Raw genomic sequence first — 52,493 nt, forward strand, 5'->3', positions numbered from 1 at the left:
CACCTTGGCGCGCGCCAAGGAAACGGAATTGCCCGCCGCCCTTGCCGCCACCGACGAGGCGCCCAAATGGTTTTCCGACCGGCTGAAGGCCACCTACGGTGCTGAGAAGACCAGGCAGATCCTGGCGGCCCACCGCGTCGAGGCGCCGGTCGATTTCTCGGTCAAGGCCGATCCCGAGCTTTGGGCCGAAAAGCTCGGCGGCATCGTCCTGCCGACCGGCACGGTCCGGGTGGAAAATCTCGTTGGGGCCGTCACCGAACTGTCCGGCTTTGCCGAGGGCGCCTGGTGGATCCAGGACGCCGCGGCCAGTCTGCCTGCCCGCTTGTTCGGCGATGTCGGGGGCTTGCGCGTCGCCGATCTCTGCGCCGCCCCCGGCGGCAAGACCGCGCAGCTCATTCTCGCCGGCGCCAAGGTCACCGCCGTCGACACCTCGAAGAACCGGCTCGTGCGGCTGACGCAGAACCTCGACCGTCTCGGCCTGTCGGCCGAGATCGTCCAGGCCGACCTGCTCAAATACGAGCCGAAGGAATTGTTCGACGCCGTTCTCCTCGACGCGCCCTGCTCGTCGACCGGCACGGTACGGCGGCATCCCGACGTGCCGTGGACCAAGACGGCGGCTGATGTCGAAAAACTCGCCGACCTGCAACGCAGGCTGCTCGCCCGCGCCGTCACGCTGGTGAAACCCGGCGGCAGGATCGTCTTCTCCAACTGTTCGCTCGACCCGCTCGAGGGCGAGGACCTCTATCGCGCCTTTCTCGCCGGAGACAAGAACATCGCCGACGATCCGCTGCAGCCCGGCGAGATTGCCGGCATCGACGCCTTCCTGACGCCGCAAGGCACGCTGCGCACCACACCCGCCGACCTCGACCTTGGTTCGCCCGGGATTTCCGGCCTCGATGGCTTCTTCGCCGCTCGCATGCGGCGAGCCGGCTAATGCATGTCGCCCAAAAGTGCGCAGCGGTTTTGGGACAACGACATGCATAAAACAGAAGACCAAAGCGCGTTGCATTCGACCGGTCGGGCGCGACGCGCTTTGATTTAACTGTCCGGATTTACTGACTTTTTTAGGAAGGGTCGGGGGCTAAACCGGGCGATCCGGCGCCGTCCCATGGAATTCGCCTTCGCACGAGTCATGCAATCATGTAAACTCGGCGCCGGGGTAGTGGACGATCAGGAGGGGTTTTGGCACTGGCTGCCAGCAGCACGACGCGTCTGTGGACGCTTGTCGCGAAGGAGTTCTGGCGCAAAACGCGCCGGCGCCTGCGTGCCGGGCCGGTCTATCGCTGGCGCTATTCCGGCCGCACGCCCGAACGTGTGCTCATAGCACCGCCTGACCTGCGCCTCGCCGACCCGCAGATTGCGCTCGAGATTTATTACGGCCGCTATCCCCTGTCGGGGCATCTGGTCGAGACCGGCGGCAAGTCGCCTTTCCAGATCAACGTACCCAATCACGGTTGGCAGAAGACGCTGCACGGCTTTCGCTGGCTGCGCCATATGCGCGCCGCCGGCACCGAGCTTGCCGCCGCCAATGCCCGCGCCCTGGTATCCGACTGGATCGCCATGCATGGCAGCCATATTTCCGGCGTCGCCTGGGAGCCCGGCACGACGGCCAAGCGCATCATCGCCTGGCTGCAGCACTCCTCCGTCGTGCTGCAGGGCGCCGAGTTCCCCTTCTACCGCGCCTTCCTGAAGTCGGTTGCCGTTCAGATCCGCTACCTCAGGTCGATGGCCCGCGAAATGCCCGACGGCAAGGACAGGCTGCGTGCTCGCATCGCGCTCGCCTTCGCCGCTTTGTCCCTGCCGGCGCCGGCATCGGCGCTGCGCGGCGCGACCCGCAACCTCGCCGAAGAACTCGACCGCCAGATCCTCGCCGACGGCGGGCACATTTCGCGCAATCCGATGGTCGTCCTGGAAATCCTCGCCGACCTTCTGCCCCTGCGCCAGACCTATGCCAACCAGGCCGAAACGCCGCCTCAGGCGCTGATCGGCGCCATCGACCGCATGCTGCCGGCACTGCGCTTCTTCCGCCATCAGGACGGCAGCCTCGCCCGCTTCAACGGCATGGGCGCCACCATCCACGACCGCATCGCCACCATCCTGCGCCATGACGATACCGCCGGCGCGCCACTGCTGCATGCGCCGCATTCCGGCTATGAGCGCCTGTCGATGGGCGGCACCACGGTCATCGCCGACACCGGCCTGCCGCCGCCGGTCGACGTGTCCAACGCAGCTCATGCCAGCTGCCTCGCCTTCGAACTGTCGTCCGGCCGCCAGCACTACATCGTCAATGCCGGCATCGACACCTATGGCGCGGCTGAATTCCGGCCGCTGGCGCGCGCCACCGCCGCGCACTCGACCGCCACCATCAACGACACCTCATCGGCACGCTTCAGCCATTCGCTGCGCGTCAACGACCTGCTCGGTTCGCCGCTGATCGGCGGCCCGCAGCACGTGCAGTGCAAACGCACCGACCAGAAGGGTGTTCAGGGCTTCATCGCCCGCCATGACGGCTATGTCCCGCGCTTCGGCTTCCTGCATGAACGCGAGCTGAAACTGTCGGCGAACGGCAATGTGCTGGCTGGCAGGGACCGTTTCCAGCGGCCCGGCAATGCGGCGATCCGCAACAACGGCCGCGACTTCGTCACCGTGCGCTTCCACGTCCACCCCGACATCAACCTTTTACAGGACGAGCACGATCGCCTGGTGCTGGCCGCCGATCAGGCCGACACCTGGGTGTTCACAGCAGCCGAAGTGGTGCCGGAGGTCGAGGAATCGATCTATTTCGCCGGTCTTGGCGGCCCGCGCCGCAGCCGCCAGATCGTGCTTGCCTTCAAGGCCTCGGAAGTCGCCGAAGTCCATTGGCAGCTGACGCGCACCAGCATCGCCGGTTACCCGGAAAACAACTGAGCTTACCTGACCGCCGGTTTGATTTCGGGGCGGCATGTGCTACGGGCGCGGGCATCCATCACACCAGAGCGGAATGCGTTCAAGTTGAAACGCGAATTCCTCTCTGGCTTTTTGTTTTGTCGCATGATGTTTATCCGAAAAGTCCGTAACTTTTCGGCATCATGCTTAGCCGTGAAAGGCCGCCAGCCTATGGCCGTCGCCGCCAAGAACATTCCCGCACCTGACCTCGTCCCCGTGCGTCGCGCCCTGCTCTCCGTTTTCGACAAGACCGGCCTCATCGATTTCGCCACGGCGCTGGCAGCAGCCGGTGTCGAACTGGTCTCGACCGGCGGCACGGCAAAGGCGATCGCTGACGCGGGCCTGGCGGTGCGCGACGTCTCCGAGCTCACCGGTTTTCCCGAGATCATGGATGGCCGCGTCAAGACCTTGCATCCCAGCGTGCATGGCGCGCTGCTTGGCGTGCGCGACGACCCGGAGCATTCCGCGGCAATGCGCAAACACGGCATCGAGCCGATCGATCTCGTCGTCTCCAATCTCTATCCGTTCGAGGAGGTCCGCCGCTCCGGCGCCGACTACGCCTCGATCGTCGAGAACATCGACATTGGCGGGCCGGCGATGATCCGCGCCTCGGCCAAGAACCACGCCTATGTCGCCATCGTCACCGATCCCGGCGACTACGCCTCCGTGCTGAATGCGCTGGAGATGAACATCGGCTCGCTGTCTCTGGATTTCCGCAAGAAGCTGGCGGCCAAGGCCTTTGCCCGCACCGCCACCTATGACGCGGCGATCTCCGGCTGGTTCGCCGAGGCGCTCGAGATCGAGCATCCGACATGGCGCGCCTTTGGCGGCAGGCTGGTCGAGGTGATGCGCTACGGCGAGAACCCGCATCAGAGCGCCGGCTTCTACGTCAATGGCGACAAGCGGCCGGGCGTCGCCACGGCGCGCCAGCTGCAGGGCAAGCAGCTCTCCTACAACAACATCAACGACACCGACGCCGCCTTCGAACTGGTCGGCGAATTCGATCCGGCGCGCTCCGCCGCCGTCGCCATCATCAAGCACGCCAATCCGTGCGGTGTCGCCGAAGGCACCTCGCTGAAGGCGGCCTACGCCAAGGCGCTTGCCTGCGACCCGGTTTCGGCCTTTGGCGGCATCGTCGCTGTGAATCGCGTCCTCGACGCCGAAGCCGCGGAAGAAATCGTCAAGACCTTCACCGAGGTGATCATCGCACCCGGCGCGACCGGCGAGGCAGCGGCAATCGTCGCGGCGAAGAAGAACCTGCGCCTGCTGGTCACCGGCGGCCTGCCGGATCCGCGCACGCCTGGCACGACGGTCAAATCCGTCGCCGGAGGCCTGCTCATCCAGGGCCGGGACAATGCCGTGGTCGACGACCTCAAGCTGAAGGTGGTGACCAAGCGCGCACCGACACCGGCCGAAATGGCCGACCTGAAATTCGCTTTCCGCATCGCCAAGCACGTCAAGTCGAACGCCATCGTCTACGTCAGGGACGGCGCTACCGTCGGTATCGGCGCCGGCCAGATGAGCCGGGTCGATTCCTCACGCATCGCCGCCCGCAAGGCGCTCGACGCGGCCGAGGCCGCCGGCCTTGCCGAACCGCTGACCAAGAGCTCGGTCGTCGCCTCCGACGCCTTCTTCCCCTTCGCCGACGGACTGCTGGCCGCGATCGGAGCCGGCGCCACCGCCGTCATCCAGCCGGGCGGCTCGATGAACGACAAGGACGTCATCGCCGCCGCCGACGAGCACGGCATCGCCATGGTGTTCACGGGCGTGAGGCATTTCCGGCATTAGCGTTCTGCCTTCTCCCCTTGTGGGGTGAGAAGCGGTTCGCGCAGCGAACGAAAAGCCAATTGCTTGGCTTTTCGAGCTTCGAACGCCCTGAGCCTGCGAAGGGCCGGGCGTGGTTAGTCGATCCACCCTGCCGGGTCCCCGCTGCCTCGCAGCGTCCCGGCGTTCGCCGGCCTTTCATCGTGCCACTGGCACGATGAATTCGCTTCGCGAACCGGCTGCTCACCCCACAAGGGGAGAAGGAAGAGCAGCTATTCGCTTGGCCGATCCGCCGGATAGGGCGTCTTGATCAGGATCGCCATGCCGATGCCGAGGAACAGCACGATCACCGCCATGCCGAGCCGCGCCGAGCCGCTGGCCAGGGTGACGGACGCGACCATGAACGGCGCCAGGAAACTGGTCGCCCGCCCGGCCAGCGCATAAATGCCGAAATAGCGGCCGGATTCGGCGGCGGTGACGCTGCGCGCCATGTAGGATCGCGACGACGCCTGCACCGGCCCGAAAGCCACGCCGATCAACAGGCCGAAGAAGATGTAGGCCTTTTCCGCCGCCGTGCCGAACAGGCCGCCGCTGTCCGGTCCAGGCATCATCCAGAGGCCGAACAAAGTGTAGCCCGGTCCGGTCGAGACGATGCCGATCGTGGCGATGCTGAGCAGGACCAGCGAAATCATCACGATGGCTTTTGAGCCCAGCGCCGTGTCGAGACGGGCTGCAACCAGGCAGCCGAAGATGGCGACGACGTTGAGAATAATGCCGAAAATACCGATCTCGGTGATCGACCAATGGAACATTGCAGCCGCAAAGGTGCCGCCCAGCGCCAGCAGCGCATTGACGCCGTCCTGATAGATCATGCGGGCGACAAGGAAGCGGAAGATGCCGCTGCGCTTGCGCACCTCACCCAGTGTTACCTTCAGCTCCGCCAACCCCTCTCGCACCGCCGGACCGATCGGCAGGCCCTTGATGGCATCGGGGGTGAAGAAGAACATCGGCAGGATGAACAGGAAGTACCAGCCGGCAGACAAGGGTCCGGTGGCGCGTGCGTCCTCGCCGAGCTTCGGGTCCAGCGAGAAGAGAGGGTCGATACCGATGATCGTCTTGCCGGTCTCCGGCGAACCGGCCATGCAGGCGACGACGAAGATCAGCGCAATCATGCCGCCGAGATAACCAAGACCCCAGGCCATGTTGGAAATCCGGCCGATCTCGCTCTTCGGCACCAGGCGCGGCATCATCGAATCGTTGAACACGGTCGAAAACTCGGCCGCGACCGACGCCAACGAGAAGAACAGCACGACCAGGAAAAGGTTCGAACCGGGGGCGGCGAACCAAAGCAGGCAAAGGCTGGTGATCTTGACCGCGGCGAAGAACGCGATCCACGGCTTGCGCGGCCCGGTCTGGTCGGCGATCGAGCCGAGGATCGGCGACAGCACGGCGATGACAAGGCCCGCCGCGGCGATGCCGTAACCCCAGGCCGCTTGGCCGGTTTCCGGATTGCTCGCCATGCGCGAGACGAAGTAGGGCCCGAAGATAAAGGTGGTGACGACCGTGAAGAACGGCTGCGCCGCCCAGTCGAACAGCATCCATCCCCAGATGCCGCGTCCAGACGCACGCTGCACTGCTACCTCGGTCATGTCCCCTCCGATCGCCTTCATGTCGCTGGCGGTTCGCGCCATGTCTGCATGTTTTCCGATGGTCACGCAAACGAACAAGCGTCGCGCCGCCGGCTATGGCTTGGTTCCTCGCCCCCACGGGAGTGGCGAGAGGAACCCAGGCCTTCGAGGCTCACATCCCCGTCAGATCGCTCATCAGCCCGGACGCGACCGACAGCCGCGACACGGTGATGTCGCCGCCCTCGGTCAGCGCCTGCAGCCGCTCGCGGATGCGCGCCACCCGCTCCCCACCGGCTTCCAGCCAGGCCGCCACCGGATCGGCCGCCTTGGCGTGGCCGGTGAGTGCCGCCACCGCGATGCCGCGTCGTGCCGCGCCGATCGTGTCGGTGGCGCGCGACAGCGCCAGCTGGTCGTAATAGTCCGAGGGCGTGATCGAGCGTGCCGCGTCCTCGACGCGCGGGATGCGGAAGGCATCGCTGACCGCGAAGAACGCCTTGGCCGCGGCGACGATGTCGGCGCCGGCGGTGCGCGCCGTCAGCGCGATGTCGGGGATGAGTTCCGCCACCTCGCTCAGCGCCAGCTGCTCGGCCAGCCTTTCAGGCGCGCCGGCCTTGAACAGCCCGTGCCGCTTCTCCTCGATCCGCTCGCGCGAGAAGGCCGGCAGCAGCGAAACGAGCTTGGGCTCCAGCGCCTTGCGGGCTTCCTGCAGCTCAGTGATGCGCTGGCCAAGCGGTGCCGTGCCGGCATCGTTCTTCAGATACCAGCCGCTGGTCACATAGATCAGCCGGCTGACCATCTGATAGAGATCGAGCTGCACCTGGCCGTCGATCTGGTTGTCGAGCGCGTCGATCTCGCGATAGAGCGCCGGCAAGGCAAAACCGTCGCGCACCACGGCAAAGGTGCGCACCACGTCGGCGGCGGTGCGCCCCGTGGCTTCCTGCAGCCGATTGACGAAGGACGGGCCGCCGCGATTGACCAGATCGTTGGCGACGACCCGCGTGATGATCTCGCGGCGCAGCCTGTGGCCATGGATCTCGGCGGCGTATTTCTTCGCCATCCGGTCGGGAAAATAGCCCATCAGGTCGCGGTCGAAATGCGCGTCGTCCGGCACGTCGCTGGCGACGATGTCGGAGAACAGCACGATCTTGGCATAAGCGAGCAACACGCCGAGTTCGGCTCTGGTCAGCGGTTCGCCGCGCGCCTCGCGCTCGGCAAGTGCTGCCGGCGACGGCAGCGTCTCGACGGCGCGGTCGAGCAGGCCGCGTGCCTCCAGCGCCGTCATGAAACGGCTTTGATGCGCGATGTCGGCGAGGCCGCGCTTGCGGGCGATCGAAAGCGCCAGCGTCTGCTGGTAGTTGTTGGACAGCACCAGCGAGCCGACCTCCTCGGTCATCTCGGCCAGCAGCTTGTTGCGTGCCGGGCGCGTCAACGATCCCTTGCGCATGGCGGAGGCCAGCGCGATCTTGATGTTGACCTCGACGTCGGAGCAGTTGACGCCGCCCGAATTGTCGATGGCGTCGGAATTGCAGCGGCCGCCATTCATGCCGAACTCGATGCGCGCCCGCTGCGTCACGCCGAGATTGGCGCCCTCGCCGATCACCTTGGCGCGCACGTCGAGCGCGGTGATGCGGATGGCATCGTTGGCGCGGTCGCCGACCTCGGCATTGGTTTCGGTGGATGCCCTCAAATACGTTCCGATGCCGCCGAACCACAACAGGTCGACCGGCGCCTTGAGGATGGCGGTCATGATCTCGACCGGCGTGGCGGTGGTCTTGGCCAGGCCGATCGCCGCCGCGGCGGCCGCCGGCAAGGTGATCGACTTCTGGTTGCGCGAGACGATGATGCCGCCTTCCGACAGTTTCGTCTTGTCGTAGTCCTGCCAGCTCGAGCGCGGCAGCGCGAACATGCGCTCGCGCTCGGCCATCGAGGCCGCCATGTCGGGATCGGGATCGATGAAGATATCGCGATGATCGAAGGCGGCGATCAGCCTGGTCTTCGGCGACAACAGCATGCCGTTGCCGAACACGTCGCCCGACATGTCGCCGACACCGACGACGGTGAAGGGCGAGGTCTGGATGTCGCGGTTGATCTCGCGGAAATGCCGCTTGACCGCTTCCCAGGCGCCCTTGGCGGTGATGCCCATCTTCTTGTGGTCGTAACCGGCCGAACCGCCGCTGGCAAAGGCGTCGTCGAGCCAGAAGCCGTGCTTCTCTGAGATCGCGTTGGCGGTGTCGGAGAAGGTCGCCGTGCCCTTGTCGGCGGCAACGACGAAATACGGATCGTCCGGGTCGCGGCGCACGACACCGGCCGGCGGGATGACACCGTCGACGCCGATATTGTCGGTGATCGACAGCAGGCTGGAGACGAAGTTCTTGTAGGCCGACGTGCCGGCCTCGAAGATCGCATCGCGGCTACCGCCCGCCGGCAGGCGCTTGGGGAAGAAGCCGCCCTTGGCGCCGACCGGCACGATGACGGCATTCTTGACCTGCTGCGCCTTGACCAGGCCGAGCACCTCGGTGCGGTAGTCCTGAGCGCGGTCCGACCAGCGCAGGCCGCCGCGCGCCACCGGGCCGAAGCGCAGATGCAGGCCTTCGACCTCGGAACCGTAGACGAAGATTTCCCGCCACGGCCGCGGCGCCGGCAATCCCTCGACCGCGTGCGAATCGAGCTTGATCGCCAGCGACTGGCCTTTCACCTTCGTATCGGCAACGAAATGATTGGTGCGCAGCGAGGCTTCGATCAGATTGAGATAGCGCCGGATGATGGTGTCGTCGTCGATGTTGGGAACGTCTTCCAGCGCATCCTTGATCTTGGCCTTGAGATGTTTTGCCGCGACCACGCCTTCCGTCTCGGCTGTCGGGCCAAGCCGGGCGATGAACAGCGCATGCAGGCCGCGCGCAATGTCGGGATAGCGGTTGAGCACGGCGGCGATGAAGTCCTGGCTCTGCGGAATGCCGACCTGCTGCAGATAGCGGCCATAGGCGCGCAGGATGGTGATCTCGCCCGACCACAGGCCGGCGGTCTGGGCAAGGCCGTTATAGCCGTCATTGTCGACGTCGCCGCGCCAGACGGAGAGGAATGCGTCCTCGAACAGCGCACCGCCATCGGCAAGGTCGATCGGCTTGCCGTAGCTGTTCTCCAGCTCCATGTCGTGGATGAAAACCATGCCAGGCTGATCCCTATTGATCATGCCGGACTGGTCGTCGCCGACCGCGAAAGTGCGTTCGCTGATGACGCGGAAGCCGATGTTTTCCAGCACCGGCACCCGACGCGACAGCGCCACGGGACTGCCGTAGTGATAGATCTTCAGCGCCGCCTGGTGCGGCTTCTGCTCGGCATGGCGATAATAGTCGATGGCGATCGGATTGCTGGCGCTGATTTTGGCAATGCGCCCGGCATCGGCCAGCGCCACCGCTGCGCTGAACGAGTCGCGGTAGCTTTCCGGCAGCCGCGCGGCGATCGCCTTCAACGCCTGGTCGCCCCCACTGGCCTCCGCCGCATCGGAAAGGGCGTCCTCCCAGGTGCGTACGATGTCGCGGATCGCCGCCTCGATCGTCGCTTGCTCGACCTTCGGCGTCTTGCCGCCGGAGCGGCCGATGATGAAATGCACGCGCGCCAGCCCGCCTTCGGGGAAGGCCGGGTAGTAGGCCGACAGCCGGCCCTCGAATACGGTCTTCAGATAGCTGCCGATCTTCTCGCGCACGACGCTGTCGTAACGGTCGCGCGGCACGAAGACGAGGATCGAAACGAAGCGGTCGAACTGGTCGGCGCGCACCAGCGCTCGCACGCGTGGCCGCTCGACCAGGCCGAGAATGGCGGCGGCGTGCTTCCTCAGGATCGGCACCGGCACCTGGAACAGTTCGTCGCGCGGATAGCTTTCCAGCACGTTGATCAGCGCCTTGCCGGAGTGATCGTGCCGGTCGAAGCCGGACTTGGCGATGATGGTTTCGGCCTTGGACCTGAGATAGGGGATCTTCATCACCGAGCGGGTGTAGGCGGTCGAGGTGAACAGGCCGACGATACGCAATTCGCCCGCAAGCGTGCCCTTGGCGGTGTAGGTCTTGACGCCGATGTAATCGAGATAGATGCGGCGATGCACGGAAGATTTGGCATTGGCCTTGGTGACGATCAGCGGCTCCGGCCCATGCAGGAAGGCGCGGATTTCCGGTGTCGTCGTCACCGCTTCGGTGCCGCGCCTCAGCACCAGCACGTCGGGATCGGACAGGATGCCGAGACCGGGCTTGTCGGCGCGCTCCAGCGTGCCGCTTTCCTCGCCGCCGGTGTATTTGAATTCGCGCATGCCGAGGAAGGTGAAATTGTCGTCGCGCAGCCACTCGAGGAAGGCGATCGCCTCGGCAACGCTCTTCTTGTCGAGCGGCACGGCCGAATAGCGGAACTCCGAGATCGCCTGATCGAGGCGGGCCAGCATCGGCTTCCAGTCGTGGACGGCGGCGTGAACCTGGCCGAGCATCTTGCGCAGCCGCTCGGTCAATCCGCTCGCCTGCTCGGCGGTCAGCCGCGGGATATGGACATGGATGACGCTCAGCCGGTCATGGCTGCCGTCGTCCTTGGCGAAATTGCCATCGCCGAGGATTTCGTCCACACCGCCTTTGCCGTGGCGCACCACGATGACCGGATGGGTGACCAGGGTCGGCTCGCCTGATGTCTCGGTGATCTCGCCGAGGATGGAATCGAACAGGAACGGCATGTTGTCGTTGACGACGGTGATGACCGTCATCGGGCGGCCGTCTCGCACAACGCCGGAATCGGCATCGACGGCGACGACGCATGCGCCTTTTTTATGAACGGCGACCGCCCGGCCGGCGAGATCGGCGGCGCGTTCGAGGTCGGCCGTTTCATAGGTGGCGATGTCTTCAGCCGGCGCGCGGGCGAGCAGATAGTCGGCAAGCCTGGCTGGCCTTTCCTCCGCTTTTGTCGCTGCCGTGGCTTTTTTCTTCGGCTTGCTCGCGGATTTCACGCTGGCCATGACGCACTTCCCTCCCGTCAATGCTTTTACGACTATGGTAGCAGATGACCGCTGTTTGGCGACAAAGGTTTGACGGCTTGCAAAGAAATATCGGAATTCGGCGACAAGACATCGCCCAACGAGGAGAAATGACCCATGACCGGCAAAATCACCGCGCTTGACCTTGGCCAGGCAGCGCTGAGCGAGGCGACAAAAACCTATTTCGCCAAATGCGAGGAGAAGCTCGGCCTCGTTCCCAACGTGCTGCGCGCCTACGCCTTCGACGACAAGAAGCTGCGTGCTTTCACCGACATGTACAACGATTTGATGCTCGGAGAATCCGGCCTGTCGAAGCTGGAGCGAGAGATGATCGCGGTCGCCGTCTCCTCGATCAACCATTGCTACTATTGCCTGACCGCGCATGGCGCGGCGGTGCGTCAGCTGTCCGGCGACCCGGCGCTCGGCGAAATGATGGTGATGAATTTCCGCGCCGCCGATCTTTCGCCCAGGCAGACCGCAATGCTCGAATTCGCCGTCAAGCTGACGGAAGAACCGGCAAAGATTGTCGAGGCTGACCGGGCGGCACTGCGCAAAGCCGGCTTCACCGACCGCGACATCTGGGACATCGCCTCAACCGCGGCCTTCTTCAACATGTCGAACCGGGTGGCGGCGGCAATCGACATGCGGCCGAACGACGAATACCACGTCATGGCGCGGTGAGGCGGCGGCTGGAACCCAGCCAGGCCTTATATTAGCAATTTCGCATTCTCGTTGCTTGTTTGCCGGTTTGGTCCGATGATCGGCGGGCGGCATGACCACATGCCGGTTCGATGCCGCTCATCAAGGCAGGAGAACATGGCACAGTTTCTCTACGTCTATCACGGCTCGGGCAAGATGCCGACGACCGAGGTGGAGCGTAAGGCGATGACGGACGCCTGGACAGGCTGGTTCGGAAAGCTTGGTTCGGCTGTGGTCGACCGCGGCAATCCGGTTGGCATGTCGAAGACCGTCTTGCCCGGTGGCAAGATCGAGAACAATGGCGGCAGCAACCCGACCGGCGGCTATTCGATCGTCGAGGCTAAGGACATCGATGACGCTGCCAGCAAGGCCAAGGACTGTCCGATCCTGGCGGAGCCGAACTGCAACGTCGAGATCGCGCCGATCATCAATATGATGGGTTGACGCAGCGGCTCAGGACCGCGCCGCGATGGCCGCCGCCGCACCGGCCATCGTCGTCGCACTGACGCGGTTGGCGATCTTCATGGCGCGCTTGCTCTTCAGGAGCTTGCGCGCCTGCGATGCGGCCAGCACCCAGGCGAGGTCGATGGCGATCAGCACCACGGCCATGGTCGCCGTCAGCTCGACCCAGCCGATGACGCTGACCGAAGCGAGGTCGATGATGGTCGGCAGCAGCGCCAGGTAGAACATCATGATCTTGGGATTGCCGAGCGTCACCGCCATGCCGGCGAAGAACAGCTTTGCCGGAGAATCCTCGCGCGGCATCTCGCCTTCTTTTGCCTCGACAGGCGCTGTCCACATCTTCCAGGCGAGGTAGGCGAGATAGGCGACGCCGACCCACTTCACCACGACGAAGGCGAAATGGAAGGTCTGCGCCACAACGGCCAGCCCGAATACCGCCAGCGACAGCCAGATGCCCTCGCCGATCCACATGGCCAGCAGGAACGGGAACACGTCGCGAAAGCCCTTCGAGATGACGCGCGCGACGAGCGCCGCGATCGACGGACCGGGCGAGCCGGCGGCAACGAACAAGGCGGCGGCGAAGATGAGCAGCGAGGTGAGGTGCATGGCCGTACTCGTTATTTGTGGAAACCGGATGCTATCTGATCGAATCAGATTTGGCACCCTGCGGCCGACGCAACCATTGCCAGCTGGAGCAGCGTCGGTGCTGCCCCTCACCTGCCTGCCGGCATCCTCTCCCCGTAAACGGGGCGAGGGACGCTCTCGTCACCGATTTCGCCAATCACCAACGTTGCAGAAAGGAGCGCCGAGGTCGCGGCCAGCCCTCTTCTCCCCGTTCACGGGGAGAAGGTGCCGGCAGGCGGATGAGGGGCGGCGCCGACCTCGACAATTGCTGCCTTGCCGTTCCCATCAGCCCTGGCTAGAAAGGCCGCCGCGAAACAATTTTGAGCTTCACTTTGCCTACGTAACCGCCGGTCTCGTCAACTCCCCCGACACACTGCATGACGCCGCATTCGCGGTGTCTGTTTTCATTTTCATGTGTTCTTCTGGGCGGCGGTTCGAGACCGGTTTGGCACTGCTGAACCGCGTCGCGCGGCTTTTGCCCGTGACACCTGATTTCCAAAAACCGCAGCCTACCGCCACGCCGTGCCCGCATGGGCATCTCGACATCGCCGACCTGATGAACTTCCCGACGGGAAGGGCTTATCGGCATGTCTGGACTGCTGCGTATCCACTGGGCAATCGCGCCCAAGACCGCACCTCGACCGCTCATCAACTGCAACCGCTGCGGCACTGTGAAAGCCTATTGCAGCAGCGGAAAGTTCCGCGTCAACGCCAACGGCAAACGCATTGACGTCTGGCTGATCTATCGCTGCATCGACTGCGACAATTCCTGGAATTTCGGCATTTTCGAGCGCTGCAACCGTCGCGACATCGAGCCTGCCTTGCTACAGGCGCTCGAAAGCAACGATCCGGCACTCGCCCGCCGCCATGCCTTCGATGTGGTCGCGCTGCGGAACCGGATCGGGCGCATCGAGGAATTTCCCGATGTCGCCGTTCGCAAGCGCAGGCTCGGCGACACCAGGGAAGCCGCGACCGTGCTGGAACTCCAGCTTGGGCTCGATATGCCGACGTCGCTGCGGCTCGATCGGCTGCTCGCCGGCGAACTCGGCATCTCGCGATCACGGCTTCAGGCGCTGGAAGAGAAGGAATTGCTGATCCTTGGCCGGGACGGGGCGAAGGCCCTGCGCAAGCCGGCCCGCGAGGGAATGACGATCCGCATCGATCTCGTCGGCGAACCCGACCGCGAAGCCATCATTTCAGCTGCCGGCGGATGAACGAAAAGGGGCGGAGCATTGGTTTGCTCCGCCCCTCTGGGTTGTTGGAAAATAGCGAGCTTACGCCGCGCCGACCGCCTTGGCCGACTTCTCGAAGCGCTTGCGCTCGTTCGGATCGAGATAGAGCTTGCGCAGACGGATCGTCTTCGGCGTCACCTCGACCAGCTCGTCGTCCTGGATCCAGGCCAAGGCCTTCTCCAGCGTCATGCGGATCGGCGGCGTCAGCTTCACCGCCTCATCCTTGCCGGCAGCGCGGATGTTGGTCAGCTTCTTGCCCTTCAGCACGTTCACTTCGAGATCGTTGTCTCTGGAGTGGATGCCGATGATCATGCCCTGATAGACCTTGACGCCGGGATCGATGACCATCGGGCCGCGGTCTTCCAGGTTCCACATGGCGTAGGCCACCGCCTCGCCCTGCTCGTTGGAGATCAGCACGCCATTGGTGCGGCCGGGCAATTCGCCCTTGTAAGGCTCATAGGCATGGAACAGCCGGTTCATCACGGCGGTGCCGCGCGTGTCGGTCAACAGTTCCGACTGATAGCCGATCAGGCCGCGCGTCGGCGCATGGAAGACGATGCGCTGGCGGTTGCCGCCGGACGGACGCAGCTCGACCATCTCGGCTTTGCGCTCCGACATCTTCTGCACGACGATGCCGGCATGCTCCTCGTCGACGTCGATGACGACTTCCTCGACCGGCTCGAGCAATTCGCCGTTCTCGCCCTTCTGCATGACGACACGCGGACGCGACACGGCGATCTCGAAACCTTCGCGGCGCATCGTCTCGATCAGCACGGCCAGCTGCAATTCGCCGCGGCCGGAGACGAAGAACGAATCCTTGTCCGGTGATTCCTCGATCTTCAGCGCGACATTGCCTTCGGCTTCGCGCAGGAGGCGGTCGCGAATGACGCGGCTGGTCACCTTGTCGCCCTCGGTACCGGCCAGCGGCGAATCGTTGACCAGGAACGACATGGTCACGGTCGGCGGATCGATCGGCTGCGCATGCAGCGGCTCGCTCACCGCCGGATCGCAGAACGTGTCGGCGACGGTACCCTTCGACAGGCCGGCAATGGCGACGATGTCGCCCGCCTGGGCTTCATCGATCGGCTGGCGTTCGAGGCCGCGGAAAGCGAGGATCTTGGAAATACGGCCGGTTTCGACCAGCGTGCCGTCATGGTGCAGCACCTTGACCGGCTGGTTGGACTTCAGCGTGCCGCTCTCGATGCGGCCGGTGATGATGCGGCCGAGGAACGGATTGGCTTCCAGGATGGTGCCGATCATGCGGAACGGGCCGGGATGCACGGTCGGCGCCGGCACATGCTTGATGACGAGGTCGAACAGCGGCGCCAGGCCCTGATCCTTCGGGCCTTCCGGATTTTCCGAAACCCAGCCGTCACGGCCTGAACCGTACAGAATCGGGAAGTCGAGCTGCTCGTCGGTGGCGTCGAGCGCTGCGAACAGGTCGAACACCTCGTTGACCACCTCGACATGGCGGGCGTCCGGGCGGTCGATCTTGTTGATGACGACGATCGGCTTCAGGCCGACCTTGAGCGCCTTGCCGACGACGAATTTGGTCTGCGGCATCGGCCCTTCGGCGGCGTCGACCAGCACGATGGCCGAATCGACCATCGACAGGATGCGTTCGACCTCGCCACCGAAATCGGCGTGGCCGGGGGTGTCGACGATGTTGATGCGGGTGTCCTTCCAGTCGACCGAGGTCGCCTTGGCAAGGATGGTGATGCCGCGTTCCTTTTCGAGGTCGTTGGAATCCATGGCGCGCTCGGCGACGCGCTGGTTGTCGCGAAAGGAGCCGGATTGCCGGAGCAATTGGTCGACAAGGGTGGTTTTTCCATGGTCGACGTGCGCGATGATCGCGATATTACGGATTTTCATGTTCTGGTCTCGGAAGCGTTGCAGGCAGCAGGCCAAAAGGCGCTGCCTCTTTCGGTTGCGCGGCTCATACAGGGTTTTTCGCAGTTGCGAAAGAGGAGGCGCGACACCAAATACTCATCAAATCTTAAGCATCTGCGTGTGAGATGATTTTGTTAACCAAGGCGGGAACCTTTCGGGGCCCGGGCAGTTCGAACGTCATGACCGATAAACTCAACCGATTCTGGCCGCTCATCGCGTCCGCAGCCTTCGCTGTCCTGCTGGCGGCCAACGCCGCGCAGTCGGCCGCCACGCTGCGCGAGGCGCGCCCCGTTGCGCAGTCCGACACGCAGACAGCCGAACAGGCCTTTGCCGACGCACCTGATGGTGTGGACCCGATGGTGACCGGCCCGGTCAGCGCCGCCTTCAAGCAGCGGCAGGTCAGCGCCAACTGCGACAGCGCCGTGTGGCCGAATATTCCGATGGTCTGCTACCCGGATTAAGTCGGCGCTTCACCCCCGCCCCGTCTCGCCAGCTTCGCTTTGCGAAGCCGCCGCGCCGACCCTCCCCACAAGGGGGAGGGTGAAAAGTGCGCTTACGCCGACCGCACCGGGTCGAGCGTCACCTTGTAGAGCTCGTTGTCGTCGCGATCCATCAGCCGCACGGTCATCTGCTCGCTGGCGCCGTTGATGTCGACCAGCCCGAAGAATTGCAGGCCGGCCGATGGCGGCAGGTTCTGGCCTTGCTCGGCACTCGGCGCCTTGATGAACTTCAGCTCCGGGCCGAACGTCATGTCGAAATCGTTCGGGCCGAACGTGCCGGCATGGATCGGGCCTGAGACGAATTCCCAGAACGGGTTGAATTCCTGGAACTGCGCCTTGTCCGGATTGTAGTAGTGCGCGGCCGTGTAATGCACGTCGGCGGTCAGCCACACCGTGTTGCTGATGCCGGCATTCTTGATGAAGCGCAGCAGGTCGGCGATCTCGAGCTCGCGCCCTTTTGGCAGGCCATTATCGCCATTGCTGACCGCTTCGGCGCCGACCTTCTTGGTGCCATCGTCCCAGACGACGAGGCCGAGCGGCATGTCGGCGGCGATGATTTTCCAGGTCGCCTTCGAATTCGCCAGTTCGCGCTTCAGCCATTTCGTCTGCTGTTCGCCCAGCATGCGCGATTGCGGCGTCATCTCATCCTGCATGTCCGGACCATTGGGCCCGCGATAGGAGCGCATGTCGAGGAAGAACACGTCGAGCAGCGGCCCATAGGCAATTCTGCGATAGACGCGGCCGGGCTCGGACGGCTCGTAGCGGATCGTCGTCATTTCATGAAAGGCGCGCGCCGCACGGGCCGCCAGCACGTGGATGGATTTCTCCGTGTAGCGATTGTCGGCGCTGAGATCCTTCGAATCCGACCAGTTGTTGAGCACTTCGTGGTCGTCCCACTGGTAGAAGGTCGGGCAGATGGCGCTGAGGCCGAGCACATTCCTATCCATCATGTTGTATTTCCACTGGTCCCGGTACTCGTCCAGCGTCTCGGCGACCTTGCGCTTGCCGTCGATCAGCACGACGTTCTTCCACTTGCCGCCGCCGGGCAGGTCGACCTCGTCCTTCATGGCGCCGTCGGCATAGATGGTGTCGCCCGAATGCAGGAAGAAGTCGGGCGTATGCCTGCCGATCGTGGCGTAGGTCTTCATGCCGGTCTCGTCGATGCCCCAGCCTTGGCCGGCAGTGTCGCCCGACCAGGCAAAGCGGATGTCGCGCTTCGAAGCCGGCGCCGTCCTGAAGCGGCCAATGATCGGCTCGGAAACGGCGTTGATGTCGGCGAGATCGGCTGATGTCATGCGGTAGAAGATGTCCTGATCGGAAGCGAGGTCGGTGAGCAGCCGCTTGACCGTGTAGTCGCTGGCCGGCGAGGTATCGAGCGGTGCCAGGCGTGTCGCATTGGCGAAATTCTCCGTCGACGACACCTCGAACATAACGCGCGACGGGCGGTCGGTGCGCGTCCACACCATGCCGCTGGTTGCGTCGACATCGCCCGACTGGACGCCATGGGTGAAGGCCGGCCGCTGACCGGCGCGCGAATAATAGGGCAGCGCCAGGCTCGAAACGCCGGCCAGGCCAACGGCGCTGGCGGAGGTGACGAAAGCGCGGCGGGTCATCGTGAGCTTGTTCATGGCTGTCTCCTGGATGGCTTGAACGGTGCCGCCAAGGTCCAGCGTCAATGTTTCAGGGACATCTCGGGATGATGAAGTTTTGATAACAGTGGGCAGCTCGACGAACTGCCAATCTCCCCCCGTGTGGGGGAGATGGCCGGCAGGCCAGAGGGGCGCGCTGTCCCGCCGACATACAAGGTCAAAAAGCCGCAGCCTTCGGGTAGACCGTAGGTTAGAGGCTGGCGATCCTTCGCGCCCCCCTCTGCCCTGCCGGGCATCTCCCCCACGAGGGGGGAGATTGGCAGCTTGGCCGATCGCGCCTCAGGCCGCCTGCGGCTCCGGCTCGAAGGCCGGCTTGCTGGTGTTGATCAGCAGCGAGATACACGCCGCGGCAATCGCCGTCATGCCGGCAATCAGGAAGGCCAGTTCGTAGTTGCCCTGCAACTCGCGCATGGTGCCGCCGAAGGCTGCGGCGGTGGCCGCACCGATCTGGTGGCCGGCGACGATCCAGCCGAACACGATCGGCCCGCTGCGGTCGCCGAACGCCTCATTGGCGAGCCGCAGCGTCGGTGGCACGGTGGCGATCCAGTCGAGGCCGTAGAGCACGGCGAAGATGATCAGGCTGGTCGCCGAGAAGCCGGAATAGGGCAGGTAGATCAGCGACAGGCCACGGATGCCGTAATAGACGCCGAGCAGCTTGCGCGGGTCGTAGCGGTCGGTGAGCCAGCCCGACAATGTCGTGCCGATCAGGTCGAAAATGCCCATCATCGACAGCAGGCCGGCGGCCTGCACCTCGCCGATGCCCATGTCGCCGCAGAAGGCGATCAGATGCGTGCCGACCAGCCCGTTGGTGGTGAAGCCGCAGACGAAGAAGGTGGCGAACAGGTACCAGAACACCCTTGTGCCGGCGGCGCGGCGCAACGTGTTGAGCGTATGCGCGAGGAAATTGCCTTGCGACGCGGGCGATGTCGGCGGCACGTCGTCGGCCTCGGCGCCGTAGCGCACCATGCCGATCGAGGCCGGCCGCTCCGGCACCAGCAGCCAGACCACCGGTATCAGCGCCGCGGTGGCAATTGCGACCGCAGTGACAACCGGCTGCCAGCCACCCGACTGCGCCAACGCGGCGATCAGCGGCAGGAACACCAGCATGCCGGAGGCGCTGGAGGCCGACATCAATCCCATGACAAGGCCGCGATTGGTCTTGAACCAGCGATTGACGATGGTGGCGCCGAGCACGCTGGCGACAGCGCCGGAACCAATGCCCGAGAACACGCCCCAGGTGATGAACAGATGCCAGGGCTTGGTCATCAGCAGGCTGAGCGCCGTCGAACCCGACATCACCACCAACGAGGCCAGCAGCGTACGGCGCAGTCCGATGCGCTCCATCAGGGCTGCGGCAAATGGACCCGTCAGGCCGTAAAGCAGGATGCCGACACCGGCGGCCAGCGAGATGATGTCGCGCCGCCAGCCAAAACTGTTCTCAAGCGGCAGCATCATGACGGCGGGAGCGGACCGCAGGCCGGCCGCGACCAGCAGGCAGAGGAAGATGACGCCAACCACGACGAAGGCGTAGCGCTGGCCAAATGGGTGGGATTGAGCTATCATGTTACTGACCGGTACGTTGCAGGGTGGGAACATGTATACGTACCGATCGGTAACATTGTCAATCGAGTCACATGATGCCAACGGACAAAAATATTGATCTGACCATCAGCGACGGTCATGCATCGGCGCCGCCAAAGGCCGCCAAGAAGATCCTCGATGTGGCCTATGACTTGTTCTACCGGCGCGGCATCAGGGCCATCGGCGTCGACGAGATCGTCAAACGCGCCGGCGTCACCAAGCCCAGCCTCTATCGCAGCTTTCCGTCCAAGGATGAACTGGCCGCTTCCTATCTCAGGCAATACGATCTTGAATACTGGGAGCGTTTCGATGAGGCGGTCGCCGCTCATCCCGGCGACCCGCGCGCACAGATCAAGGCTTTTCTGACCCGCATCGGCAAGCGCACGCAAGTGGCGGACTATCGCGGCTGCGGCATGACCAACGCGGCGGTCGAATATCCTGACCACAGCCATCCGGCCCGCGTGGTCAGCGAGGCCAACAAGCAGGAACTGCGCCGCCGGCTGCGCGGGATGGCGGTTGCAATGGGCGCGCAAGACCCTGACACGCTGGGCGACGGCCTGCTGCTTCTGATCGAAGGCGCCTATATCAGCGGCCAGCTGTTCGGGCTCGGCGGCCCGGCGCAAGCGGTTGCCCGCAACGCCGATCTGCTGATCGAAGCCAGCTTGAAGAAATAGCGTTTGACGCTACGCTGCACTGGCCTGCAACGGAGATGTCCGCGATGCGTAGCCTGCTCATTCCGCTCATCCTCGCCGGCTTCTGCCAGGTGTACACGCCGACGGCATTGCAAGCGCCTACACCGATCTCGACTCGAAGAAGGACTGCGTGACCTACGCGCAGGCCGAGGAAGGCGACGGCGACTGGGCCGAACTCGCCTGTTCAGGATATCGCGGCTATCCCGTGCTGATCGCGTATGACGATGCTCGTGAATCGCTGTTCTACGGGTTTCCGCCCGGCGGCGACATGACGACGGTCTGGGAGAGCTTTTCCGGTTTCAATTCGTCCGGAGCCAAGGTCGAGTGGCGCATCGAGACCAAGGGCGACAAGGCCGTGCCCTTTGCCGCGATCCATCGCCGCTCGATCAGCAACCCGGACGACGAAAAAAAGCCGACCGAGGTGCTGCTCGTCGCCAAGGTCGGCCAGATGGACGCCCGCGACGGCTGCACGGTCGGCCTGGTGCTGGCCACCGGCAATCCCGCCGCCAACGACCAGGCGCGCAAGCTTGCCGACGACAAGGCACGAACCTTCGCCTGCGGCAAGGACAGGCACACCGTCATCGGCAACGTGCCGGCTTTCGGTAGGGTGGATAATTAGGCACGTGGGCGCGAGGCCCCCCTCTGCCCTGCCGGGCATCTCCCCCTCAAGGGGGGAGATTAGACCGCGCTACGGTTTTCGCCAGTTTTCAACGTTGAAAGAGAAGCGCCGCCGACGAAGCTGCCAATCTCCCCCTTGAGGCTACGCTATGCACACATCTTCTGTGACTGGCATGACTGATCGGCCCAAGGCTTGATTGCCACGTGGTTCCCCCAATCCGTCGCTGCTTCGCAGCGCCACCTTTCCCCCCTCCGGAGGGAAAGGAAGGGAGCGTTGCTGGACGAGCGTTGACGGCAAAAAGCTTGGCGCCTTTCCTCTACCCCGTCGATCGGGGGAGAGGTGGCTCGGCGAAGCCGAGACGGAGTGGGGGTCGACCAGCGCAGCATAAGACAATGCATGCGCCAAGCTGCCATGCACGCTATCGCCAAACACCAGCCGCTTGGAAATGTGTGCATAGCGTAGCCCCTTGAGGGGGAGATGGCCGGCAGGCCAGAGGGGGGCGCCTCGCGCCAGTGTTTTGAAAGATACCACCGCTGCCCGAAGGAAGGGTAGCCGGTTCCTACTTGCTCTTCTTGGCCCGCTCGATCGCGTCGACGATCATCTTCTTGGCATATTTGGAATCGTGCCAGCCTTCGATCTTGACCCATTTGCCGGGCTCGAGATCCTTGTAGTGCTCGAAGAAGTGCTGCACCTGCTGGCGAGTGATGTCGGGCAGTTGGGTGTATTCGGTGACGTTTTCGTAGCGCAGCGTCAGCTTCGGTGACGGCACGGCGATCACCTTCTCGTCCTGGCCGGCATTGTCTTCCATCACCAGCACGCCGATCGGCCTGACATTGATGACGCAGCCGGGCACCAGCGCGCGCGTGTTGCAGATCAGCACGTCGATCGGATCGCCGTCACCCGACAGCGTGTGCGGCACGAAGCCGTAATTGCCGGGGTAGCGCATCGAAGTGTGCAGGAAGCGGTCGACGAACAGCGTGCCGGCTTCCTTGTCCATCTCGTACTTGATCGGCTCGCCGCCGATCGGCACTTCGATGATGACGTTGATGTCCTCAGGCGGATTCTTTCCGATGGCTATGGCTTCGATGCGCATGGCTTTGTCCCTCTTTTGATGAGAGATCGATAGCGGGCGCTGCCGCGCGGCGCAATGCGGCGAATGGTGCTGGTGCGATCGGAAGACGCGGGGGGCCGAAAGGCCGGTCTGTCATTCCCAGACGAAAGCGACCTTCTTCAGTGCCTTCTGCTCGAAGATCTCGACGCCCTCGGCGACATCGCGGCCGCCGGCGCCGGCATAGAAGGCAAGCGCGTTCTGGTTGTCTTCCAGCGCCCACACCACCATGCCTTTGAGCCCGTGATCGGCCAGACGCGCCCTGGCTGCCGCGAACAGCCGGCTGCCGAGCCCGATGCCCTGATATTCCGGCCGCAGGTACAATTCGTAGATTTCGCCTTGCTGGCGCAGTTCACGGGCGCGGTTCTTGCCGATCGTCGCATAGCCGGCGATCTTGCCGCCGATTTCGACGACCAGAACGGTGGCGGCGCGGCGAATCGCGTTCGCCCACCAGTCGGCGCCACGACGGTTGATCATCGATGTCAGGGTACGGTGCGGAATGATGCCCGAATAGGCGCCGCGCCAAGCCTCCAGATGCACCTCGGCGATGGCACTGGCATCGCGCGGGTCGGCCTTCCTGATGTCGATGGTGAGCGTATTCATGATTTGTTAACCATAAACCCGCATCGCCCGATTGCAAGAGTCCGGGCGGCCCGCCGACCGCTTTCTCACAGGCGATCACCGCCTCGGTGAGAGGCCTTCAATGCCTCTGTGGAAAGGCTCAAATCTCTACGAGATGATCGTCCAGCTCGTTGGTGTCACCCGCCGTGACCGGGAAATGCTCGGCCAGCACCGCCCCCACCTGCTCAATCGCCTTGACGAAGCCGTCGGCGAGCCGGTCGTCGCCGGCATGCGCGGTCAGATCGCGCACGACGCCATCCCAGACATGCTGGCCGACCTTGGCGTCGATGCCCGAGTCGGCGACCACTTCGGCATAGCGTTCGGCGATCGAGACGAAGACCAGCACGCCGGTGCGCGCCGTGGTGCGGTGGACGTTGCGGGCGAGGAACTGCTTGATCGCATTGGCGTGCGCCGCCTGGTAGCGCAGCCGCCTCGGCACCAGATGGATGCGCAGGCCGGGCAGCGCCCACACCAAGGCCAGCACGCAGGCCAGCGCCAGGAGCTGGGCAAGCACGAAATGCGGCAGCCGGATCGACAGCCACCAGGCCTCCAGCCCATAGCCGACCGCCAGACTGACGATCAGCATGCCTACCGTCACCATGAAGGCGGCCGGGAAGAAATAGCCGTCGCTGGCATGCGCCACGACGCAGTAGATCTCGCCGTCGGTTTTCGATTCGGCGGCGCGGATCGCGGTGGCGATGCGCTCATGATCCTGCGGGCTGATTGGTCGTGTTGCCATGATCTTGTCTCACCAGCTTCCTGAAGAACCGCCACCACCGGATGAGCCGCCGCCGCCGGAAAACCCGCCACCGCTGCTTGACCCCGAAGACCAACTGCCGCCGGAACTCCCCGACGACCAGCCGCTGCCCGACGACGAACCCGATACCCAGCCGCCGCCCGGCCCGTGGCCGTAACGAAACGTCATGCCCAGCCATTTGTACACGCCCGGCGACAGCTTTGTGCCGAACATCGGCGGCAGGAACGCCATCGCCAGGCCGCCGAAGAACAGCGTCCCCCACACGATCAGGAACACCGCGACGATGGGGGCGATGGAGGTGCTGTCGTCGGCGGGATTGCGGTGACCGCGCGCTTCCAGTTCTTCCGGATTGCCTTCCAGCACCATGACCATATCGTCGACGGCCTTTTCTATGCCGCCGGAGAAATCGCCGGCGCGGAAGGCCGGCACCATGTCGTTTTCGATGATCAGCCTGGTGTGCAGATCGGTCAGCGTGCCTTCCAGCCCATAGCCGACCTCGATGCGCATCTTGCGGTCGTTCTTGGCGACCAGCAGAAGCACGCCATTGTTTTCGCCCGCCTGGCCGAGCTTCCAGAAGCGGAACAGCCGGTTGGCGTAAGGCTCTATCTCTTCGCCATCGAGGCTGGGGATCGTCGCGACGACGATCTGGTCCGAGCCTTTTGTCTCGAAATCGGCAAGCTTCTGCGTCAGCGCCGTCTTGGTCGCCGCATCGATGATGCCGGCATTGTCGACGACGCGGCCGGTCAGCGCCGGCAGTTCGGCGGCGTAGGCCGTGAAGCAGGAGAACAGCACGGCCACAGCCATCAGGACAACGGAGGCGAAGCGGCCGGGTCTCGACAGGCTGATCGTGCGTATCGTCATCACCAGCTTCCCGAAGAGCCGCCGCCGCCGGATGAACCGCCGCCGCCGGAAAAGCCGCCACCGCCGCCACCAGACGACCATCCACCGCCGGAGCTTCCCGATGACCAGCCGCCACCGGAAGATCGCCGGCTTGGCTCGAAGGTCATGCCGAGCCAGCGGTAGCGGCCGGGCCCAAGCTTCTGGCCGAAGATCGGCGGCAGGACGGAGACCGCGATGCTGCCGAAGAAGATGATCGCCCAGATGCCGATGAAGACGGCGAAGAACAGGTCGTCGGAATTGAAGGGCGCCTGCTGGTTGCGCTCGCCGCGCGCCTCCAGCTCCTCCGGATTGCCTTCCAGCACCATGATCATGTCGTAGACGGCCTTTTCTATGCCGCCGGAGAAATCGCCGGCGCGGAAGGCCGGCACCATGTCGTTTTCGATGATCAGCTTGGTGTGCAGGTCGGTCAGCGTGCCTTCCAGCCCATAGCCGACCTCGATGCGCATCTTGCGGTCGTTCGGCGCGACCAGCAGCAGGACGCCGTTGTTTTCCTTCGCCTGGCCGAGTTTCCAGAAGCGGAACAGCCGGTTGGCGTAGGGCTCGATCTCCTCGCCGTCGAGGCTGGGGATCGTCGCGACGACGATCTGATCGGAGCCCTTGGTCTCGAACTCGGCAAGCTTTTGCGTCAGCGCCGCCTTGGTCGCGGCATCGATGATACCGGCATTGTCGACGACACGGCCGGTCAAAGCGGGGAGGTCGGCGGCGAGGGCGAGCGGCAAGAAGAGGAAGCTGAGAATGGCAGCCAGGAATGTCAGGCTGGCGTTTCTTGGCACCCCCCTCTGTCCTACCGGACATCTCCCCCGCAAGGGGGGAGATTGGCTGTCATCACTGACGGCTCTTTTTCTGTGATGTCGAAAATTGGCCAATCCGCCAAAGCTGCCGATCTCCCCCCTTGCGGGGGAGATGTCCGGCAGGACAGAGGGGGGTGTGAAGGAACACAAGGTCGACAATGACCAAGCTCACCATGCGTCCTTCACCCGCCCTGCTTCGTGCCGAAATCAACCTTCGGCGGCTGCATCTTGTCTTCATCGACGGTGAAATTGGCGAAGGGCTCGCTGCTGCGGAACCAGAAGGTCGCCCACAGCACCGACGGGAACGTCTTCAGCGTCAGATTGTAGTCCCTGACCGCCTGGATGTAGTCGCGCCGCGCCACCGCGATGCGGTTCTCGGTACCTTCGAGCTGTGCTTGCAGCGCCAGGAAGTTCTGGTTGGCCTTGAGGTCGGGATAGGCTTCCGACACCGCGATCAGCCGCGACAGCGCGCTGGTCAACCCTGCCTGGGCATCCTGGAACTTCTTGAGGGCTTCGGGATCCTTCAGCGTTTCCGGCGTCACCGTGATCTGGGTGGCCTTGGCGCGGGCCTCGACCACGGCGTCGAGCGTGTCCTTTTCATGCGAGGCATAGCCCTTGACCGTCTCGACCAGGTTGGGAATGAGGTCGGCGCGGCGCTGATACTGGTTCAGCACCTCGCTCCATGCCGCCTTGGCGTTTTCCTCCGCTGTCGGAATGGTGTTGTAGCCGCAGCCGGCCAGCAGCGGCAGCACGATCGCCATCATCAGGAAGGCGGGCAGCGTGCGGAACATGGACGGTGAGGCAAGGCGCTGGGCAAACATGATGGGGTCCCTCGGTAGAAGTTGCATGCGAAGCATTACCACAATCAGCGCGCAAGAAAACCGCCCGACCGGAAGCCGTTTGGCTGGCACGCTGGATGCCGTTGTAAGGCCCTGTGATTGGCTGTGCGAACGCGATAAGGTTCGATCGAAACGGGACATCATCATGGCGGAACGCCAGGACAGCGACAAGGAATCGCGCCGTATCCTCGAGCGCGTTGCGCGCGAGACGGATCCGGCCGGCAACTCGTTTGTGGCGCGGGCCACGAAAGGCCTGCACGATCACGTCACCGCGGCCGATGCCGATCGTGCCGATCCGATCGAGGTGTGGGGCACCCGCATTGGCCGGACACTCGGCCTGCTGCTGGCGCTGGGCCTGATGGTCTGGCTCGTGCTTTACGTCATCCGGGGCAGTTAGGAATCAAACAACAATGAGCGCCGAACAAACCGACGCGCCGCGTGCGGTCATCGTCATTTCCAGCCATGTCGCACGCGGCTCGGTCGGCAACCGTGCCGCCGTCTTCGCACTCGAGACGCTGGGCTTTCCGGTCTGGGCGGTGCCGACGGTGATCCTGCCCTGGCATCCCGGCCATGGGCGCGCGACGCGCATCGTGCCGCCGCTCGACCAGTTCAAGGCGTTGATGGCCGATCTCGAGCGCGCGCCATGGCTGGGTGAGGTCGGCGCCGTGCTGTCCGGCTATCTCGGCGAGGCCGGCCAGGCCGAGGCCGTCGCCTCGCTGGTCGCCGCGGTGAAGGCAAGGACGCCTGACGCGGTCTATATCTGTGATCCGGTGATGGGCGATTCGGGCGGCCTCTATGTGCCCGAGCCGACCGCTATCGCCATGCGCGACCGGCTGATGCCGATCGCCGACATCGCCACCCCCAACCGCTACGAGCTGGAATGGATGGCCGGCGCGCCGTTGCCCGACCTGAAATCGGTGATCGCGGCGGCGCTGCATGCCGGACCATCCACCATGCTGGTCACCTCGGCGCCGTCCATGATGACCGGCGGCACCGGCAACCTGCTGCTCGACGGCAGCCAGGCGCTGCTTGCCGAGCATCGCCTGATCGACAAGCCGCCGAATGGTTTGGGTGATCTGACGGCGGCCGTCTACCTGGCACGCATCCTGTCACGCCAGCCGCCGATCAAGGCGCTGCAGTCGACGACGGCGGCGGTCTACGAGATCCTGGCGCGCACCGCCAAGCGCGGCGGTGACGAATTGCAGCTCGAAACCGATGCCCCGAGCCTGTCGCACCCGATGGCAATGGTCCAGCTGCGCCACCTAACGCATCCGGGGCGGGACCGCCGGGCGTGACATCGGCCGAGATCGTGCTTGTCGGCGTTGACGGCTGCAAAGCCGGCTGGATTGCCGTGCGGCGCGAACCCGGTTCGACACCCTCCGTCGCGGTCTTTGCCAGCTTCACCGCCCTGCTTGCATCGCTCCCCGACGACGCAGTCATCGCCGTCGACATACCGATCGGCCTGCCCGAGTTTTCGAGCAAAGGCGGCCGCGGCCCCGAAGCACTGGTGCGGCCGTTGCTCGGGGCACGCCAATCCAGCGTCTTCTCGATCCCGTCCCGCGCCGCGCTCTATGCCGATACCAACGGTTTCACCACCATCGAAGCCTGGTATGCCGCGCATATCAGGGCAAGCGAGGTGGCCAAGACCACATCCGACCCGCCGCGCGGCGTTTCGATCCAGGCGTTCGGCATTTTTGCCAAGATCCGCGAGATCGACGCGCTGCTGATCGCGCGGCCCGATTTGCGCGGCCGTGTGTTCGAATCGCATCCGGAAGTCGCTTTCTGCCGGCTGAACGGCGACCAGGCCATGCAATTGCCGAAGAAGATCAAGGGCAGCATCAACCCGGCCGGCATGGCGGAACGCAAGGCGCTGCTCTGCCGGCATGGCTACGACATGGGCTTTCTCGACCAGCCGCCGCCCCGCGGCACCGCCGCCGATGATTTCCTTGACGCAGCCGCGATGATGCTGATCGCCGGTCGCATCGCCGACGGTGATGCACGGCCATTTCCCGACCCGCCGGGCCGCGACAGTCTTGGCATTCCCGTTGCCATCTGGGCGTAACAGGGTTGGCCAAGACTGCGCCTGATGCATGGCATTTATAGCCAGCCCCCATAATTCTGCATTGCTCGCAACGGGCTTTTACCGTTAGAGCCTCTTTTGACCGCAACGAGCTGCCGCCTCCAACCCGGAAAGGCTCCAGACGCCGCCCATGTCCCACCTCCCCGACCACCTTCTCGCCGGCTATCGCAATTTCATGAACGGCCGCTATCTCACCGAGAGCGGACGCTATCGCGAGCTTGCCCGCGAAGGCCAGGCGCCGGAAACGATGATCGTCGCCTGTTGCGACTCCCGCGCCGCGCCCGAAGCGATCTTCGACGCCGGGCCCGGCGAACTCTTCGTGCTGCGCAATGTCGGCAATCTGGTGCCGCCCTACGCACCGGACGGCGAATTCCACTCGACCTCCGCCGCGCTCGAATTCGCCGTGCAGAGCCTCAAGGTCAAGAACATCGTCGTCATGGGCCATGGCCGCTGCGGCGGCATCCGCGCCGCGCTCGACACCAATTCCGCACCGCTGTCGCCCGGCGACTTCATCGGCAAGTGGATGAGCCTGATCGCACCGGCCGCCGAGACCGTGTCCTCCAGCACCTTCATGACCGCATCGGAGCGCCAGACCGCGCTGGAGCGCATCTCGATCCGCTATTCCATCGCCAATCTGCGGACCTTTCCCTGCGTCTCGATCCTCGAAGGCAAGGGGCGGCTGTCGCTGCACGGCGCCTGGTTCGACATTTCGAGCGGCGAACTCTGGGTGATGAACAAGGAAACCGGCGATTTCGAACGGCCGGAGCTGGGATGAACACAGCGGCGCGCAAGGTGGTGAACATCCGGTCGATCGTTTTTACGGCGGCCGCGCTGCTGGTAGCGATTATTGCCGCCCGCGCCGATGATCGCGCCATCATCAGCCGCTGGTATTCGGCGCTGCTGGTCGCAGACCGCACCGAACTGTCCGACCTGCTCGCCGATGATGTCCGCATCAAGCTGGACGACCTCGGCATTGTGCAAAGCAGGCAGGAATTCATCGCTTCGATCGACGAATGGAAGGGGGCGGTTGCCGGTGCGGCAATCCGGCACCGGATCGAGAAGAGCGAAGGCGGCATCACCACGGTGGTCGCCTGTTACGATTTCCCCAACAACGACGTGCTGATGCAGGAAACCTTCGCGGTGACCGACAACCGCATCACCGCCAGTTCGCAAGCGGCAATCGCCGAGAACTGCGACGGCTTCTGAGGCGGATATCGGCCAACTGCGATATTGCGGGTCCGCCGGCCGCGCCCTACATCGGTAGCGACCCACCCTGCCTTCTCCAGCGAAAGACTGTCCATGCCTTCCACAAAAGCCGTCGACCTCGCCGCCCATCCGCTGACCGCGTGGCAAGGGCCGCTCGGCCTGCCCGATTTTGCCAGCATTGGCGACGGCGACTTCTCCCCGGTCTTCGACACGGCGCTGAAGGCGCATGAGGCCGAGATCGAGGCGATCGCCGGCAACAAGGACACACCGACGATCGAGAACACGCTTGGCGCGCTGGAACTCGGCGGCGAAGCGCTCGACCGTGTCTCGTCGATCTTCTGGTGCCGCGCCGGCGCCTACACCAATGACACGATCCAGGCGCTGGAGCGCGACATCTCGCCGAAAATGTCCAGGCATTTCTCGGCGATTTCGATGAATGAGAGGTTGTTTGCCCGCATCGACGATCTCTACCAGCGCCGTGAGAGCCTGAAGCTCGACGCCGAGACGCTGCGGGTGCTGGAAAAGACCTGGAAGGGCTTTGTCCGATCCGGCGCCAAACTCGACGCCGACGGCAAGAAGCGGCTGGCCAAGATCAGCGAGGAATTGTCCTCGCTCGGCACCAGCTTCGGCCAGAATGTGCTGGCCGACGAGAGCGACTGGGCGCTGTTCCTCGACGAGGCCGACCTTGCCGGTCTGCCGGATTTCCTGAAAAGCTCGATGGCCGAAGCCGCCGAGATACGCGGCCAGAAGGGCCGCTATGCCGTGACCTTGTCGCGCTCGATCTATGAGCCGTTCTCGACCTTCTCCGAACGCCGCGACCTGCGCGAGATCGCCTTCCGCGCCTTCACCATGCGCGGCCAAAATGGCGGCGCCACCGACAACACATCCGTTGTGCGCGACATGCTGCGCCTGCGCGCCGAAAAGGCGAAGCTGCTCGGCTACGCCTCCTTCGCCGCGCTGAAGCTCGACGACACCATGGCCAAGACCCCGAAGGCGGTGCACGCGCTGCTTGATCCAGTTTGGGAGAAGGCACTGGAGAAGGCCGCAGCCGACCAGACCGACCTGCAACGGCTGGCCACCGCAGCCGGCAGCAACGAAAAATTCGCCGCCTGGGACTGGCGCTTCTACCAGGAGAAACTGCGCGCGGAAAAATTCGCCTTCGACGAAGCCGAACTGAAACCCTATCTGCAGCTCGACCGGATCATCGACGCCTGCTTCGACGTAGCGACACGGCTGTTCGGCATCACCTTCGAGGAGAAAAAAGGCATCGCGGCCTGGCACCCCGACGCCCGCGTCTTCGTGGTGAAAAATGCCGACGGCAGCGAGCGCGGCCTGTTCCTCGCCGACTATTTCGCCCGGCCCTCGAAGCGCTCCGGCGCCTGGATGAGCGCGCTGCAATCCGGCTATAGGCTCGGCCACGGCTCGAAACCGGTGATCTACAACATCATGAACTTCGCCAAGCCGCCGGTGGGCGAGCCGGCTCTGCTGTCGGTCGACGAGGCGAAGACGCTGTTCCACGAGTTCGGCCATGCGCTGCACGGCATGCTGACCGACGTCACCTGGCCGTCGGTCGCGGGCACCTCGGTCAGCCGCGATTTCGTCGAACTGCCCTCGCAGCTCTACGAGCATTGGCTGACCGTGCCGGCGGTGCTGGAAAAGCACGCTCTGCATGTGAAGACCGGCAAGCCGATGCCCAAGGCGCTGCTCGACAAGATGCTGGCCGCGCGCACGTTCGGCGCCGGCTTCGCCACGGTCGAATTCACCGCCTCGGCGCTGATCGACATGGCCTATCACGCCCGGCCGGATGCACCGGAAGCGCCGCTTCGTTTCGAAGCCGAAACGCTTGCGAAGCTTGACATGCCGAACACCATCGCCATGCGCCACCGCACCCCGCATTTCGGCCATGTCTTTTCCGGCGACGGCTATTCGGCCGGCTACTATTCCTACATGTGGTCGGAAGTGCTCGACGCCGATGCCTTCGCCGCCTTCGAGGAAACCGGCGACCCCTTCAACCCGGCGCTCGCCGAGCGGCTGCGCAAGAACATCTACGCCGCCGGCGGCTCGAAGGACCCGGAAGAACTCTACACGGCTTTTCGGGGCAAAATGCCGTCGCCGGAAGCGATGATGGTGAAGCGCGGGCTGGTGTAGCACCGGATAATCTCCCCCCTCGAGGGGGAGATGGCCGCGAAGCGGCCAGAGGGGGTCGGTCCGACCGGACTGGGCCTCCTGCGACAGAAGGAAGTTGGCGCTCCACGCGAGGCGACCCCCTCTGTCGCCTTCGGCGACATCTCCCCCTCAAGGGGGGAGATTACCAGCATCCTTCCAAGGATCGGCCACCCTTGGCCAGACCGGCCGCGTCAGCTTGGTATAATTGGTCACCGCCGGATTGCTGGGATACGAACTCGGCGCCGAGACATAGATGATCTCGGCGGCGATCGGCTCGAAGCCGGCGTAGAAATGATTGGTCGACTTGATCAGCAGCATATCCTTGGCCAGCGGATCGACGCCGATGTTGGAGAAGATATCCGGCTCGAAGGTCTGCGTGCGATTGGTGTTGAGGATGATGTCGACCTCGGTGCCTTCGAGGCGGACCAGCGCCGTCGGCCCGAGTGTCACCCGGCTTGGCCCGAAACTTTGCCATCCCTCCGGAATCGCCTTCAGCACGCGCACGCGCGCGTCGATCGGCTCGCCGGCCTGCGGCCCGGCCTTGCCGCCGAAACGCAGGTCGATGATGGCGCCCTCACCCGCCGCCAGGCAGAAGGTGACCGCGATCGGATCCCAGATCGTCGCCACGGCGAACTTGTCCAGGCCACGCCCCAGCATCTGGCGCAGCACGAAGGTGCCGTCGCCGGGAACGCCGCCGCCGGGATTGTCCCAGATGTCGGCAATGACCACCGGCTTGCCCGGATTCCTGGCGCGCACGGCCAGCGCCCGATCGATGCCGTCGGTTGCGCTCAGCATCGTCATCGCCGTCTTTTCGCGCAACGCATAAAGCTCTCGCCCCAGCCGTTCCGCCAGCGCGTCGCCCTTGGCCTTGTCATTGTCGGTGACGACCAGGATGCGCGTGCCCATTTCGGCCACGTCGGCCGCCATGAAGCCGTGGATGACGGAGACCGACAGCACGCCGTCCTTGCCGTGCAGCGCCTTGATGCGGTCGACGAAGGAGCGCATCGGCTCGCGGCTGGTCGGCAGCACTTGGATCATGCGGCAATCGAAGGTCGAGATGACCGGTTTGATCTCGCCGCGCGCCGCCGCGAGGCCAAGCTCGACGACATGTTCGCCACGCTCGTAGAAATCGGTGTGCGGAAATTCGAGGAAGTAGGCGAGGATGTCAGAGGCTGCCACGCGATTCGGCGTCAGATGGCTATGTGGATCGAGCTCGACCGCGATCACCACCTTCGGCCCGACCATTGCGCGAACCCGTTCGAGCAGGTCTCCTTCGCAATCGTCATAGCCTTGCGCCACCATCGCGCCATGCAGGCCGAGGATGACCGCATCGACAGGCAGCGCTGCCCTGAGCTGGCCGAGGATCTCGTCGCGCAGCGCCTCATAGGTCTGGCGCTGCACCAGGCCGCCGGGCTCGGCCCAGGTGGCGGTGCCCTCGATGACATCAAGGCCTTCGGCCACTGCCCGCCGGCGAAGCGCAACCATCGGCGACGAGCACAGCGTCGGCGTTTCCGGATGCTTGCCGGGGCCGGCATAGAAGGCCATCTCGAACGAGGCCCGGTCGGTCGGCACCGGCGAGAAGGTGTTGGTTTCCGTCGCCAGCGAGGCGGTGAAAATGCGCATCTTGGAAATTCCGCTTCGCTCTGATCAGATCCAGACCATTTGGGTCGGGCGTTTAGACGAAATCATTAGGCCTGGCGACTGCGGCACAAGCGACAGGCTGGACACGTGTCTGTGTGGCATTCGACAGCTCATCTTTGACTCGGGCCAGCTATTTGACCGCCCCGAGCGCCAGGCCTCTGACGAGGTAGCGCTGCAGCCAGATGAACAGGATGGCCACCGGCGCGGTCGCCAGCAGCGTCGCGGCCATGACATGATGCCATTCGATGGTGTAGCGGCCGGCGACCAGCGAAAACACCTGGATCGGCAGCGTGTAGCTTTCCTGGCTGCGCAGCATGGTGAGCGCGACGACGAATTCGTTCCAGGCATTGATGAAGGTGAAGATCGCGGTGACCGCGATCGCTGGCAGGCAGAGCGGCAGGAACACCTTGCGCAAGGTCAGCCAGCGGCCAGCACCCTCCATCCAGGCCGCCTCCTCGAGATCGCGCGGAATGGTGTCGAAATAGCTCTGCAGCATCCACACGGTGAAGGCGACGTTGAAGGCCATGTAGATGAAGCCGAGCGCCGTCGTGCTCTCGACCAGGCCCCAGGCCGCCATCAGCCGGAACAGGCCGAGCACCAGCACGATCGGCGAGATCATCTGCGAGATCAGCAGGAACTGGCGCAAGGCGCCGTAGCCGGCAAAGCGGAAGCGCGACATCGCATAGGCCGCCGGAACCGAGATCAGGATGGCGCCGACGGTGGCGATCACGGACACGTAGAGCGAATTGAGCAGCGCCTGGCCGAAGCCGGTTGCCACCCACATGTCGGAAAAATTCGACCAGCGGAATTCGCTCGGCCACCAGGTCGGCGACAGCACTTCCTGTCTTGGCTTGACTGCGGTCAGGAACATCACCGCAAACGGAAAGAGCGTCACCACGATCAGCGGCGCCAGCAGCAACCAGGCAATGATCGAACGCTTGAGCTTGCTCGTCATGTGCGTTGCTCCCGCATCGCCAGCCGCACATAGATCATGGTGAAGACCAGCAATATGGCGAACATCACCAGCGACACCGCCGATGCTTCGCCGAGTTTGCCGATGCGGAAGGCCAGCTTGTAGAGATGGGTCACCAGGATATCGGTCGAGTTGGCCGGCCCGCCTTGCGTCATCACCCAGATGATCGGGAAGGAATTGAAGACGTAAATGGTGTTGAGCACGATGGCGATGTTGATGAACGGTTTTAAGAGCGGAAAGGTGATTTCGCGGAACTGCTGCAGCGGCGTCGCCCCTTCGAGCGCCGCCGCCTCGTAGAGGTCGTCCGGTATCGACGACAGGCCGCCGAGGAAAATCGTCGTCGTGAACGGCACCGTCACCAGGATGCCGATCAGCACCTGCATGGGAAAGGCGGTCTCGGCGCTCGCCAGCCACTGGATGTTGTGGTCGATGAGGCCAAGGCCGATCAGCGCCGAATTCAGCATGCCGCTTTCGCCGCTCAGCGCCCAGCGCCAGACCACCGCGGTCATGGTCAGCGACACCGCCCAGGGCAGCATGATGATGACGCGGGCAATACCCCGGCCATAGAAATCGGTGTTGAGGATCATCGCCACCGGGATCGACAAGAGAAGCGCCCCGCCGACGACCATCACCGTCCACTGGCCGGTGCGCCAGAGCGCGGCCATGAAATCGGGATCGGCAGTGAGTGCTGCGAAATTGGCGAAGTCGTTGAAGTCGCGAAGCTGGCCGAAGCGGCTGACATCATGCGTCGAGATCTGGATCAGGTCCCAGACCGGCCAGAAGATAACGACCGCCGCCAGGAACAGGCTGGGCAAGGTCAGGAGATAGGGCAAGAAACGGTTTTGCATCGGCTGACTTCATACCGTGTTGCGGGTGGAGATTGGATTGCGCTGGCTTAACAGATTGACTTAATCCCGCCTCGTTCTTCTCAAGGCACCGCTTCAGGATTCCTTGCAACCGTCGGCGCCCCCCTCACCTGCCTGCCCGTCCTCCGAGGCCAGGCTCCTTCCTCTCCCTCCGGAGGGGGGAGAGGTGGCTCGGCGAAGCCGAGACGGAGTGGGGGAACCACCTGGTAACCGCCGCGAACGGACATAGGAAGGGCACTAGGCGCAAGCATCGCCTCGCCTTGCCCCCAAGGGTCGACCCCCACTCCGTCGAGCTTCGCTCGACACCTCTCCCCCGATCGACGGGGGAGAGGAAGGGCCCTCTTCCGCAATTGACTGGGGCGGCGCTGCCATCGACGATTCTGTCTTTCTGCCGAAGACCGAGGAAAGTGTGGCGCGCCCCGCCTGAGTCTGGGACGCGCCACGGGCGCAGGGAGATACGCCCTATTTCTTCAGCACTGCGTTGGCCTTGGCGGCTGCGTCTTTCAAGCCTGCCTCGGGGTCGCCGCCGAGATAGATCTTCTGCATGGCATCCGACGTGATCTGGGCGACCTCCTCCCAGCCGGGGATGACCGGTGCGAAGCGGGCATCGGGCAGCAGTGCGGTGAACGCCGCCAGATCGGCATTGTTGACGTAGTAATCCATCTTGGCCTCTTCCTTGTTCACCGGCAGGAAGCCTTCGCCCTGCGTGAACTTGGCGCGCTGTTCCGTGGTGAACAGGAAGTCGAGCAGCTTCCAGGCCTCGTCCTTGTTCTTGGAGTTCTTGAACATGATGATGGAATCGGTGACGCCATAGGTGCCGCGCGCGCCGGTCGGTCCGGCGGGAATGGCCGCCACGCCGTATTTCAGCTTCGGCGCCTCGTCCTTGATCTGGTTGGACAGGAACGGTGCCGTGATCATCATGCCGACCTTGCCCTGCTTGAACAGGTTCTGCACATCCTCGCGGTTGTTGGAGGTGACGCCCGGCTCGGTGAGGCCTTCGTCGATCATCGACTTGTAGAGCTTGGCGGCTTCAAGCGCGCCTGGCGTGCTCAGGCCGGAGGTGCCGTCCTTGTTGAGGATCTCGGTGCCCTGCGACCACATCGCATAGTAGTAGTAGACGTCGGTCTCGATCTCCTTGCCCTGCAGGCCGAAACCGAAGGTGCCGGACCCCAGCGCCTTGATCTTGCGCGCGTCTTCCTGAAGCTCGGTCCAGTTGGCCGGCGGATTGGCGATGCCGGCCTTCTCGAACAGCTCCTTGTTGTAGTACATGGCGCGCGCCGAGGCCGCGATCGGCAGGCCGTAGGTCTTGCCGTCCATGATCGAGGGCGACAGGAAGGTGTCGATGAAGCGGTCCTTGAAGTCGGGCTTGATGTAGCTGTCGAGCGGCTCGGCGACATCCTGCTGGACAAAGTCGATCAGCCAGCGCGTGCCGATGATCGACAGATCGGCATTGGTGCCGGCGGTGATGTCGGTGGTCAGCTTCTGCAGCAGCACATCCCACGGCACCACTTCGAACTTGACGGTGATGCCCGGGTTCGCTGCCTCGAATTCCTTCTTGACGTCGGCGAAATAGGGAGCAGTCTTGGCGCTGTACTCGGCGACGGTGACGCGCACCTCGCCCGCATCCGCCTGCGCCGCAATTGCCAGCATGCTCATTCCGGCCATCAGGCCGACAGTCCATTTTCCAAGGCTCATTTGATCTCTCCCATTTTGATTTTGCGCCTGCGCGCCTCTTCGTTGCCGGAGCAGAAGATTTATGTGACTTTCCTACATTATCGATGATTTGAAGGCTTGCAAGCAGATTATTCTGTTGCTTAATTACATTTTATAGCCTAGGCGTTGCACGATCTGTCAGAACGCCCGGAGGATGACGCACGGTGGTTTCGCAAGCCGAATTCGAAGGCAGGGCCGAATTCGAAGGCAGGGCCGAGTTCGAGGGCAAGACTGTCGTGGTGACAGGTGCGGGCGGCGGCCTTGGCACGGCCATCGTGGCGCTGATGGCGCAAAGGGGCGCCAGGGTCATTGGCTGCGACCAGTCAAGCGAGGCGTTGAACAGCCCGCACCTTGCCTCCCGCCACGTCTTCGATCTTCTGGACAAAGCGTCGATAGCGGCGGCGATCGCCGCGATCATCGACCGGGATGGCGTGCCCGACATTCTCATCAACAATGCCGGCTGGACGCGCGCCGAGACGATTTCGGCGCTCAATCCCGACAGAATAGAGCAGGAACTCGACCTCAACCTGACCGGCGTGATGAACTTCGCCGATCCGCTGGTCAAGGCGATGGCCGGCCGAGGCTCCGGCAGCGTCGTCTTCATCTCGTCGGTCAACGCCATCGCGCATTTCGGCAATCCTGCCTATGCCGCGGCCAAGGCCGGCATCAACGCCTATGCCAAGGCGATCGCCGTCGAGCTTGGCCGCAGCGGCCTGCGCGCCAATGTCGTCTGCCCCGGATCGATCCGCACCGCCGCCTGGGACCACCGCCTTGCCAAGGATCCCGAAATCCTCGGCAAGCTGCAGCGGCTCTATCCGCTCGGCCGCATCGTCAACGCTTCGGAAGTGGCGGAAGCCGTCGCCTTCCTTGCGTCCGATCGCGCATCTGGAATAACAGGCGTGGTGATGCCCGTGGACGCGGGACTGACCGCCGGTTGCCTGCCATTCATCGACGACATTCTGGGAGCGTGAGCATGACCGACGTCGAGTTTCGCGACCTGTCGAAATCCTTCGGCCAGCACAAGATCCTCGAGAACATCAGCCTCGATATCAAGAGCGGCGAGTTCGTCGTGCTGGTCGGCCCATCCGGCTGCGGCAAGTCGACCTTGCTGCGCATGCTGGCCGGGCTGGAGACGATCACCTCCGGCGACCTGCTGATCGGCGGCGTGCGCGCCAACGCGCTGCCGCCGCAGCAGCGCAACATTGCCATGGTGTTCCAGTCCTATGCGCTGTTTCCGCATCTGAAGGCGGCGGACAATATCGGCTTTGGCCCGAAGATACGCGGCGAGGCGCGTACAGTGGTCGATGAGAAGGTCAAGAAAGCCTCCGGCGTCCTCAATCTCTTCTCCTATCTCGACCGCTACCCCCGCCAGCTGTCGGGCGGCCAGCGCCAGCGCGTCGCCATGGGCCGCGCCATCGTGCGCGAACCGTCGGTGTTCCTGTTCGACGAGCCACTGTCCAACCTCGACGCGCAACTGCGCGTGCAGATGCGCGTCGAGATCAAGGCGCTGCACCAGAGGCTGAAATCGACAATCGTCTATGTCACCCACGACCAGATCGAAGCCATGACCATGGCCGACCGAATCGTCGTGATGGACCGCGGCAGGATCCAGCAGGTCGGCGCGCCGCTGGAGCTCTATGACCGGCCGGCCAACAAGTTCGTCGCCTCCTTCCTCGGCTCGCCGTCGATGAGCTTTGTGTCGGGTTCTCTCAAGACGACAGCTGAGAAAACCTGGTTCGAGTCGGGCGGTGGCGGACGGCTTGCACTTGCCGGCAAACACGTGCCGGCGGGCAGCGCGGTGGAGGCCGGCATCCGGCCCGAGCACTTTGTCATCGGCGAGGCTGTCGACGCGATGGCGATCAAGGTGGATGTCGTCGAGCCGACCGGCTCCGAAACCCATGTCTATGGCGCCATCGGCGCTGATACGGTGCGCGCCGTGTTCCGTGACAGGGTGCCGGTCAGGCCAGGCGACCTGCTGCCGGTGAGCGTCGATCCCGGCAACATCCATCTGTTCGACAAGGCGACGGGCCTGCCTCTATGAAAATATCCGCATGAAGACGCCGGCCGACATCATCACGCGCCTGCAGCTGATGCTGCAGGACGGAACGAAGTCGGATCGCAAGCTGGCCGGCTTCGTCCTGGCCGACCTCGACTTTGTCTCCAAAGCGGCAATTTCGGAAATAGCCGCGCGCGTCGGTGTCAGCGAACCGACGGTGACGCGGTTCTGCCGCAACCTCGGTTGCGAAGGCCTGCGCGACTTCAAATTCTATCTGGCGCAGGCCATCGCCATCGGCGGCCAGTACCTGTCGCCGGAGCCGTTGAGCCGCGATGCCCGCGAACAGCGCATCGCTTCCGCCATCACCGAAGCGGCGATATCGGCCATCCAGCGCGCCAGCGAAAACCTCGACATGACGACGCTGGTCGCCGTCGCCGCACGCATCGCCGTCTCAGGCAATGTGCTGTGCATCGGTTCCGGCGGTATCTCGTCGATGATGGCGACCGAAATGCAGAACCGGCTGTTCAGGCTGGGCGTGTCGGTGCTGGCGCAGATCGACGGACAGCTGCAGCGCATGTACGCCGCCGTTGCCACGCCGGAGACCACGCTGATCGCCTTCTCTGTCTCCGGCTATGCGCGATCGGTCATCGATGCGGTCCAGGTCGCCCAGCAATATGGCGCCACGACAATCGCCATCACCCCGCCGGATTCGGCACTCGCCAAGGTCGCCGACACGGTCATCCATTTCCAGTCGCTTGAGGACGGCAACATCTACAAGCCGACATCGTCGCGCTATGCGCTACTGTCGATCGTCGACATGATCGTCACCTCGGTCGCCGAGACGCGCGGACCACGGGTCCTCGAAAATCTGCGCCGCATCAAGCAGAGCGTGAACACGTTGAAAGTCGACGATCCCCGTTTGCCGCTGGGGGATTGAACGCTAAGCCGAAGCTGCCGATCTCCCCCCNNAGGGGGGCGCTGTCCCGCCGACATCTCAAGGTTCTGCACTGCTGCAATGCTAAATTTTGGACTGGTGGCCGAGCCCCTCGATGCTTTTCGCCAGCGTTGCCGGATCGCCGAGAATGCGCAGCGTCTTCAGCCGCGCGGTGCCGCCGGCGACAACCGAGACGACGGATGCCGGCACGCCCAGCGCCCCAGCGATCAGCTTTTCGAGCGCTTTGTTGGCAGCCCCGTTTTCCGGCACGGCACGAACGCGCGCCTTCAGGTGGCTTCGGCCATCTGCCGCCGTTTCAACGCCTTCGAGCCGGTCCAGCGCGGCCTTTGGCGTCAGCCGGACAAACAGGTCGACACCGTTTTCGCGCAGGCGAAACGGCGTGCTCACAGGATCAGAGGCGCTACCGTGGTGAGTATGAACTGCCGCAGGAAGAACAGGATCAGCAGCAGGATGATCGGCGAGATGTCGATGCCGCCGAGGTCCGGCATGAAACGGCGGATCGGCCGCAACGCCGGCTCGGTCAGCCGGTAGAGCATGTTGCCGATACTGCCGACAAACTGGTTTTTCGAATTGACGACGTTGAAGGCGTACAGCCAGGAGAAGATCGCCGAGGCGATGATGATCCACCAGTAGAGGTCAAGCGCCATGACGATTGTTTGAATGAGGGCGAGCATGCCGGTCTCCAATTGTTGCCGACATGTAGCCATTGCGCGCGGAACCGGCAAGGGCCGCCTTCCCTCCACGCTGGCCCAACACGCAGCGGCAGCGGATTTCGCCGAAACGCCGCCTTGACAGGAAACCGCGGCGCCCGATAAATGCGCCCATCCGCTGGACGGGGCTGTAGCTCAGCTGGGAGAGCGCGTCGTTCGCAATGACGAGGTCAGGAGTTCGATCCTCCTCAGCTCCACCAGCGGAATAATCAATTCTCCGCTCTCCTTGCCAAATGCACTGCACGGCGCTCGTCCTGGGTCGCCTGCGGGCGGTATTTGTTGTGCCAAGGCGCCTTCGAAGGCCGCACTACTGCGCGTCCATCTCGCGATATCTGACAAAACTGTTGTCAATTGGACTTATGGCGGAAGCTGCTCACGGATTGTTTGCGTTCTTTTCGGAAGCTGCCTCATTAGATTGACGTTACCAAATCAGTTTTTCCTGTGCGTTGTACGAGGGCGTTTCGGCGGGGGCGACCGAAGGCGCTATATGGATTTTCGAATCGAAATGAAGAAGCCGCCTGCGGAAGCAAAGACGTGTCAATTCGCGAGAACCTCGCTGCAAACCTTAGACGGCTCTGCAAGGACCATGCCTCCGTAAGCGCGGTATGCCGTGAGCTGGGCATCAACCGCACGCAGTTCGAACGCTACCTGCAAGGACAGACGGTTCCCAACAAGGCCACCGCCAAGCTGATCTGCGACTACTTCCGGATCGACGAGGCAGAACTGTACCAGGATCCCGGTGTCCCCGAACCCAGGGGCCGCGGCCTGCCGCCGATTTCCGAGAGCTTGTTCAACCAGATGATCCGCCCGCCCAGCCCATCGATCGCGGGAGGCACCTATTTCACCTATTTTTCGATTCCGGCCCGGCCCGACCTCTTGATGCGATCGGTAACCTTCGTGCGGCGCGAAGCCGAGCTGGTCACCTTCAGAAGGGTCACCGGATGGTCGGAACGCCGGGGATCGACATGGGCGCGGGCGCGCGGCAACCACTATGGGGTGGCGATCTCGCGCCTGAACTGGATTTATTTCAGCGGCATCAATCGCCGCCAGACCGGCGAGCCGTCGCTGATCTCCGTGCAATGGGCGCCCATCTCCGAACCGGTGCTGACGGGCAAGGCCATGCTTCTGACGGAGGCCGGGCCAGCATTCGTGTCCGTCATCATGCGGCGCGACATGGCCAACATCCGCCCAAGGGACGCCATCAGCATGGCGCATGTCATCAGGCTCGACGATCCGAGCGTCGATCAACTGGTGGTCAGCCTCACCCGGGACGGGCTGGGATAATCCCTTCGATCGGCGTGGCTTACGCTAAATAAGAATAAGCGTATACCGAAAAAGCGTACGCTAACGATTGTCTACTCTGTATCTGAATAAAATCGATATTTTACACTTTAGCGCCAGGAAAGATAATTCATCCGTCCGTCTTCGGCGCGCAGATTTACTACAATTTTAACAAACCATTAACTCTTTCGACCTTACCTTTCTTGCCGTGGATCCCGTTTTGGGGGGTCTTTCAACGGATCCCAATGGGGGTCAGGAAAGGGATGAAAATGGCCAAGAAAGTGAACACCGCTCCGAAGCTGACGATTGCCGCCGGCACGCAGACCGTCTTCTTTTCGCAAGGCATGCACTACAACAAGCGCTGAAGTCGTTCTGCGCCGGCAAGCGGTCCGCTTGTCGGCGCCTCGACTTCGCAGATGGCATCCAGCACCATGAAAATGCGCTCTTCAAAGACGCTTGTTTTCTACCCCGGACCGAACAAGGTCACGGCCTGCAACTTCCTGACCAGAAGCGTGTTTGAATGCAGCCCTGAGATGGTCGGTCTTCTCGCATCGTGGGACAAATGGGCGTCGACGGCCGATATCGCCCGCGCCCATGGGTGGTCAAAGTCCGAGCTGAAGGCTGTCGTTCCCCAGTTGCTCGATTTTTCCGCCCTGGTCACCGCCGGATCGCCGCTAGCCGAGCAGGAGGAACAGTTTTCCGGACAATGGAGCTGGGGCCTTCCGACCGCGCTGATGCATTTCTGCGTCCAGGACAGCGCATACATGACCATCGAGCAAGCGGAAGAACGGCAGATCGAACGCGCCGGCCACACGCCGCAGCCGGACCTGGTGCTGAATAATTCTGCCGGCGCCATCCAGCTGCCGAACGCACTGGAAGACAATGACCTTCTCGCCCTGATGGCGCGGCGCCGCACCAACCGCACGGCGGCTCGGCCCACCATCACGGCCAAACAGCTTTCCGATTGCCTGTTCGCAGGGCTCGGCATCACCGGCGAGACTGCCAACTGCGTTGGCGCCCTGCCACTTGGCATGACCCCTTCCGGCGGCGCGAGAAATCCCTATGAGGCCTATGTGGTCGCGCTCGGCGTCGATGGCCTCGAGCCCGGGGTCTATCACTATTGCGCCGCAGATCACGACCTTGGCAGGATTTCCGCAAACCATTTGCCCAAGATCTCCGAACTGGTCGGCGGGCAGGAATGGGCGGACGCCATGCCGTGCCTGGTCCTGCTTTGCGCGAAGCTCGATCGCACGATGTGGAAATACGAGGACGCCAACGCCTATCGTGTCGTGCTGATCGAGGCCGGCCACATCGGCCAGAACATCATGCTGGCGGCGACCAATCATGGCCTCTCGGCATGCCCGACGGCGGCGCTCAGTCATTTGGCGATCAAGCGTTTGCTTGGCCTCGATCGCCTCACCGACGCGCCCATCTATGCCTTGACCCTCTCGGCCCCGGAATCAGGCCCGTCTTCGGTGGGCCAATCTATCAATTAGTCGGCTCAGTATATTCAGTAACGCGTTCCCTAGGTTCAACCAGAGACAGGAGCAGCACGTGCCAAATCAATCTTTACGCCAGTCGGAAATCGATAGTCTTCAATATATTTCGTCGATGACCAATGAGCTCGTGCAGATGGCCGAAGCAAGCCGTTTTCCCATGATCTCCTATCTGCTGGGCATGGCCTATGCAGAAGCTTTCGACGTGCTTCGCGGCGCACGGCCGGCCAGGCATGCGCAGCTCAGCGGCAATCCGCTGCACCCCAAGGCGCAGGCAAAAGACAATCGTGTCGCCCAGCCACGGAGAGCGTAGCGACATGCAATCGTCAGCCGCATGCGCGGTGGCAGGCTCGACCTCCCGGCCAAACCGCTGGGAGACGCTATGCGCGTTGCAAAACCTGCTGCCGCTGCTGAAAAAGGCCGCCACGGATCTGAACCGCGCCGACATGGTTTACTGGTTCGAACAGGCTGACGCTGAGGTCGCCAACATCATCAGAGGCCGGCCCTCCGATGCGGCCGCCATCCCGGCTTTGATCGCATCCTGCCCGCAGAACCGGCATCCGTTCGCTCGGACCCAAAGCGGTTCAGGACACTGAACCCGCTCTAACCATTTGTTTTCAAGCAATTCCAGACGGGAAACCGTTGCGCGCCTGGAATTGCCAAGGGGGATCTGCACATGAACATGATTGCCAGCATCAGAAGCGTCGACGCCAGGGAAAGCATTTTCAGCCGGCTTGACGCCTTGATCGCCAGGCGACCGCCATCGCCTGATGCCGCGCGGGTCGAGGCCCGCCAACTCGTCTCGATGGCAATTGCCGATAGCTCCCAGGCCGACAGTCTCTGGGGCGCGGTGGATGCCTTCCACGCCCATTTCGACTTCATGATGCAGACCATCGAGATCAACGGCGCCGATGACCCAGGCCTCAAAATACTGCGCACGAAATGCCGCTTCTATCTCGAAGAGGTCGAGGCCCTGTGCCTGTCGCTGACCTATTAATGGATCCGGGTCTGCTCTAGTCTCTAATTGCGCAGGCTGAACACGAACGGTGCTGTTCGGCTCAGGCGCGAGCCGAGTTCCGGCGGCGGTGCCGGCACTGTGGCGCCTTGCAGCACGGCGAGTGCCGCACGGTCCAAATCCGCATCTCCGGAGGAACGAGAGAGCCTGGCAGACAGGACCCGGCCGGACGAGTCGACCGTGAAGGCGACATACGGCCTGCCTTCCACGCCTCGGGCCTTGGCCGAACTGGGATAGCGCGTGTGCCGCTTGATCCAGGCGCCCAAACGGGAGTCCCATTTGCTGGAGTTGCCGGATCTCGACGCGGATTGTGCCGACTTCGGCGCGGCTGTCCTGGCCGCCGGTCTCGCATCGGCGCTGGCGGCGGCCACCGTCTTCGGCGGCGCCGCCTTCTCTTTCTTCGGCCGCGGCTTGGGCTTGTCGACAGGCTTTTTCGCCTTGGCCTCGACCGGTTTCTTGTCCTTGACCGCCTCGACCGGTTTCGGCTGCGGCAAGGGAATGACGACCTCGGGCGTGACAGCCTCGACAATATCCGGGACGACCTCATCCGGCGGCGGCTGGTCGACCTGTTCAGCCATTTCGGCCCGGGTGGGTTCGGCCTCGTCGGGGGGAACGGCTTCCGGCTGTTCGGTAACCGGCTCCGCCTTCTCAACCGGCTCTTCAGGCGTCGGCTCGGTCGTCGGTGTCGGCTCGCTCTGATCTGGCGTAACCGCGTCCAGCGCGGCAACCTGCTCCTCCACCGCCGGCATCACCACCATCGGCGCCATCTCGATCACCTGGGCCGGCGGCGGGCCGCCATCTGCTTCGGTGACCATGGTGAAGTTCTGCACGGCATAGGCGACCGCAACATGGGCGCCAAGGACCAGCGCGGCCGCACCGGCCCACAAGCCAAGGTCGCGCCAGCCGAAGCGCGACAACTGGACCGAGGGCAAGGCGGCCGCTTGCATCATGGCGCCGCTGCACCATTGGCTGCCGGCGCCGCCTCCAGGCCGACCAGCGCGATCTTCAGGTAGCCGGCGCCGCGCAGCAGGTTCATCGCCTCCATCAGGTCGCCATAGGCGACCGCCTTGTCGGCGCGCAGGAAGATGCGCGTCTGCTTGTCGCCTTTTGTCCTGCTGTCCAGCGTTGCGGCGAAAGCCGGGCGCGACACGCTATCATTGCCGATCGCCAGCGTCAGATCGTCCTTCAGCGTCAGGAACAGCGGCGTTTCGGGCCGCGGCGCGGGCGTTGCGGTCGAGCCCGGCAGGTCGACATTGACATCCACCGTTGCCAGCGGCGCCGCGACCATGAAGATGATCAGCAGCACCAGGATGACATCGATGAAGGGGGTGACGTTGATCTCGTGGCTTTCCTCGAGATCGTCGTCCATGGTCTGTCGGATTCTGCTTGCCATGGCGCTACTCCGCCGCCAGCGCCGTTGGCGGCGCGACGGTGCGGAAGTCGAGGTCGCGGCTGACCAGCCGTTCGACGCCCGCCGAGGCATCGGCGAGGATCTGCCGGTAGCCGGCTATCGAGCGGGCAAAGACGTTGTAGATGACGACGGCCGGTATCGCCGCGACAAGGCCCATCGCGGTGGCCAGCAGCGCTTCGGCGATGCCCGGCGCGACCACGGCGAGAGTGGTGGTCTGCGCCTGCGAGATGCCGATGAACGCATTCATGATGCCCCAGACGGTGCCGAACAGGCCGACGAAGGGCGCGGTCGAGCCGATCGTGGCCAGCACGCCGGTGCCGCGCGACATGCGCCGCGACGCCGCCGCCTCGATGCGCGACAGGCGCGACGTGACCCGTTCCTTGAGGCCGTCGCCGGAGACATAATCGAGCGCGCCGACTGAGAGTGCGGTCTCCTCCTCGACCGCCCGCACCAGCAGCGCGCCGGGGCCGCCGCTGCGGTCGAGCGCACGGCTGGCCTGCTTCAACGTGGCGGCATCGCCGATCGCCCGCACGGCGCGCTGGATGCGCAGCTTGCCGCCAAAAATCTCCAGCGATTTGGCCAGCCATATCGTCCAGGTGACGAGCGAGGCAAAGGCCAGCCCGATCATCACCGCCTTGACGATGATATCGGCCGCCATGAACATGCCCCATGGCGACAGATCATGCGGCAAGGTCAGCTCCATCGCCGTCGAAGGTCCGGCCTCGGCTGGCACGGTCGTGTTCGGCTGGCTAGCTGGCTGCGCAGGCGCCATCGTGGCCGGCGGGGTGACTGCCGATGCGGCGGGCGCCGGCGTGGTGGGCGCCTCGATCACGGGGGCGGCACCAGCCGGTTGCTCCTGGGCGGTCGCGCTACCGACCGACAGGATGACGGATGCGACCAACGCCGCCAACAAACTAGTTCTCGACAACAGCTTCTTCCTTGTTCTCACAGCGGCCGGCCGCTTTCTTCTGCCCGCCACCGCATCAGATCTCGTCACTGCACATAGCCGACAGGCTGGCCGGTGACGGGGTGCGCGAACACGCCCATCTCGACGCCGAAAATGCCCTTCAGCACATCGCTGCGCATGATTTCGCCGGGCGTGCCGCGCGTCAGCAGCTTGCCGTCCTTGAGCGCGATCAGCTCGTCGCAGTAGCGCGCCGCCATGTTGGGATCGTGCAGCACGACGACGACGCAGAGGTCGCGTTTGCGGCTGAGGTCCTTGACCAGCCCGAGCACCTCGACCTGATGGGCGATGTCGAGCGCCGAGATCGGCTCGTCGAGCAGCATGACGCCGGCATTCTGCGCCACCAGCATGGCCAGCCAGGCGCGCTGGCGTTCGCCACCGGACAATTCGTCCACCAGCCGGTCGGCAAAACCGTCCATGTCGGTCAAGGCCAGCGCCTCGTCGACATGCTGCCTGTCCTCCGCGCGGAAACGGCCAAGCGCGCCATGCCAGGGATAGCGCCCAAGCGTCGCCAGTTCGCGCACGGTGAGACCGGTTGCCGCCGGCGTCGTCTGCGGCAGATAGGCAAGCGCGCGGGCAAGTTCGCGGGCGCCCCATTGCAGCAGCGGGCGCCTGGCGAAGGTGATGGCGCCCGAGCTTGCCGGCTGCTGGCGCGCCATCAGCTTGATCAGCGTCGACTTGCCCGAACCATTGTGGCCGATCAGCCCGTAGACGCGCGAGCGCTGCAGTTCGAGCGAGACCGGACCGAGCAGCGTCCGCTCGCCGACGGCGAAGCGCACCGCGTCGATGTGGAAGGCAGTCTGGGCATCAATTCCAGCCACGGTCATGGCTTTTCTCCAGTGCGGCCGCCCGCATTTCCAGATTCCGGCTTTCGGCAAGCGATGCCCGGTTGACTATGAAACATGACCTTACTAGTCAACATTTAAGATGACTGCAACGATCAACAAATCGTCGCGCGCAAACAGATCGAACCCGAAACAACGGGGGCGACCGCATCGCGTCGGGGGCAAGTGTCGTCGAATAGGGTTTGCAGGCGAACGGTCTTCACCGGCAGCACTTTGTCGACGGCTGCACGACGCCCAGCGTCCTGCTTCCGGGTTAGGATTGCTGCCCGGGTGGACGGATGCAACTTCGCCGGTCAGGATGGACCTCACAATCGGTGAGGAGAAACCCCGGATGATCAAGGCAACACCCTTCGACTTCCCCTATGACGGCAGGCTGGTGGCCGAAAACACCGCGCTGATCGTCATCGACCTGCAGCAGGATTTCCTGTCGACGACGGGCTATTTCGCCAGGCAGGGATACGACCCCTCGCCGCTCAGGGCGATCCTGCCGACCGTGAGCCGGCTGATATCAGCCGCCCGCAAGGCCGGTGTCAGGGTCATCCACACTAGGCAGGGCTATCGGGCTGACATGGCCGACATGACGCCTTACGAAAAATGGCGCCGCAAGCGCTCCGGTCTGGAAGGCACCGAAATCCTGCTGCGCTCGGGCCCAGGATTCCAGATCGTTCCGGAGATCGACGTCGCGCCGCACGACATCATCGTCGACAAGACCTGCAACAGCGCCTTCACCTATACGGATTTCGAGCTTGTCCTGCGCGCGCAAGGCATCACGCATCTGCTGTTTTCCGGATGCACCACGGATGTCTGCGTCCACACCACGCTGCGGGAAGCCTGCGACCGCAATTTCCAATGCCTGACGATCTCGGACGCCTGCGCCAGCGGCGACAGACAAGCGCATGAGGCAGCGCTTCACATGGTGACGGTCGAAGACGGCGTCTTCGGCGCGCTGACGGATTCAGCCGCCGTCATCGAAGGCCTGTCGCAACTGTCCGGCAAGGTAAGTTAGAGCGTTGGGATCGATGCCGGCGGGACAGCANNAGATGTCCGGCAGGACAGAGGGGGTGGGAAGGATCGCTACGGAATGAATTTCGTTCCGCAGATCACCCCGCTGCACGTGTCTCCAGTCCCGCGCGAGGCGCATACGCCCCAGGCTGGAATGCGTCTGTCTCGCGACGCGCCAGGGAGTTGCGCAACAGGGCGATCGTTTCCCGGCCTGTCGTGGCGATCTCGCGTGGCGTGTCGACGCCGACGATCATGAATTCATCGATCCCGAGAGCGGCATAGGCAAGCAGCGACAGGGCGGCCTGTGCCGGTGGTCCGGAAAGGTCGACCGCCTTGTGGCCGGCGGCGGAAGCGCCCTGGTGAATCCTGACCGGAAGCGCAAAGCGCAGCTTGCCGGCGCGGCCGTGCTCGGCAGCGGCACCGCGCACCCGCTCCATCAACTGCCGAACCTCGTCGATCGAACCCGGCGCCAGTTCGAAGACATCGGCATGTCGGCCGGCCACCTTGAGCGCCGTTCCGGATTGCCCGCCCATACGGATGATCAGGTCGGCGCCGTGCGGACCCTTGCGCGGCACGTAGCCGCCTTTGATGCTGTAGAACGCACCTTCATGGTCGAAGGGCCGGTCGTTCGACCACAGCCGCTTGAGCAACACGAGATATTCGTCGATGCGCTGCCAGATGACGGTGTGCCCGACCGGCCGTGTTTCGGCATCGTCGTCGCTCAGCGGCTCGCTGAGCATCCTCAGCGCCAGCCGCCCGCCGCTCTTGGCATCGATGGCAGCCAGCTGCCGCGCCGCCACTGTCGGCTCGATCACGCCCGCCCAGTGGGTAAGGACGACTTCCAGCGACGAGGTGCGGTCCAGCACCTGGGTGGCAAGATCCATGTTGGTCAGCAGCCCGGCCGAATCGTCGACGACGATCTTGCGGAAGCCGCCATCCTCGATCAGCCCGAGCTTGGTCGCGGTCTCGGCAAAGTCGTAGAAAAAGGGAACTGCGGCGTCGGCGGTCTTGCCGGGAACATGCGTGAACTCGATCGGCATTGCCATCTCCTCCATTGTGTCGGGCGCGCGAAAGCGCACCGAGGATTCGGTTCATTCAACTCCGATTGCCTGGAAACGGTAGGCTGCTAACCCCGGTCGATCTGACGACTCAGGGAATAAGACCCAGAACAACGGCCCCGGTGAACACAAACGCAAGGGCAAAGACGAGATAGGCGAAGGCACCGGCATAGGCCGGGCGAAAGGCCTGGGCATTGGCCAGCCTCTGGCCGTTGCGATCCGTCTGGGCGTTCTGGATATAGGACATATCGGCCTCCGTCTCGCCTGTTAATCTATAAAACTTGTAGACTTTGTCGATTGCTATTTTTGGGCGATAGGCAGAATAATTTTCTCCTGGACAGCTACAAATTGGTAACTGCTTGCTGACAGAGCCTGTCTGAGCAATCGATCGACATGGCACGTCTGTCTCGCCTCTGCGTCTGAACGGACCTATGGCCTTGTCCCCGCTGCACCCAATTCGTGGATTGGCCGCCCGGCGCGGGCGCGGTAGCATCGCCCAATCAGCAAAGCGAAATCGTCAAACAGGGGGCAGAAAAATAGGCACAAGACTGGCCGGCAAGGTCGCCATCATTTCGGGCGGTGCGACGGGAATGGGTGGGGCCGCCTCGGAGCTGTTCGCCGCGGAAGGCGCCAAGGTGGCGATCATCGACCGCAACGGCGAGGCGGCCTCAGCCACCGCGGCGGCGATACGCGCGCGCGGCCATGTCGCCGAGCATTATGTCGCCGACGTTTCCGACGAAGCCCAGGTCGAAGCCGCGGTGAAAGGGGCGATGGAAAAGCTCGGGCCCGTCACCGTGCTGTTCAACCACGCCGGCACCATTGTGATCAAACCCTTCCTGGAGACCACGGTCCAGGAATGGGACTGGTTGCACGCCGTCAACGTCCGCTCGATGTTCCTGATGACGCGCGCCGTGCTGCCCGGCATGATTGCGGCCGGCGGCGGCTCGATCGTCTGCACCTCGTCGATCTCGGCGGTGGCGGCGACGCCGATGGAGGTGCTCTACGACACCACCAAGGGCGCCTGCCACATGTTCGCGCGCGCCATCGCGGTCGAATTCCGCGACCGCAACATCCGCTGCAACGCGGTCTGCCCCGGCTTCATCCGCACGCCGCACGGCCTGCGCGAGGTTGCCGATCTCGGCAGGCTCGGCGTCGATGTGTCAGACGCAGCGCTGGCCGCGCAGCAGGGCCGCATCGGCGAGCCGGAAGAGGTGGCAAGGGCAGCACTTTACCTGGCCAGCGACGAGTCGAGCTTCGTCAACGGCACGCATCTGTTCGTCGACAACGGCTTTACCGCGATGTGAGCCTTTCCAAGGTCCAGGTTCCCAGTCCCGGGGACAGCTTGGCGCCCTTCCTCTACCCCGTCGATCGGGGGAGAGGTGTCGAGCGCAGCTCGACGGAGTGGGGGGTCGACCCTTGGCGCGGTGCAGGAAGATTCTTGCGCCTTGGTCCCCTTTCAATATCGTTGGCGACCGTTGCCAGGTGGTTCCCCCACTCCGTCGCTGCTTCGCAGCGCCACCTCTCCCCCCTCTGGAGGGAGAGGAAAGGACACCAAGTCCTACTCGTCTACCGCTCCTCGCGTCGGAACGGCTTCAGCAGCGCGGAAGGCGCCACAGCATTGCGCGACATCACCGCCATGGCGACGATGGTGAAAATGAAAGGCAGCATCAGGAACGCCTCGTAGGGGATGTGCCCGAGGCCGCTGGCCTGCATGCGCAACTGCAAGGCATCGACGAAGGCAAACAGCAGCGCCGCACCAGCCGAGCGCCACGGATCCCAGCGGCCGAAGACGACCAGCGCGATCGCCACCCAGCCGCGCCCCGACACGACGCCGAAGGTGAAGGCGTTGAACTGCGCCATCGACAGGAAGGCGCCGGCCAGCCCCATCAGCGCGCCGCCGAGGACAACCGCCTGGAAGCGCGTGGCAATGACGCTGACACCGGCCGAATCGGCGGCGCGCGGGTTTTCGCCGACCATGCGCACCGACAGGCCCCATGGCGTGCGGTAGAGTATGAAAGCAGCCAGCGGAATGGCCAGGATCGCCATGTAGACCAGCGCAAACTGGTTGAACACCGCCGGCCCGAGCACCGGAATGTCGGAAAGGACCGGGATCGGCAGTGTCTGAAAACCCTTGATGTTGGGCGGCACCGACTGCTGGCCGAAGATCAGCCGGTAGAGGAAATAGGCGAGGCCCGACGAGAACAGCGTCACGCCGATGCCGCAGACATGCTGGCTGAGGCCGAGCACCACCGTGAACAGCGCATGCAGCGCGCCCATCAGCATGCCGGTCAACACTGCCGCCAGCACGCCGAGCCAAAGGCTGCCGCTGAGGCTGGCGGCGGTGAAGCCGGTCATCGCCGACAAAAGCATGATGCCTTCGATGCCGAGATTGAGCACGCCGGCGCGTTCCGAGAACATTTCGCCGAGCGTGGCGAAGGCCAAAGGCGTGGCGATGCGGATGATCGCGGCGAGGAAGCCGACCTGAAAGATTTGTTCGAACACCGCGCTCATCGGGCAGCCCCGACGCGGCGGATGCGATAGGCGGTGAACAGCAGCGCCACCAGCATGGCAAGCAATGCGGTGCCCTGGATCACATCGCTGAGGAAGGCCGGCACGCCGGTCGCCCGCGACATCGCCTCGGCCCCGGTCATCACGGCGGCAAGGAAGATCGCCGCCGGCACGACGCCAAGCGGGTTGAGCCGCGCCAGCATGGCAACGACGATGCCGGAATAGCCGTAGCCCGGCGAGATGTCGCTCATCACCTGGAAATGCACGCCGCCGACCTCGCCGACGCCGGCCAGCCCGGCCAGCGCACCGGACAGCAGCGCC

50 protein-coding genes, 1 tRNA gene and 1 pseudogene are annotated in these 52,493 nt (G+C 64.0%); 26 read left to right on the forward strand and 26 right to left on the reverse strand.

Translation table 11 applies throughout. The features are described 5' to 3' along the window. The 3 genes from FCU66_RS00860 to purH form a co-directional block, all read left to right on the forward strand. Window positions 1-934: RsmB/NOP family class I SAM-dependent RNA methyltransferase (locus FCU66_RS00860; RefSeq protein ID WP_136625387.1), on the forward strand; the 934-nt coding region annotated here is incomplete at its 5' end. Window positions 935-1,182: 248 nt separating this feature from the next. Further along, window positions 1,183-2,907 (forward strand): heparinase II/III family protein, encoded by a 1,725-nt coding sequence (locus tag FCU66_RS00865; protein ID WP_136622236.1) that lies wholly within the window; start codon window positions 1,183-1,185, stop codon window positions 2,905-2,907. A 189-nt stretch (window positions 2,908-3,096) separates the two neighbouring features. Next, window positions 3,097-4,713, forward strand: a complete 1,617-nt coding sequence (purH, locus tag FCU66_RS00870; protein WP_136622237.1) for a bifunctional phosphoribosylaminoimidazolecarboxamide formyltransferase/IMP cyclohydrolase — start codon at window positions 3,097-3,099, stop codon at window positions 4,711-4,713. Between the two features lie 248 nt (window positions 4,714-4,961). Here the strand turns inward: purH and FCU66_RS00875 are convergent, their stop codons facing one another. Next, complete coding sequence (locus FCU66_RS00875; RefSeq protein ID WP_136622238.1) at window positions 4,962-6,338, reverse strand: MFS transporter; 1,377 nt, start codon at window positions 6,336-6,338, stop codon at window positions 4,962-4,964. Window positions 6,339-6,489: 151 nt separating this feature from the next. Further along, on the reverse strand, window positions 6,490-11,304 hold the full coding sequence (locus FCU66_RS00880) for an NAD-glutamate dehydrogenase (protein ID WP_136622239.1): 4,815 nt from the start codon (window positions 11,302-11,304) through the stop codon (window positions 6,490-6,492). A gap of 135 nt (window positions 11,305-11,439) precedes the next feature. Between FCU66_RS00880 and FCU66_RS00885 the strand changes: the two genes are divergently transcribed. Both FCU66_RS00885 and FCU66_RS00890 read left to right on the forward strand, forming a co-directional pair. Next, window positions 11,440-12,003: a peroxidase-related enzyme gene (locus FCU66_RS00885; RefSeq protein WP_136622240.1), complete on the forward strand. Its 564-nt coding sequence runs from the start codon at window positions 11,440-11,442 to the stop codon at window positions 12,001-12,003. A 135-nt stretch (window positions 12,004-12,138) separates the two neighbouring features. Next, window positions 12,139-12,465 (forward strand): YciI family protein, encoded by a 327-nt coding sequence (locus tag FCU66_RS00890; RefSeq protein ID WP_136622241.1) that lies wholly within the window; start codon window positions 12,139-12,141, stop codon window positions 12,463-12,465. Between the two features lie 9 nt (window positions 12,466-12,474). On the opposite strand, the gene FCU66_RS00895 is transcribed toward FCU66_RS00890, so the two are convergent. Further along, complete coding sequence (locus FCU66_RS00895; protein ID WP_136622242.1) at window positions 12,475-13,089, reverse strand: LysE family translocator; 615 nt, start codon at window positions 13,087-13,089, stop codon at window positions 12,475-12,477. Between the two features lie 605 nt (window positions 13,090-13,694). Between FCU66_RS00895 and FCU66_RS00900 the strand changes: the two genes are divergently transcribed. Further along, on the forward strand, window positions 13,695-14,321 hold the full coding sequence (locus FCU66_RS00900; RefSeq protein ID WP_136622728.1) for a DUF1062 domain-containing protein: 627 nt from the start codon (window positions 13,695-13,697) through the stop codon (window positions 14,319-14,321). Window positions 14,322-14,381: 60 nt separating this feature from the next. Here the strand turns inward: FCU66_RS00900 and typA are convergent, their stop codons facing one another. Then, on the reverse strand, window positions 14,382-16,211 hold the full coding sequence (typA, locus tag FCU66_RS00905; protein WP_136622727.1) for a translational GTPase TypA: 1,830 nt from the start codon (window positions 16,209-16,211) through the stop codon (window positions 14,382-14,384). A 197-nt stretch (window positions 16,212-16,408) separates the two neighbouring features. Between typA and FCU66_RS00910 the strand changes: the two genes are divergently transcribed. Further along, window positions 16,409-16,690, forward strand: a complete 282-nt coding sequence (locus FCU66_RS00910; protein ID WP_246093711.1) for a hypothetical protein — start codon at window positions 16,409-16,411, stop codon at window positions 16,688-16,690. A 92-nt stretch (window positions 16,691-16,782) separates the two neighbouring features. On the opposite strand, the gene FCU66_RS00915 is transcribed toward FCU66_RS00910, so the two are convergent. Together FCU66_RS00915 and FCU66_RS00920 are read right to left on the reverse strand one after the other, a co-directional pair. Then, a complete protein-coding gene (locus FCU66_RS00915) occupies window positions 16,783-18,357 on the reverse strand; it encodes an alkaline phosphatase D family protein (protein ID WP_136622725.1) in 1,575 nt (524 codons plus the stop codon). 300 nt (window positions 18,358-18,657) lie between these two features. Continuing rightward, on the reverse strand, window positions 18,658-19,941 hold the full coding sequence (locus FCU66_RS00920) for an MFS transporter (protein WP_168992228.1): 1,284 nt from the start codon (window positions 19,939-19,941) through the stop codon (window positions 18,658-18,660). A gap of 74 nt (window positions 19,942-20,015) precedes the next feature. On the opposite strand from FCU66_RS00920, the gene FCU66_RS00925 reads away from it, so the two are divergent. Together FCU66_RS00925 and FCU66_RS00930 are read left to right on the forward strand one after the other, a co-directional pair. Next, complete coding sequence (locus FCU66_RS00925) at window positions 20,016-20,633, forward strand: TetR/AcrR family transcriptional regulator (RefSeq protein ID WP_136622723.1); 618 nt, start codon at window positions 20,016-20,018, stop codon at window positions 20,631-20,633. Between the two features lie 44 nt (window positions 20,634-20,677). Then, window positions 20,678-21,270, forward strand: a pseudogene (locus FCU66_RS00930) (hypothetical protein). A 559-nt stretch (window positions 21,271-21,829) separates the two neighbouring features. Here the strand turns inward: FCU66_RS00930 and ppa are convergent. The 6 genes from ppa to FCU66_RS00970 all read right to left on the reverse strand — a co-directional run bounded on the left by ppa (window position 21,830) and on the right by FCU66_RS00970 (window position 26,268). Continuing rightward, complete coding sequence (gene ppa, locus FCU66_RS00940; RefSeq protein WP_136622082.1) at window positions 21,830-22,363, reverse strand: inorganic diphosphatase; 534 nt, start codon at window positions 22,361-22,363, stop codon at window positions 21,830-21,832. Window positions 22,364-22,474: 111 nt separating this feature from the next. Then, on the reverse strand, window positions 22,475-22,981 hold the full coding sequence (locus tag FCU66_RS00945; protein ID WP_056586049.1) for a GNAT family N-acetyltransferase: 507 nt from the start codon (window positions 22,979-22,981) through the stop codon (window positions 22,475-22,477). 118 nt (window positions 22,982-23,099) lie between these two features. Further along, window positions 23,100-23,738 (reverse strand): TPM domain-containing protein, encoded by a 639-nt coding sequence (locus FCU66_RS00950; RefSeq protein WP_136622081.1) that lies wholly within the window; start codon window positions 23,736-23,738, stop codon window positions 23,100-23,102. Between the two features lie 9 nt (window positions 23,739-23,747). Then, window positions 23,748-24,617 (reverse strand): TPM domain-containing protein, encoded by an 870-nt coding sequence (locus FCU66_RS00955; protein WP_136622080.1) that lies wholly within the window; start codon window positions 24,615-24,617, stop codon window positions 23,748-23,750. Then, on the reverse strand, window positions 24,617-25,429 hold the full coding sequence (locus FCU66_RS00960) for a TPM domain-containing protein (RefSeq protein WP_136622079.1): 813 nt from the start codon (window positions 25,427-25,429) through the stop codon (window positions 24,617-24,619). Before FCU66_RS00960 ends, FCU66_RS00955 begins: the two co-directional genes overlap by 1 nt. 200 nt (window positions 25,430-25,629) lie before the next feature. Beyond that, window positions 25,630-26,268, reverse strand: a complete 639-nt coding sequence (locus tag FCU66_RS00970; protein WP_136619857.1) for a LemA family protein — start codon at window positions 26,266-26,268, stop codon at window positions 25,630-25,632. Between the two features lie 163 nt (window positions 26,269-26,431). Between FCU66_RS00970 and FCU66_RS00975 the strand changes: the two genes are divergently transcribed. The 6 genes from FCU66_RS00975 to FCU66_RS01000 all read left to right on the forward strand — a co-directional run bounded on the left by FCU66_RS00975 (window position 26,432) and on the right by FCU66_RS01000 (window position 31,720). Further along, window positions 26,432-26,683 (forward strand): hypothetical protein, encoded by a 252-nt coding sequence (locus FCU66_RS00975; RefSeq protein ID WP_109665384.1) that lies wholly within the window; start codon window positions 26,432-26,434, stop codon window positions 26,681-26,683. A gap of 13 nt (window positions 26,684-26,696) precedes the next feature. Continuing rightward, on the forward strand, window positions 26,697-27,581 hold the full coding sequence (gene pdxY / locus FCU66_RS00980; protein ID WP_136619856.1) for a pyridoxal kinase PdxY: 885 nt from the start codon (window positions 26,697-26,699) through the stop codon (window positions 27,579-27,581). Further along, window positions 27,578-28,348 (forward strand): DUF429 domain-containing protein, encoded by a 771-nt coding sequence (locus FCU66_RS00985; RefSeq protein WP_136619855.1) that lies wholly within the window; start codon window positions 27,578-27,580, stop codon window positions 28,346-28,348. Before pdxY ends, FCU66_RS00985 begins: the two co-directional genes overlap by 4 nt. A 148-nt stretch (window positions 28,349-28,496) precedes the next feature. Beyond that, window positions 28,497-29,141, forward strand: a complete 645-nt coding sequence (locus FCU66_RS00990; RefSeq protein WP_136619854.1) for a carbonic anhydrase — start codon at window positions 28,497-28,499, stop codon at window positions 29,139-29,141. Next, window positions 29,138-29,572, forward strand: coding sequence for a nuclear transport factor 2 family protein (locus FCU66_RS00995; protein ID WP_136619853.1), 435 nt, complete (start codon window positions 29,138-29,140; stop codon window positions 29,570-29,572). The genes FCU66_RS00990 and FCU66_RS00995 overlap by 4 nt, the downstream gene beginning before the upstream one ends. A gap of 93 nt (window positions 29,573-29,665) precedes the next feature. Continuing rightward, the gene (locus FCU66_RS01000; protein ID WP_136619852.1) at window positions 29,666-31,720 is read left to right on the forward strand and encodes a M3 family metallopeptidase; all 2,055 of its coding nucleotides are present in this window, start codon (window positions 29,666-29,668) and stop codon (window positions 31,718-31,720) included. A 147-nt stretch (window positions 31,721-31,867) separates the two neighbouring features. On the opposite strand, the gene FCU66_RS01005 is transcribed toward FCU66_RS01000, so the two are convergent. The 4 genes from FCU66_RS01005 to FCU66_RS01025 form a co-directional block, all read right to left on the reverse strand. Then, on the reverse strand, window positions 31,868-33,361 hold the full coding sequence (locus FCU66_RS01005; RefSeq protein WP_136619851.1) for a M81 family metallopeptidase: 1,494 nt from the start codon (window positions 33,359-33,361) through the stop codon (window positions 31,868-31,870). Window positions 33,362-33,509: 148 nt separating this feature from the next. After that, complete coding sequence (locus FCU66_RS01010) at window positions 33,510-34,334, reverse strand: carbohydrate ABC transporter permease (protein ID WP_127414161.1); 825 nt, start codon at window positions 34,332-34,334, stop codon at window positions 33,510-33,512. Continuing rightward, entirely contained in the window at window positions 34,331-35,200 is an 870-nt protein-coding gene (locus FCU66_RS01015; RefSeq protein WP_136619850.1) for a carbohydrate ABC transporter permease, read from the reverse strand. Before FCU66_RS01015 ends, FCU66_RS01010 begins: the two co-directional genes overlap by 4 nt. Window positions 35,201-35,680: 480 nt before the next feature. Further along, on the reverse strand, window positions 35,681-36,913 hold the full coding sequence (locus FCU66_RS01025) for an ABC transporter substrate-binding protein (protein WP_136619849.1): 1,233 nt from the start codon (window positions 36,911-36,913) through the stop codon (window positions 35,681-35,683). 182 nt (window positions 36,914-37,095) lie between these two features. On the opposite strand from FCU66_RS01025, the gene FCU66_RS01030 reads away from it, so the two are divergent. From FCU66_RS01030 to FCU66_RS01040, 3 genes are read left to right on the forward strand one after another with little or no spacing between them, the layout of a single operon-like run. Then, window positions 37,096-37,902, forward strand: a complete 807-nt coding sequence (locus FCU66_RS01030) for an SDR family oxidoreductase (RefSeq protein WP_136619848.1) — start codon at window positions 37,096-37,098, stop codon at window positions 37,900-37,902. Between the two features lie 2 nt (window positions 37,903-37,904). Beyond that, complete coding sequence (locus tag FCU66_RS01035) at window positions 37,905-38,972, forward strand: ABC transporter ATP-binding protein (protein ID WP_136619847.1); 1,068 nt, start codon at window positions 37,905-37,907, stop codon at window positions 38,970-38,972. A 10-nt stretch (window positions 38,973-38,982) separates the two neighbouring features. Then, a complete protein-coding gene (locus FCU66_RS01040) occupies window positions 38,983-39,864 on the forward strand; it encodes a MurR/RpiR family transcriptional regulator (RefSeq protein WP_136619846.1) in 882 nt (293 codons plus the stop codon). Window positions 39,865-39,945: 81 nt separating this feature from the next. Here the strand turns inward: FCU66_RS01040 and FCU66_RS01045 are convergent, their stop codons facing one another. Beyond that, on the reverse strand, window positions 39,946-40,269 hold the full coding sequence (locus FCU66_RS01045) for a DUF167 family protein (RefSeq protein WP_136619845.1): 324 nt from the start codon (window positions 40,267-40,269) through the stop codon (window positions 39,946-39,948). Beyond that, complete coding sequence (locus FCU66_RS01050) at window positions 40,266-40,556, reverse strand: YggT family protein (RefSeq protein WP_127261694.1); 291 nt, start codon at window positions 40,554-40,556, stop codon at window positions 40,266-40,268. The genes FCU66_RS01045 and FCU66_RS01050 overlap by 4 nt, the downstream gene beginning before the upstream one ends. A gap of 160 nt (window positions 40,557-40,716) precedes the next feature. On the opposite strand from FCU66_RS01050, the gene FCU66_RS01055 reads away from it, so the two are divergent. From FCU66_RS01055 to FCU66_RS01085, 6 genes are all read left to right on the forward strand, one after another. Beyond that, window positions 40,717-40,792: transfer RNA gene (locus tag FCU66_RS01055), tRNA-Ala, on the forward strand. Between the two features lie 334 nt (window positions 40,793-41,126). Then, window positions 41,127-41,876, forward strand: coding sequence for a helix-turn-helix domain-containing protein (locus tag FCU66_RS01060; RefSeq protein WP_136619844.1), 750 nt, complete (start codon window positions 41,127-41,129; stop codon window positions 41,874-41,876). 530 nt (window positions 41,877-42,406) lie between these two features. Then, a complete protein-coding gene (locus FCU66_RS01070; RefSeq protein ID WP_246093714.1) occupies window positions 42,407-43,369 on the forward strand; it encodes a SagB/ThcOx family dehydrogenase in 963 nt (320 codons plus the stop codon). 58 nt (window positions 43,370-43,427) lie between these two features. Further along, on the forward strand, window positions 43,428-43,682 hold the full coding sequence (locus FCU66_RS01075) for a hypothetical protein (protein ID WP_136619843.1): 255 nt from the start codon (window positions 43,428-43,430) through the stop codon (window positions 43,680-43,682). Window positions 43,683-43,758: 76 nt separating this feature from the next. Then, window positions 43,759-43,965 carry a hypothetical protein gene (locus FCU66_RS01080; RefSeq protein WP_168992244.1) on the forward strand — a complete coding sequence of 69 codons (207 nt, stop codon included), beginning with the start codon at window positions 43,759-43,761 and terminating at the stop codon, window positions 43,963-43,965. Between the two features lie 80 nt (window positions 43,966-44,045). After that, a complete protein-coding gene (locus FCU66_RS01085; RefSeq protein WP_136619841.1) occupies window positions 44,046-44,366 on the forward strand; it encodes a hypothetical protein in 321 nt (106 codons plus the stop codon). A 23-nt stretch (window positions 44,367-44,389) separates the two neighbouring features. Here FCU66_RS01085 and FCU66_RS01090 read toward each other — a convergent pair whose 3' ends face one another. The 4 genes from FCU66_RS01090 to FCU66_RS01105 form a co-directional block, all read right to left on the reverse strand. Then, a complete protein-coding gene (locus FCU66_RS01090) occupies window positions 44,390-45,334 on the reverse strand; it encodes an energy transducer TonB family protein (protein WP_136619840.1) in 945 nt (314 codons plus the stop codon). Continuing rightward, on the reverse strand, window positions 45,331-45,777 hold the full coding sequence (gene exbD, locus FCU66_RS01095) for a TonB system transport protein ExbD (RefSeq protein WP_136619839.1): 447 nt from the start codon (window positions 45,775-45,777) through the stop codon (window positions 45,331-45,333). The genes FCU66_RS01090 and exbD overlap by 4 nt, the downstream gene beginning before the upstream one ends. A 4-nt stretch (window positions 45,778-45,781) precedes the next feature. Then, on the reverse strand, window positions 45,782-46,723 hold the full coding sequence (gene exbB / locus FCU66_RS01100; RefSeq protein ID WP_136619838.1) for a tonB-system energizer ExbB: 942 nt from the start codon (window positions 46,721-46,723) through the stop codon (window positions 45,782-45,784). A gap of 65 nt (window positions 46,724-46,788) precedes the next feature. Continuing rightward, the gene (locus FCU66_RS01105) at window positions 46,789-47,586 is read right to left on the reverse strand and encodes an ATP-binding cassette domain-containing protein (protein WP_109664172.1); all 798 of its coding nucleotides are present in this window, start codon (window positions 47,584-47,586) and stop codon (window positions 46,789-46,791) included. A 349-nt stretch (window positions 47,587-47,935) separates the two neighbouring features. Between FCU66_RS01105 and FCU66_RS01110 the strand changes: the two genes are divergently transcribed. Continuing rightward, a complete protein-coding gene (locus FCU66_RS01110) occupies window positions 47,936-48,610 on the forward strand; it encodes a cysteine hydrolase family protein (RefSeq protein ID WP_136625389.1) in 675 nt (224 codons plus the stop codon). A 94-nt stretch (window positions 48,611-48,704) separates the two neighbouring features. Here the strand turns inward: FCU66_RS01110 and FCU66_RS01115 are convergent, their stop codons facing one another. Both FCU66_RS01115 and FCU66_RS01120 read right to left on the reverse strand, forming a co-directional pair. Continuing rightward, window positions 48,705-49,646 carry an LLM class flavin-dependent oxidoreductase gene (locus FCU66_RS01115; protein WP_136619837.1) on the reverse strand — a complete coding sequence of 314 codons (942 nt, stop codon included), beginning with the start codon at window positions 49,644-49,646 and terminating at the stop codon, window positions 48,705-48,707. Window positions 49,647-49,755: 109 nt separating this feature from the next. Then, window positions 49,756-49,911 (reverse strand): hypothetical protein, encoded by a 156-nt coding sequence (locus tag FCU66_RS01120; protein ID WP_136619836.1) that lies wholly within the window; start codon window positions 49,909-49,911, stop codon window positions 49,756-49,758. Between the two features lie 289 nt (window positions 49,912-50,200). Here FCU66_RS01120 and FCU66_RS01125 point away from each other — a divergent pair, with 289 nt between their 5' ends. Beyond that, window positions 50,201-50,968, forward strand: coding sequence for an SDR family NAD(P)-dependent oxidoreductase (locus FCU66_RS01125; RefSeq protein WP_136619858.1), 768 nt, complete (start codon window positions 50,201-50,203; stop codon window positions 50,966-50,968). A 262-nt stretch (window positions 50,969-51,230) separates the two neighbouring features. On the opposite strand, the gene FCU66_RS01135 is transcribed toward FCU66_RS01125, so the two are convergent. After that, window positions 51,231-52,175, reverse strand: a complete 945-nt coding sequence (locus FCU66_RS01135) for an ABC transporter permease (RefSeq protein WP_109664143.1) — start codon at window positions 52,173-52,175, stop codon at window positions 51,231-51,233. Next, a partial coding sequence (locus FCU66_RS01140) for an ABC transporter permease subunit (protein ID WP_136625390.1) occupies window positions 52,172-52,493 on the reverse strand: 322 nt, incomplete at its 5' end. The genes FCU66_RS01135 and FCU66_RS01140, both read right to left, overlap by 4 nt.

The organism is Mesorhizobium norvegicum (assembly GCF_004919685.1).
Taxonomy (GTDB): Bacteria; Pseudomonadota; Alphaproteobacteria; order Rhizobiales; family Rhizobiaceae; genus Mesorhizobium; species Mesorhizobium norvegicum.

Coding starts and splice junctions, on each gene's coding strand:
- FCU66_RS00895 (WP_136622242.1), bottom strand. CDS start 13,089: ATGCACCTCACCTCGCTGCTCATCTTCGCCGCCGCCTTGTTCGTTGCC.
- FCU66_RS00915 (WP_136622725.1), bottom strand. CDS start 18,357: ATGAACAAGCTCACGATGACCCGCCGCGCTTTCGTCACCTCCGCCAGC.
- FCU66_RS01070 (WP_246093714.1), top strand. CDS start 42,407: ATGGTCGGTCTTCTCGCATCGTGGGACAAATGGGCGTCGACGGCCGAT.
- FCU66_RS00950 (WP_136622081.1), bottom strand. CDS start 23,738: ATGGCAACACGACCAATCAGCCCGCAGGATCATGAGCGCATCGCCACC.
- FCU66_RS01025 (WP_136619849.1), bottom strand. CDS start 36,913: ATGAGCCTTGGAAAATGGACTGTCGGCCTGATGGCCGGAATGAGCATG.
- FCU66_RS01050 (WP_127261694.1), bottom strand. CDS start 40,556: ATGCTCGCCCTCATTCAAACAATCGTCATGGCGCTTGACCTCTACTGG.
- FCU66_RS01110 (WP_136625389.1), top strand. CDS start 47,936: ATGATCAAGGCAACACCCTTCGACTTCCCCTATGACGGCAGGCTGGTG.
- FCU66_RS00875 (WP_136622238.1), bottom strand. CDS start 6,338: ATGACCGAGGTAGCAGTGCAGCGTGCGTCTGGACGCGGCATCTGGGGA.
- FCU66_RS00945 (WP_056586049.1), bottom strand. CDS start 22,981: ATGAATACGCTCACCATCGACATCAGGAAGGCCGACCCGCGCGATGCC.
- FCU66_RS01135 (WP_109664143.1), bottom strand. CDS start 52,175: ATGAGCGCGGTGTTCGAACAAATCTTTCAGGTCGGCTTCCTCGCCGCG.
- exbD (WP_136619839.1), bottom strand. CDS start 45,777: ATGGCAAGCAGAATCCGACAGACCATGGACGACGATCTCGAGGAAAGC.
- FCU66_RS00995 (WP_136619853.1), top strand. CDS start 29,138: ATGAACACAGCGGCGCGCAAGGTGGTGAACATCCGGTCGATCGTTTTT.
- purH (WP_136622237.1), top strand. CDS start 3,097: ATGGCCGTCGCCGCCAAGAACATTCCCGCACCTGACCTCGTCCCCGTG.
- FCU66_RS00925 (WP_136622723.1), top strand. CDS start 20,016: ATGCCAACGGACAAAAATATTGATCTGACCATCAGCGACGGTCATGCA.
- FCU66_RS01105 (WP_109664172.1), bottom strand. CDS start 47,586: ATGACCGTGGCTGGAATTGATGCCCAGACTGCCTTCCACATCGACGCG.
- FCU66_RS00990 (WP_136619854.1), top strand. CDS start 28,497: ATGTCCCACCTCCCCGACCACCTTCTCGCCGGCTATCGCAATTTCATG.
- FCU66_RS01000 (WP_136619852.1), top strand. CDS start 29,666: ATGCCTTCCACAAAAGCCGTCGACCTCGCCGCCCATCCGCTGACCGCG.
- FCU66_RS01035 (WP_136619847.1), top strand. CDS start 37,905: ATGACCGACGTCGAGTTTCGCGACCTGTCGAAATCCTTCGGCCAGCAC.
- typA (WP_136622727.1), bottom strand. CDS start 16,211: ATGAAAATCCGTAATATCGCGATCATCGCGCACGTCGACCATGGAAAA.
- FCU66_RS01115 (WP_136619837.1), bottom strand. CDS start 49,646: ATGCCGATCGAGTTCACGCATGTTCCCGGCAAGACCGCCGACGCCGCA.
- FCU66_RS01090 (WP_136619840.1), bottom strand. CDS start 45,334: ATGATGCAAGCGGCCGCCTTGCCCTCGGTCCAGTTGTCGCGCTTCGGC.
- FCU66_RS01085 (WP_136619841.1), top strand. CDS start 44,046: ATGAACATGATTGCCAGCATCAGAAGCGTCGACGCCAGGGAAAGCATT.
- FCU66_RS00910 (WP_246093711.1), top strand. CDS start 16,409: ATGACCGATAAACTCAACCGATTCTGGCCGCTCATCGCGTCCGCAGCC.
- FCU66_RS01120 (WP_136619836.1), bottom strand. CDS start 49,911: ATGTCCTATATCCAGAACGCCCAGACGGATCGCAACGGCCAGAGGCTG.
- FCU66_RS01015 (WP_136619850.1), bottom strand. CDS start 35,200: ATGCAAAACCGTTTCTTGCCCTATCTCCTGACCTTGCCCAGCCTGTTC.
- FCU66_RS00880 (WP_136622239.1), bottom strand. CDS start 11,304: ATGGCCAGCGTGAAATCCGCGAGCAAGCCGAAGAAAAAAGCCACGGCA.
- FCU66_RS00975 (WP_109665384.1), top strand. CDS start 26,432: ATGGCGGAACGCCAGGACAGCGACAAGGAATCGCGCCGTATCCTCGAG.
- FCU66_RS00970 (WP_136619857.1), bottom strand. CDS start 26,268: ATGTTTGCCCAGCGCCTTGCCTCACCGTCCATGTTCCGCACGCTGCCC.
- pdxY (WP_136619856.1), top strand. CDS start 26,697: ATGAGCGCCGAACAAACCGACGCGCCGCGTGCGGTCATCGTCATTTCC.
- FCU66_RS00890 (WP_136622241.1), top strand. CDS start 12,139: ATGGCACAGTTTCTCTACGTCTATCACGGCTCGGGCAAGATGCCGACG.
- FCU66_RS00955 (WP_136622080.1), bottom strand. CDS start 24,617: ATGACGATACGCACGATCAGCCTGTCGAGACCCGGCCGCTTCGCCTCC.
- FCU66_RS00920 (WP_168992228.1), bottom strand. CDS start 19,941: ATGATAGCTCAATCCCACCCATTTGGCCAGCGCTACGCCTTCGTCGTG.
- FCU66_RS00885 (WP_136622240.1), top strand. CDS start 11,440: ATGACCGGCAAAATCACCGCGCTTGACCTTGGCCAGGCAGCGCTGAGC.
- FCU66_RS00900 (WP_136622728.1), top strand. CDS start 13,695: ATGTCTGGACTGCTGCGTATCCACTGGGCAATCGCGCCCAAGACCGCA.
- FCU66_RS01010 (WP_127414161.1), bottom strand. CDS start 34,334: ATGACGAGCAAGCTCAAGCGTTCGATCATTGCCTGGTTGCTGCTGGCG.
- ppa (WP_136622082.1), bottom strand. CDS start 22,363: ATGCGCATCGAAGCCATAGCCATCGGAAAGAATCCGCCTGAGGACATC.
- FCU66_RS01040 (WP_136619846.1), top strand. CDS start 38,983: ATGAAGACGCCGGCCGACATCATCACGCGCCTGCAGCTGATGCTGCAG.
- FCU66_RS01005 (WP_136619851.1), bottom strand. CDS start 33,361: ATGCGCATTTTCACCGCCTCGCTGGCGACGGAAACCAACACCTTCTCG.